Raw genomic sequence first — 57,671 nt, 5'->3', positions numbered from 1 at the left:
TAGTTCCAAAATTCTATGAGTACTCTGTTCGACTCGCAGGGGGTATTTTATCCCCCAGTCTGACCGATGGATCGTTTTGTCAAAGGCGGCGACGTGAAAGTAATCTTCAACATCGACGGTCATCGCACATGTTGCTTTTGAGGTGTCGTAGAATCGTCCATCAGACATAGAATTAACGACCTTTTCCAAAGAGAATAATTTCTGATGTTTTTAACAAAATGAGTAAGTCCAACGTAAAGTTACGATTTCGAATGTAGTAAAGGTCGAATTTGAGCTTCTCTAATGCATCTTTTTCACTACTACCATAAGGATATTTGAGCTGCGCCCATCCGGTTAATCCAGGTTTAACATTGTGTCTTTGGTTATAGTAGGGGATGGAGCTACTGAACCCTTCCGTAAATTGGGGTCTTTCTGGTCGGGGGCCAACAAAGTACATATCACCATTGATGACATTGTAAAGTTGAGGCAATTCGTCGATGCGGTATTTGCGAATAAACTTGCCAACTTTCGTCGTCCTAGGGTCGTCTTTTTGCGCCCATTGAATGCCATTCTTTTCGGCGTCGGTTCGCATGCTGGTAAATTTGTAGATAAAAAATCGCTTACCGTTTAAGCCAACGCGCTCTTGAGAGTACAAAACAGGAAAGTGTCTACCGCCTTCCATCTTCATTGCAAAGACGGTAATAAGCATGACTGGTAAGGTAATCAACGCAATAGAAAGCGCAACAAAGCTATTAAAAAGCCAATAGGCATTAGTACGCCATTGATTTTTCGAGCGATGGTTTTGAAATAGGAACCAAGAAGGTGTCAAATAGTTTACCGCCACCTGCCCAGTCTCTCTTTCAACAAATTCAATGATGTCAGTAATTTGAACGCCAACTTGTTTGAGTTGAAGCAGCGCTTCGATGGGCAGATTGTCTCGGCGCTCGTCGATTGCAATAACCAATTCATTGATGTTTTGCTTTAGGACATAGGTTTCGAGAGGTTCAGAGACAGTTAGTACTTGCTCGGCTCTAATTTGATTTTCAGCATCACCTTCTACTGAAACGAAACCAACAAATTCAAGACCAATACGATCCGATTTTCTTCGCATGCACTGCTCAATGATGCTCGCTCTCTTTCCAGAACCAAGAACAAGAACGCGTCGCTTAGACAACTGGTTTAACCCAAGCTTAATGATCATGAAACGGCAATTACAAAGAGTCAAAAAAGTGATGAAAAACAATAACTCATTGAACGAGTGAGGGAAAAATGTCTTTGTGAACATTTGGCTGAGAATGTTGGTCAATATATACCCTAGGATGATGGCGACGAAAATACGTAAAACGATACCATTAAAGCGCTCTCTCAATTTCTCATTGTATAGGCCTACACCAAGCAGTATTAAATGCAGAGGGATGGAAAATACAAAAAATTGCAGATAAATCTCGATATCTGAGTAACTTAAATAAAAATCACTGACAAATAACTTCGCACAGAATAACGTAAGTATAAAACTGGCGAAAATCATAATAAAATCAGTAACTATCATCACGGTATTATTCGTGTTCAATCCATGAAACTTTGCACTAGACATATCAAATCCCTGACATAATTTAGAGCGTACTTAAAATCAATGTTAGTGTATTACGTGCATTATCAAAAACGATATTTTAAAACGTAGACGCGTTTTTCAAGTAAATCCAACTTGAAAACAAACTTCACGACCATTCTCATATTAGCGACATAGTGCTAAAAAATAATCCCGATATTTCTGAAACATGACTAAATGTTCGTCCTAATGTAATTGAGTCAATACCTTGAATCTTATCATCCACTTTAATCTTTTAAGTCATTGTTTTATGGTTAATTACCCATCATACACTTAGTGGTAATCCTCCGATGATTTACTGTTGTTAGAGTGTAAAGTAGCACTTTTGTCTTAGTTACCAACAACATCCACTATCCAAAATAGAAATATCAAATCCATTACGGTTTATGCAGTTTTGTTTCTCAACTTTCCTTAGTAGAAGATAGCATTAATATAACTTTCAGTAAGTTACTAATAATTTTATCTAGAGAAAACTTGTTATTTATTGGCAGCATTGAAGAAAATAGAACAATTTCCTATGAACGCACTATATTTAAATCATGAACTATGCACATTATAAAATCTTGTTCTATATTAGATCCTTACATAGCTAAGAATCTAATTTGATTTTTAGTAAGGAGATACAATTTACTAGCGATACTAGGCATTTTGCATGATTAACATCACAGTGATAGTGGTAAGAACATGCACTATGTGAGAAAAGGAATTCTAAGGACGCATGTATGAATGGAAGACAAACTGTAATTAATCACTTTCAGCAAGTATTTGTATTGATTTGTATTTCACTACTTTTCGGGTGCTCAGCGAATAATCTGCCAACACTGCCTACCGCAACGGTACATCCCTCTTTGACCCAAGATATTAGCAATTATCGCTATTTAATCGGTCCTGGTGATTCACTAGATATATACGTATGGGGTAACCCTGAGGCATCAGGAGTTTATACGGTTAGACCAGATGGCATGATTTCTACCGCACTTGTCGATGACGTTGTCGCTGCGGGGAAAACACCTACATTTTTAGCCCGAGAGCTTGAAAGCCAACTCTCGGTCTACGTTCGAGATCCAATCGTTTCGATTTCAGTTCAGAATTTTGTCGGGCCGTTCAGCGAACAAGTCCGTGTAATGGGCGAAGCGGTCCAACCTCAGGCGATCAGTTATAAAGAAAACATGACTTTGTTTGATGTGATGATTCAAGTTGGAGGGCTTACCGATTTCGCTGATGGGAACAACGCAAGACTCATTCGCGTTGTTAATAGGGAGCAAAAAGAGTTTGGTTTGAAGATGGATGACCTAATGAGAGATGGCGATATTCAAGCGAACGTCGATATCTTGCCTGGTGACATCATTATTATTCCGGAAGCGTGGTTCTAGACAAGGAAGAAGTCAGCATGCAAGACCAAATGAAAGTTATCGTCAATTACCTGCAAGGAATATGGTTAAAACGACGTTATATCATCCTTTTTGCGTGGATTATTTGTCCCATAGGATGGTTAGCCGTGACCATGATGCCCAATCAGTACACTTCACAAGCCAAAGTTTACGCAGATACTCAATCTATTTTGCGACCTTTACTGCGCGGCCTCGCTATCCAGACGGACCCATCGCAAAAACTTAACTTGATGGCAAAAACACTGCTCAATAGCCGAAATCTCGAGATCATCGGCAAAGAAGTCGATGCAAATGTTAAAGCCAATACTCCCGAGGAATATGACAAAATATTGGATGAACTTAAATCTGGCATCAAAATTCAGTCAACGGGTAGAAATAACCTCTACACGATCAGTTACACTGGAGAAAATCCTGTCTATGCCAAGAGAGTCGTTCAGGCCGCGTTAAATGTCTTTATCGAGAGTACGCTAGGCGATAAGCGCTTAGACGCTGAACAAGCGAATGATGTGATCAATGAGCAAATCGATTACTACGAGAGACGTTTGATCGACGCAGAAAAAGAACTGGCGGAATTTAAGCGGGAATACATCGGCTTTATGCCCGGTAGTGACAGAAGCTATTACTCGAACTTAGAAAACGAAAAGCTATCGCTAGAAGATGCTGAACTGGCACTTAAAGAGGCGAGATCAAGAGTGGAAGAAGTTAGAGTACAACTGGATAGAGAAAAAGCAAACTCAAGACGTCAGGTGCGAAATGTTCAGACGGAGTATGACGAGCGAGTGGAAGCGGTTGAAATTCGCCTTGATGATTTACTTTTTCGATACACAGAGAAACATCCGGATGTGGTTGAAACAAAAAGACAACTCAACGAGTTAAAACAGCTTAGAGCCCGCTCATTAAGGCGTCTATCAGTCGATGATAGTTTGATTAACAATGTTGTTTACCAAGATCTCCAAATTACGTTTAACCAACTGAACAACGAGATCGCATCTCTTGAAGTTCGTGTCGAAAAACATCAACAGAAAATTTCAGACATTAAAAGTAAGCTAGATCTTGTGCCTGATGTAGAGGCCATGCTGACATCATTGACAAGGAACTACGATATTACGAAAGGAAAGTATGAAGATCTCCTTTCACGTGGCGAAAGCGCTTCAATTTCACACAGCGTAGGTTCAGCTTCAGAAGACATTAAGTTTAAGATCATAGAGCCGCCATCTATTCCTACCTCACCGTCTGGTCCAAACCGATTAGTACTTTTAATCATGGTACTCATCGCTGGTATTGGTTCAGGTTTAGGGGTGTCATTTTTAACAAGTCAAATCAGCCCAGTCGTGTCATCCACTCACCAATTGTATCGATTAACAGGCGTGCCAGTATTCGGAGTTGTATCGGCAACGGAAACATCCGGTTTGCTCGGTCAACAAAGACGAAGACTGTTTTTGTTCATTCTAATGTCTATGCTGTTACTCGCCGGGTTGGCATTTTCAATAACGGTAAATCTCGTGCCATCGGTATACGAGACCCTACAACAGGACTACATTCGTTTATTAAATAATTACTCATAATGGAATAAGGGTAAATATGCAAAATTCAAAATCAGACGAGGGCTCATCGTTGGCATTCGAAGAGTTTCCTGAGCATGTTGAGACAAGCCAATCAAAAACGAAAGAGGCGATTTTGATTGATGAAGAGTATTTGCAAAGCCAAGGAATGGTTTGCGTGCGGAATAATGGTCGAAAGTATCGTGTTAATGATGAGTTCCGTGCGATAAAACACAAGTTAGTAAATAACGCCTTTGGAACTGGAGCGGTTAGTCATAAAAATGGCAATCTCATCATGGTATCAAGTGCTACAGCAAATGAGGGTAAAACATTTTGCTCTGTAAACTTGGCACTCATGCTTTCTCTAGAAAAAAATAAATCCGTGTTACTCGTTGATGCAGACGTGTTGAACCCAAGTGTGAATAAAACACTCAAGGTGGATAATCGACCTGGATTAATTGATTACCTCACAGGCGATGTATCTAATGTTGAGAGCATCATATATAACACATCCATCCCAAACCTGCGGCTAATGCCATCTGGCGAGTCTCACCATTTAAGCTATGAATTGCTTGCTAGTGACAAAATGTTGGACTTCGCACAAGAGTTGGCGAATAGGTATAGCGACCGTATTGTTTTATTTGATTGCCCGCCGCTACTTGGCGTGATTGAAACCATTTCATTGTCCAAACTGGTTGGCCAAGTTGTCGTCGTAGTTGAACACAATAAGACAAAAATGTCCTCGATAAAAGAAGCAGTATCGCAACTAGATAGCCGATTGGCTATTGGATTTGTTGTTAACAAGTCCGTTGATACTAAGTTGAGTCAATACGGTTATGGGTATGGCTATGGCTAAAACGTCAAACAGTAACTCTGCGTGTCTTTTTTTGCTTATATCAGGTTTGGCAGTAAGTGGGGCAACAGCTTCAGAAGTTGATTTAACGGCGACAGCCTCAAGTGATTTAACTTACTCAGACAACATTGATTTAACCTCTCAAGGTGAGCGTAGCGGTGTCGTTTCTATATGGTCATTAGGCGCTGCCGCCGTTGTTAATGGTAACGATGGCGATTTATCTTTTAACTATGACGCTTATCAAACACTCCATTCTGTAGATTCGAGTCGTAATGAGTTGTTCAACGAACTTGCGTTGTTTGCAAATAAAGCCTTGTATAGAGACAATATTAATTTCAGTGCCGATGCTTCAATTACTAATATTGCTCAATCGATAGAAGATAACGCGAACGCAGACATTATCTCAGGTGATACGATAGAAACCCGAACGCTGAATGCTCAGTTGTCATACCAAAGCAATCCGAGGGGGTGGATAGACTTTTATGCCTCTGTCGATGGTGGTGTAACCTCGAATGAAGATGCCATCGGAGACAATAACCGATTCGGAACGGATATCACCTTGCAAAATGGAACAAAGGCGAAAAATTGGTTTTGGCTAACTGATTACTCATATAACCGGAGTGTGGCAAGGGACAGCGATGAGCAAAATTACGATTACACAATAGAGCAAGAAGTTGGGTTACAACCCATGAAGCGTGTGAGTCCTTTGATTCGAGTTTATTATGAGGGCTACACGGATGATGGCGGAAGCACCGTAGAGTCAGGAAGTTGGGGGCCTGCAATGAGGTACTACTGGCATAAACGATCGTACTTTGAGGTTGGCTACGATTTTTCGTTCCATGACCGAGATTTTTGGCGTGGTTCGTTTGTGTTCAACCCAAATTCTCGAACACTAGTTGAATTTGACTACACGCGCAGATTTTTTGGTGATGCTTACGATTTTTCGTTGAGCCATCAAAGCAAAAGAATGACGAATTCCATTACTTATACAGAAGAAGTCAGAAACTTTGAACGACGTTTTTTAGTTGATGGTCAGGATATTGCGGAATATGAACTGGTAAAAGAGTTAAGCATTAACTCCATATTGTCGTTAAGACGGACGTCTTTCTCGTTCGAAGTTAGAGCCATGGATAGGCACTCTTTGTCTGAAGTGAGTGAAATTGGTGACAGTAAATTGTACGGTGCTGCGCTTACCGCAACGCATCGCTTATCAAAAAACACATCATTATCTGGTAGCTTCAACTATGATAAAAATATTTTCGAATCAGCGAATGAACGTGATCGTAATGACTATTATCGCTTATACGATATTTCGCTAACCAACCAGTTTTCTCAAAGCTTATCTTGGGACTTATCGTTTAATCATGCTAATAGCTCCCAATACAAAGAAAACCGAGCCAGCTTCGTGTTAGACATGGTCTACTAAACATGAGAGCTATGCAGTTGCAGAGACAAAAACTGATTCATGAAATGGAAAGCTTGTGCACAATGACAAAAATTCGTTAAAAAGGGCGGTTGTATTTCTCTTAACCCTGTTCAGTTTTTCTGTATTGGTGATTATCGTATTGTTTTTCTTAATAGTATCTGACCACGCTCAAGTTGACGATTCTTACGCAACGCCAGAGGATGTGAAAGTTGCCGTGAGTTCATATGGAGGTGTGAGCTCGGAATTATTTTCAGAAAATACCCAATTTAATGTCCATTTGACAGAAAGTGAGTTACGTTCCATTTTCAAAACGGCCTCAAAAGCGGCACCTTGGCTCAATGCAGATTTTAGTATGGCTCAAGGTGGGATGTTGGTAAAAGGGACTTTGGACTTAAGTCATTTTCTTAGATCGAGGTATATCAATATCTCATGTTTACTTATCCCTGACCGACATAATTCTATCGATAGTTGCCATATCGGCAATCTATATGTGCCAGGCAATTTTGCAAAATGGTTCGCCAATAATGTAATAAAGGTGTTTTTCGACGCTTCAATCAGTGACGTATTTTTGCAAAGTTTAAATAATCTTACTATTGAATCTGGAGTCGTATCAACGCAAGCCACTAAAGATGGACATTTTAAACAACACAGTAAAGACGGTCTCAAGGCTATTGTTTCAACGGTCAAGTCTTTCAAGAACAATACCAGTTACCAACTAGACTACGTTATCGTCAGTACCTACATTGACTACATTCTCGATGATGTCGATGTAAAAAAACACGTTAATATCTCACTGTCGAGCATCTTCAATGCTGCATTTCGGTTAGCGAAAAAGAGAAGTTCGCAGAGTGACCCAATAAAAGAAAATGAATACGCCATTTGGTCTGCGGCTATAGCGTTTGCCAATGTTCGCTTTGCTGAACTTGTAAAAATCGACCCTGAATATTTAAAGTCGCAAATGAAGCGAGCATCATCAATAAATGTCGTTCTTGGTGATAGAAGGGATTTGGCCTTGCATTTTTTGTACTCCGCGATTTTAGAGCGTGTGGGCAACGAGACTTTTTCTAACAACATAGGCGAAATAAAAGAACTCTTCGATGCAAATCATGGCGGTTCAGGCTTCGATACATCCGACTTGGCTGCTGACATATCAGGGGCGAGGTTTTCCTATTTTGTATTAAGTAACCAAAGTAATGCGATACGATCACAGGACGTTCTGACACAGCAAGAAACCGAAGATAACTTTTTCCCATTTATCTATTCAAGCTATCAGGCAATTGATTTAAAAAGCATTGAGAACAGCGCGAATTTAACGAACGATGGCCCTCACATGAAAGTGGTTAATGATATAAAAAACACTGTTTTCAATTTGCCTCTCTATCGATAACCATTGCAGATTTCAAAGTTAAACAGGCCGGAATCTGTGTCTTTACTTGAAGTTATGTTGGTATACAGAACGCCGCTTTCTGTATCGCCGACTTTTTTTTCTGATTTTTAAGCAATCAATAAGAAGCCAAATACACACGGTTGTAACTGTAATAAATTTGAACCAAGTAAAGTAGATAGAATCAAAAAAAACGCGCCATTCGATATAGTGATCGTTGTGTGGTTTTGAGGGTATATTCGTTTTGGTTCCAGTGTAATAGATAGGCTTGTCATAGATAAAATTGTCTACTTGTACTTTCCAGTTGATTAGTGCGTCCGGCAGTATTTCGTAGTTCGTAACGAGATCTTGAGCTACTTCGACCCAGGGGTGATTATCAAAGAACTCATTTTCGGCATCTAGCGTGTCGCGACTCGCAACATCTTGAACAAAATACGATTCCAAATTATCAGAACCGGAAAAAGCTGTAACTTGTGACGCTCTAGCGCTGCTTAAATGGGTAGAGTCTTTTAGCAAAGTGTAGGAATCAGGCTCAGTGAATATTAGATCGAGTTTATGATTAGGCGAGGGATATTCTAAAAAAATTGGCGTTGCGTATGACGCAGAATGTACGCCAACAAGAAAACAAAATAGGACTAGAACTGGCCATGGTTTGCGCACTGAGTTTCCTTTGATCACATGTATCTAGCTATAGGAAGCAATTTCCAAGCCATTATTTTCGATGTAAAAAAAGGGTTAAACTACAGTAATATATATTCAATGATTTTTTGATTAGGTCTTTTTATACAACAAGTATGCGAAGTATGTAAAAATTCCTGACAGTGATTTTATCGAGAATTGACGTTTCCATAGTTTGTTTTTTCGTTCGTAGGTAGAACCTCCTGACGATAAACACTGTAACCCGCATTTTGAAACACAAGATTATCATGGTCTATTTCATCATCGCTTATTATTAGGATATTCATGATATCTGGTTCTTCACAGCGCTTAGTGTTACCAGACGAAATAACCCATTGAGCAGAATCTGTATAGTTAGGGTGAGGGGAGAGCTTTAACGCCGCGCTTACAAATGCGGGGGAACGTTGGGCAATGCTCACCCATCGGTCAGAAAGAGGCGGTTGAACGTCAATAGGATTACCCCAAATAGGGGTATTAAGGTAACGTTGCAATGACCAAAAAGTATGCAGCGTATTTTTCGATATTATACAGATTTTCACTCCATCACTTTCATTCTGAATCACGTCAACTAACTCTTTAAACGAAGAGCGTTTCTCCACAAAGCTTGTGTTGGACAAAGAGATGCCAATTAAGATGCATGGAATCAATAATTTTGCGAGCCTAGGGATTTTTAGACGATTGATCGATATCGCCAATGCAATACCAATCATAGGCAATGCAAAGATAAAGTTTCTCGGAAGCCAAAGAGGTTTAAGTGTGTACGATATAACCGAATAAAAAATGATGGGCAAAACGATATAGCAAACAACAATGGGGCGAACCACTTTTGTAATAAAAATAAGTAAGAACAAAAGTATCGCCAATATCAAAAAGCGTTGGTCGCCAAGAAAAAACAAACGAATAAATACGTTTATAATATTTGAAATAGATGGCTCTACTGCATGCCCGACCGATTTAAGCATGGAATTCAATATGGCGGGCAGTGACAGCAGTGCGAGTATGGCATGAAGAATCACCCAGATTTTGACTCTACTTTGATCTTTAAGTAAGAAGTGGAAACCATAACAAAAGTGGAAAAAAACGAACAGAATACCAATGGCATGAGAGTAGGACAAAATAAACCCGAGTATGAAAACGGACAGCAAGTACTTCTGTTCAGCGGTTTCTCTGTACTTCTCTATAGAGTAGAAAATGCATATCGATAGCACTGATATAAATGAATACATTCGAATTCTGGTGCTGAACTCGAACAAAAGGGGGGAGAAAAAAATAATCGCCGTGACAAGTAGCGCGGCCAGCAAGTTTTCCCTACGCCAAACATAGTTAAAACCTATTACTGTCACTAATGCATGAAGAAACGACGAGCTCATGCGAAGCCATAGGTCTGATTTCCCGGCAATCGCCCAAGTGTCTAGAAATGAATAGTAGAGTGGGGGGTGAAGATCCCACCTAAGAGTAAAAATAACCACTTCTATAGGGTTTCCAAGAATGGCGGTGGCTCCCCATATATCGTCTCCCGTTATGGGCCTACCTACAAATGTAACAAGGTAAAAAGTCGATAACAGAAACAGGACAATAAACAGGATTAACGAAGTGGAAGCTCTAGTCATTGCTGTTCATTCTATTTAGAAATTAAGAAAACGCCGATAAGTATCAGCAGCGTGCCAGTTGCCTTGTGTATGGTAAGCGGCTCGTTTAAAAACCAATAAGCGAATAGCATGGTTCCGATAAATCCAAGCCCAACGAACGGGTAGGCTTTACTCACATCTACTTTAGCTAATACACCCAACCAAATTGCTGCGCTCGATACATACGAAAAAAGTCCACTGAGCACAAAGATATTAGTCAGTATGGAAGTGACACCACTTACAATCCCGGAGCTGAACGATGCTTGAACTGCAGGGTTAGACATGCCGTGTTTCAATAATATTTGAGCGAGTACAGAGAAAGACACACTAACTAAAATAAGTCCTATTGATACGATATTCATGATATTTGTGCCATTATCGCTACAAGTCCACAGAAGCTAATTGTAATCAAGCTCCCTCGGTCTCTTAATGAAAAGATAATAGGATCATGGTGCATTTCTCCTCTATGGGTCTTAATCCACATTCGCATTAACCAATAACATAGTGCTGGCACGATCAACCAAAGAATGTCGGGCTGTTGGTATTGATTGGTTAGCACGTTATTGTTGATGTAAAAGCAGAACATCAAAACAGATAGCAAAGCGGACGATGCACCGAAGCTGTTCAATACTGCGTAATCCTCAACGGTATAATCTCGTCCTTTGGCTCTTGTTTTACCGTCAGTCTCCATCGTTTGGATTTCAGAGCAACGTTTAACTAATGCCAAACTCAAGAAAATAAAAATCGAAAAAGCAAGCAACCAGAATGAGGCGACAACACCGATAGCCGCAGCTCCAGCGAGAATTCGAATCGTGTAGAGGAGTGCCAAAGTAACCACATCCATAGCCACATACTGCTTAACTTTGAATGAGTACAAAACCGTCAATAGTAAATAAGACAAGAGTACTAAAGTGAAATTTGCTCCAATAAACAAAGAGATGCCCAAGGCAATAGACAGCAATATAAAGCCCATCACTACCCCATCTTTAATGGTGATGCTGCCTGCGGCTAAAGGCCGATATTTTTTCTTACTGTGTGCTCTATCAGATTCAATGTCGAGCAAGTCATTAAGTATATATGTCGCTGATGCTAAAAAACTGAACGCAATAAAAGCACACAACGCACAAATGACGGTGGTGACGTTCCAAAGCCCTCCAGATACGATGAGCGGAACGAATACGAGTAAGTTTTTTAACCATTGATGAGCCCGTATCTGTTTTAACCAAATTCTCCAATTTGGCTTCTCTGTATCAAACACTTTATCAATATTAAAGTTCTGTGCTTTCTTCATTGCTTGATAGGTCGGATTAACTAAAACACTTTGCTCTGCATGAGAGAAGATCTCGAAGTCAATAGAGTCGTTGCCAGCATAAATGAATTTTTTACTAATTCGTTCGATCTTCTCTAACTTTGCTCTACCTTTGAGATTGGTATTTTCATTACTGTATATACAATCATCAAATATGGCGTGTTGATTAACGACGGCTTTCGCATACTTTTCGTTCGATGCGGTCGCCAAATATATTTTTCGGCCACGCTTTTTTTCATCGGCCATGTATGACGCTAATTGCTGGTTTAATGGCAAACGGCTCATATCTAAATCGGCTCTCAATGACAGTTGGTACTTTAGATGAGATTTGCCTTTTAATAGCCAAGGAATACAGTAAAAGATGATCAGGGGGTTTTGTTTTAATGCGGCAAAAAAACTTTCGAATAATAGGTCGGTTTTAGTATATGTACCATCCAAATCCACAAACATTGGATAGTATTCGTTGTTTTCCATAACGTACCTTTTTATGTGTTCATTCTATTTGTGGTCACTAATTTTATTACGTCCATGTGATCAAATTCTTTTAATCCAAAGTTATCTCAAACTCTGAATCGTGTGTTGAATGGCTTGGGTATAGAGGTCGTTGGAAAAACGCGTCGGGCCAATAAAATGAATCAGTGATACTTTCCCTAAATAGCCGTTCAAACCCGGTTTCTTAGTTTCGTAACTTGGAAAGCCATGATTATGGTATTTTGGCCACTTTAGTATCTGGCTGTGTTCACATAGAGACTGCATTACATTACTAGAGAATTGCTCAGTTCCCCATTCTGACCAAGTCGCTTTCCCTAATTGTTTCTCCATAATTTCGGAAACTTCGGGCAGCAAAGTCTGTAAATGCGATCCTTTAGGAAATCCGGTAAATGCCGCACAGCCACGCAGATAATGCGTAATATTAAGAACTTTAAGTGCAGAGAGATTACTTTCTGCCTTTGCTTGTACATGGCTGTTTTTCCAGCTTTCTGCCAACTTTGACATATAGTCAATAGGGACAGGATCAGGAAACATCGGCCCTCCAATAGTAAAACCGCGGTTGTTATCCACTTGTTGACGAATTTCAGGCACCGCACCAATGGTGACAGTGTCACTATCTAACTGTATTACATAGTAGTCTTCTGTTCGCTTAAGTAAATAACAGAGTCTTTCCCAGCACCCCCCTTTTGGGCAACTGAGTCTGTCGATATCTTCGATATTGACAATGATGACATTTTTTATGTGAGACGTAAGTAAGCTAAGGTCACTATCAGTTAAGCTTCCATCATTAATCAGTTCGATTTTGCAGTCCCCGAATTTCTGTATGAAAGACTTAATTGCGACTAGTGACATTTTTACCGCAGCATGATGTACCTGAGAAACCAACAGAACATCGGAGTGATCCACGCTACTTATAGGAGGCGTATCAATGACATTAGCTAACGCTTTATTAAACTTAATAAGGTTACGTTTTTTTACTAAGCGGCTAAGAAATTCTTTCACGGTGCTTTCCATGCTAAGTTAGTATATTCAAAGTCTTCTTGAGCTTTTTGATAATCCTCAGGCACTCCTATATCGATAAAGTAGCCATCAGATATCGATGGTTGAACATCGTGGTTACGAATAAATGACTCTAAAAAATCGTTTTCAAAAGAAAAGGTGTCCGATTTGGGAAAGGCCTTATAAAGGCTCGGGTGAAATAGATAAATACCGGCGTTAATCAACCCTTTATAACCACTTTTTTTCTCTTCAAATTCAGTTATGTTGTGATGCTCTACTTTTACTCGCCCATAGCGGCTTGTATCATCCATGTCTTTTAATGCCATAACAAAGTCTGCGTGCTTTTCCTTGCATTTTGAAACCATATCTGACAAGGAATATTCAACGAAAGTGTCGCCATTAATAATCAGAATCAATTGTTCAGGACAAGGAAGAATCTGCTCTATCGCTTTTTTTACGGCTCCCCCAGTCCCTAAAGGGTTAGACTCAATTGAATAGCTAATGGCTAAATTTCGGTACTTTGAGCCAAAGTGGTCAATGATTACTTCCTTTTTGTAAGACACAGCTAAAACAACCTGTACCACCCCTGAACAATCAGGTAGTCCAAGATATATTCTAAAAAAGGTCTGTTTGCGACAGGCACCATAGGCTTGGGTAAAGAGCGACTTACGGACCTTAAGCGAGTACCTAAGCCGCCACATAAGACGATGGCTGTTATACTATTTGTACTGCTCACCAAACATTCCCTCTTCTACATAAGCACAAATAATATGACCTATAAGTATATGACTTTCCTGAATTCTTGGCGTATGAGAAGATGGAACGCTTATACAAATGTCACAGGCTTCTTGTATCTTACCTCCGACTCCAGCAAGCCCTATCGTCGTTAACCCAAACTCCTTTGCTGTTTTAAACGCAGATAGAATGTTTGGTGAATTACCCGATGTACTAATTCCAACAAACACATCCCCAGGTTGGCCATTCGCTTCAACTTGTCGAGAGAAGAGTCTTTCAAAACCATAGTCATTTCCAATGGCGGTTAAAATTGATGTATCTGTAGTGAGAGCCATTGCGGGTAACCCGGGACGGTCAAATTCAAAACGACTTACAAATTCTGCTGCTATATGTTGCGCATCTGCTGCACTGCCACCATTACCAGCAATAATTATTTTGTGGCCATGTCTATACGCATCCAATGTAGTTTTCGCTGCATTAGCAATACTTTCATTAACCCCAGGAGAAGACAACAGAGCTTGTTTTGTCTCAATAGACGCAGATATATGCTGTTGTATAAACGTTATACTGTCCATGATTGTGTCCCCTGTTGAGTAAACCGGAATGGTTGTATATGTCCATCGAGATCTTTGAGTGCTTTTTCAACATCCAATCGTCTAATCGGGTCAACGAATAACATCATAAAACCGCCGCCGCCGGCTCCAGAAATTTTTATCGACTTCGCACCAGCACTTAACACTCGGTCTTCTATTAGCTCGATCTCCCGAGTAGATATCGCATTTGAGGTAGATTTCTTTGCATTCCAAGCGTCTCTTAACAGGTCAGCCATCCCATCAATATTTGACTTTAAGAGGCACTCTTTCATGGAATAAGCGAGATTTTTGACTTCATGCATGGCTTCTAAAGGCTTCTTATCCTCCGAAGTCGTTGTTTTTACCTGATCATCAATAATTTGTGCGGATGAACGTGATACTCCGGTAAAAAACAGAATAATTTGACTCTCAAGTTCATTCAAAATGCTTTGTCGGATGCGTAATGGATTAACAATAACGCGTTCATTTTCATAAAACTCCATGAAGTTAAAGCCACCAAATGTCGTTGCGTATTGATCCTGCTTACCACCAGACAAGCAACAATCTTTTCGCTCAATTTCATAAGCTAACTTAGCAACGTCATACTCTCCAAGCGGCAAATTTAGCAACTGCTGATAAGCACTGAGGATAGTGACTACCATGGTAGAAGAAGACCCTAAACCACTTCCTGGAGGCGCATCAGAATGTGTATAGACTTTTACTGGGAGAGGTTCGTTGTGATTAAAGTCACGCACAATGCGGTTATAGATCGCTTTATGTAGCTGCAATTCACCGGTTAGAGGGAGTTCTGTCTGTAACGGACAATGGAAAGTCTGTTCAATATCTTGAGCTTCAAACGTGATGCCATCTTCGGGCTTTAGCAGTTCAATTGTACAGTTAGCGTACATGTCAATTGTCGCGTTTAACACGCAACCACCATAAGTATCGCAATATGGGGAGATATCCGTACCGCCTCCCGCAATCCCTAACCTTAGAGGCGAACGAGCTCTTACAAACATATCCAAAATCCTTTTTAGCGTCTTGTGTCCTAAAACCCAAAAAATCATCTTGTTCAGTCCCGAACAAGTAGCGTCAACTTTTTGGTCTTTATTTCCTACCTATAAGTTAAAGACCATAACTATTAATTTTGCAAATTTTTGAGTCTGCTCCTAGAGTTAGCATAAGCAATGGATTGTTTTTGATTACAGCAAACATTTATGAATAAGAACGATAAAATACACGTATGCCACTTGGTTTATAGCTTTGATATCGGCGGTTTAGAGCGGGTTATCGCAAACTGTATAACCACCTTGGACAAAGACCATTACCATCATAGTATTATTGCACTGACAGAAATCGGAAGTTTCATATCTGAGATTGATGTTGATATCGACAGCTATTCTCTAAATAAAATAAGTGGCCATGATTTTAAGTCACATTTAAAGCTGTATGACTTACTGAAAAAAATCAAACCCGATGTACTACACAGCTATAATCTATCGACCATTGAATATCATTGGCTAGCACCGTTAGTTGGCGTAAAACTAAGGGTTCATGCAGAGCACGGAAGAGATTCTTACGACATTAATGGCAGTGTTACAAAGTACAAAATACTACGTCGAGTGATGAGTCCCTTTATCAACCGATTTATCGCTGTGTCTGAAGATTTAAGTGACTGGTTAAAGTATGAAGTGCATATCTACAATAAAAAAGTTGTTCTGATTAATAACGGCATCGATACTGAATACTATCGACCAAACCCGAGTGACTTGCCTTTGAAACACTCGTTTGCAGAAAAGTTTGTGTTTGGGCATGTATCGCGACTACATCCAATCAAGAACCAAGCTTTTATTATCGATAGCTTTATAGAGGCATGTAGACAATCTCCCCATTTTGATCAAAATTGTATCTTAGTCATTGTTGGTGATGGCCCAGATAAAGAAAAACTCGAGCAGCGAGTCGCCGGTTGTCCTGAGATAGCCGACAAGATCATATTTACCGGTGCGAAAACAAATGTGCGTGATTATTATGACGCGTTCGATGTTTTTGTAATGGCTTCCCTAGCAGAAGGGATTCCGATGACACTCCTCGAATCAATGTCTATGTCTGTACCTCATTTAGTGACCGCCGTAGGAGGCATTAAAGAGGTCACTGTTTCACAGGTTACTGGCGTAAGTATTCCAAACGACGAGTTGGATACGTACTCTTCAAAGATGGTGGAACTATTTGAAAACAAGCAAGATTTAGAATCATTTTCAGACAATTCACGAAAACGTATCGTCAAATACTACAGCCAAGACGCGATGGTTGAATCTTATCACCAGCTTTATCAAACAGCGATAAATTAAATGGAAAGCTTTTTATATGCAGGATGCTTAGCAATGTTAATTTTTATTTGCATTCGAGCAACAAAAATAGAAAATGAGGATGATGAATGAGAGATATCGTATTTATCATTTTCTTTGTCATTATATTATTTATCTCATTTAGAAAGCCATTTATTGCTGTGTCTATTTGGTTGTGGTCCGGTCTTTTTGTTCCTGTTTACTGGTTATACGGTTTTGCAGAAGCGATTAGATATAATGTTGTTTTTGCCGCTAGCGCGATGATTGCATACGCTTTTTTCAAAAATAAGCCTCCCTTAAAATTGGATGCACTTTTCTACCTCGTCTTATTGTTTTTTATACACACGACTATCACCACAAATAATACGTTAATTTTCCCTGCTGTTTCATGGATTATATGGGAGAATTTTTTCAAGGTAATTTTGCTCTTTTTGTTCATTTACCTAATCGTCAGAAAACAAAATCACTTTTCACTGATGATATGGTCCATTGGTTTATCCATTGGCTTTTTTGGTTTAGTGGAAGGACTTAAATTCATTAAGTCGGGTGGCTTTCATCAAATTCACGGGCCAAGTGGTCATATTTTAGCCGACAATAACCATATGGCATTAGCATTACTAATGACCATACCTTTACTGATATTCCTTATCTCAATTACTCCCGAAAAATGGTTAAAAATTGGATTAATTGGATTGGTTTTCGTTTGTGTTTTGGCTGTGTTAGGAACAAAATCTCGTGGTGGATTTATCGGATTAGTACTCGTCGGAGGGTACTTTTGGCTGAAAACAAACCGCAAACTACTTGCGACTATCGGCTTCCTTATCGTTCTTTTTGTGGCGTCGGACCTTCTTCCTGACAAATGGTTTTCACGTATGGAAACGATTAAAACGGCTGAAAGTGATGGTTCATTTTCAAATCGACTCGTTTCTTGGAAGATACATACCTTAATGGCACTTGAACGACCAATCTTAGGTGGTGGGTTTAGAGCTCCCCAATACGGACACATTTGGCGAAGTTTGTCGTATGATTTTGATAAATTGAGCTTTATTCCAAGTTCACAACCCAGTGATAAAGGCTGGGCTGCACATAGCATATACTTTCAAGTTCTTGGCGACCATGGCTTTGTTGGTCTATCTCTATATCTATCCATCATTGTTTTAGCATTTTTAAAACTCTCATCAATAGAAAAGTACTTCAAAAACGAGTGGCAATCGAAATTAGCAAGGATGATAAAAGTATCATTGATGGCCTACTGCGTTTCCGGCGCTGCTGTATCCATGGCATATTTTGAATTGTTCTATGTTCTTATCGCTATGATAGGTTGTTTATCAGCTCTTAAAACTGCGTCGGAATCTCAGACAAAAACAGAACGCACAAAACCGGACGAAGCCATGTGGTCAAAGTGAATCACATCTTAAAGCGAGTATTTAAGCGATGACGTGCATCTTTTAGACGATCCAGATGACGATGATCGTATTGTTGCGTGGTGGTGATACTTGCATGCCCCAACGCATCTTTCAGCGTACCAAGGTCTTCCCCACAATCAAGCATACCCGAAGCAAATGTGCGTCTGAGATCGTGAGGGGCAAAAGTGTCTTGAACCAGCGCTAACTCTCTTCGACGCTGCAAAATATAGTAAATAGCTTGATCAGTAAGGCGATTATCTGTCACATCGCTGTGTCTTCGAATACGAGTAAACAGCGGGCCGGGATAGTCACCTCTCACATTGTCAATCCAAGCAACTAATCGATTCCAGCTTTGTTCCGGTAAATACACTTGACGTTGCTTATTCCCTTTACCATGCACGACTAAAGACATATCTCGAAAGATTAAATTCGCCAAATCAAGAGCAACAACTTCACTTCGCCGTAATCCAGCTCCGAGCATCAACGCAATAATGGCAGAATCTCGAAGAGCAGTCACATCCCTTTCTGAGTCTAAATGTTTAAAAAGAAACTGAATTTCATAATCCTCTAAAGAACGTCCTTTGGGGATCCTATGCCCTTTAACGGATCTAACCATCTTTATAAGTGCCAACGTATCAGAGGAAATTTGCTTTAGAGCAAAAGCTTCATTGGCGACGCCTTTTAACGCAGCGAGATATAAATTGATCGTTCTTGGCGCGCGACCAAGTTCAGACAATTTATCAATAATGAATCTAAGGTGCACATTACTTAGCTCATGCCAAGACCACATTTCGAGATCGGTGCCCCCAAAATATTTAACTGATGAATTCAAGCATGATGCGACCGTACGGCGGCTTTTACGACTAGGCAAGCTTTGTAAGTAGGATATTGCTGGATTTTGAGAGCGAGAGTTCTGTGACAGTGACACCTGACTACGTTGTTTGTAATCATCAAGCTCAGAAAACCGTGTATCTGAATCGTTTATCACTCGCACATCATTAGCCATACTCGCCCCTAAATCACAGAAATCAACGTTAACCTTTTTTGATCTTAGGTCAGATATTACCAAAAACTCAACTCGACGTAAGCTACTTTTGAAAATATACATTTACATAAGTAGAGAGCAATTTGAGAAAAGTAGGGCGCTTAAGTGCAAGACCTAGAACAAGAACAAGAACAAGAACAAGACAATAGAATCATATAAATCACGAACGAACACATGTGACATTGTCACACAATGGTAAGCACCAAATAATCTTGAACATCACCACTCTCATTCAAATAGTTTGAACACTCTGAATCGCCGAAAGGATGGCAAGGATGTTGTGGCATGCTAGGCTAAAGACAAACAAAATCAGAAGAAAGAATCTTCTGTTCAATTCTAAATTTTTTATCCCATAGCTAAGCATAATGCAAGTGGCTAATATCGTGTGGCCGGTATAGAGAAACAAACTACCACGATCTTGATACTCCAAGTGGAAAATCATTGTTATCAATACCCAAGAAAATGCAACAAAAAACATTTTTTGACCATTTATACATGCACGGACCGACAAAATGAATAATAAGGCAATATTAATATAAGCCAATACACTAAATTCATTCCCTCTAAAATCCGACATAAATTTATTTGATTCTATTTCAATAACACTATGAATTGGAGCAACAAAACTATGAACAATAAATGTCATGGAAATAGAAAGTAAATTTTCTTTTTCTCCGGGTCTGACGACCGCCCACAACGTACGCTTTATAACGCCAATTGGATCTGAAATAATCGACAATATACTTTGATAATAACAGATGATAAAAAGCATCAGAAAAATCATCAAGAATCGCGTTGAACCGACCAACAAATAGTGACAAATTTCCGAGCGTGAACATGTTCCTCTTTTGTAAATAATGGTACAAAACTCTAGCAATAACACCAACAACAGCAAGTAGGTAGTTGTACCAATTGCCATCGAATATACCAATATTTTAAGCCATGACACCGCTAACTTCCCATCATTTACATTATTGATATATAAGTAAAAACAACAAGAAATCCAAAATCCCGCCAAGACGTAGGAATCGAGTACGATACCATTAACAAGAAATGTCGTGCTACAGGCAAACAATAGCGTCATCAATATCGACTTTGACGTACTATTAAGGATATTCAAGAAAATGAAGTAAGAAATCGTCAATGTGCCTAAATGAAACATCAACGACAATAAAATAACACTTAATTCCGGACTTAAACCAAATAACTGAAAGAACTCGCTCGGAATTCGATATAGATAAAGGAAAGGGTGCTTAATTAACAGTGGGACATATTCTTGAGGGGATTTAATAGTCCATTCTTGTGGTGGATACGCAACACTCTCAAAAAACCATGCCTGATCAAAATCAAATGCCACATTAATGTTTTGATAGAATCCAGATTGCAGTAAGTTCCAATTAATAATAAAAAACACTAACCCTGAGAATGGTAATATCAAGAAGAAAAGTATCGCATTCTTTCTGGCTTTTTCAGAAATATTAACTGATAACGTTATTCCATTCACATCATGCACCTGACTAATCCATAAATATAATTAATGACAAATACACTACATACTTTTCAAAGCATATTTATCAAGAAGGTGATAGAGTGTAGGACGTGTTATGCCTAAATACTTCGCCGTATTGGACACATTCCCATCACAGTATGCCAGAGCTTTAGAGACCGCTTCTTTTTCAGCTTTTTCTCGGGTTACTTTCAGACTAAAGTCCAACTCGTCATGAGTATCATCTAAGCCCAAATCCATGACAGATATAAGCTTTGTATCGCTCATTACAGCAGCCGATCGAATTTTATTTTGTAACTCCCGAATATTGCCTGGCCAACTATGAGCCATCAAAGCCGCCATTGCTTCGTCGCTAAATCCTGTGAATTTTTTTGATAACATATCTGCACATTGATTTAACAGCATTCGACTTAAGATAAGTACATCTTCATTTCGTTCACGCAGAGGTGGAATATCGATGACAATTTCACTAATACGATAAAACAGGTCTTCTCGGAACGTTTTTTCAAGGACCATTTCTCTCAAGTTCTGGTTGGTTGCGCAGACGATCTTTATATCAACAGGAATTTGCGTTCTTCCTCCAACACGCTCGACCACTTTATCTTGTAGAAAGCGAAGTATCTTAGCCTGTAGAGGATAAGGCATATCACCGATTTCATCGAGAAATAATGTTCCTCCATTGGCGCACTCAATTTTTCCTGGTGTCGTTTTCTGTGCGCCGGTAAATGCCCCTTTTTCATAACCAAAAAGTTCACTCTCTAGCAAGTTTTCGGGTATAGAAGCACAGTTAATCGCCACAAATGGTTTGGTATTTCTACGACTTTTCTGATGGATTTCACGTGCGATCAAATCTTTTCCGGTACCGCTCTCACCGAGCAACAAGGTCGTTAGTTCTGTTGGCGCAACTTTATCGATCATCGATTTCACTCTCATGATCTTAGGGCTCGTCCCTATTATTGGAGTATCTTCACATTCTAGAGCTTCGCGCTTGGCATTTTCTGTTTCTATCGAAGATACGAAAAACGCTCGGTTAATAATGACCGTCAGTTCTTCGTCATTGATGGGTTTTTGGTAGAAGTCATGCGCCCCTAGTTTAATTGCTTCAAGCGCATTCAGATTATCTTCGTTTCCCGTAATCACAATCACTTTACAGCTTGGATCTAACGAAAGAATTTCCTGTAAAGTTGCTAATCCCTCACTGGCATTTTCTGCGTCAGGTGGCAAACCTAGATCCAACGTTACAACTTTGGGTGTAAAACGCCTCAACGAAGAAATTGCCGATGACTTATCGCCAGCAAATACCACGTCGTAATCGTCTAGTGTCCACTTTAGTTGTTTTTGAATTCCGATGTCATCTTCTACGACGAGTAATTTCTCCATTACACCTTCCTCTGGCATACCTTTATTGCGACCATCCATGAATCTAAATCTTTGAAACCCAACGATTCCAAACTGGAATTCTGTTGGCTACAGTGGTTCCCTTAACTCGCTATGATTTCCATGATTATAGTAGACCTTTATTGTTCGGTAGGGATATATACCTCAAATCTTGAACCAACGCCCTCAGACGAAGTGACTTCGATATAACCATTGAGTTGCTCAATGAATTTTTTCGCGTCGTAAGCACCAATGCCCATACCGGCGTTCCCTTTCGTCGTATCAAACGGCTTAAAGAGTCGATTTGAAATGAACGATTCCGACATCCCGATGCCATCATCTTCAATACGGACAACAAAGAAACCTTCCTTATCGACTCTTGAAACCGTCACGCTGCCATTTGCTTCTGTCGCATCTTGTGAGTTTTGAATTAAGTGCAAAAACACATTCTTAATTCGCTCTTTATCAACTTCGAGGAAGACTTCATCATCCATCTTTATGTTGCAAGTTGGAGGAGGGGAGTTATGCATACGATCGTGACAAGCCTCAACAATGACCTCGGTTAAATTTGTTTTTTCTAAACCATGTTCTTGAAGACTGCGTTTTCTAAGATGCGATAGCACCTTGTTGAGTCGAGCAGAGGCTGATTCGATGGTCACAAAAGCATCGTCTATAAACTCAGGATTGTTCCTGTGCTTTTTAGCATTCTTCGAGAGCAACTCTAGCTGCGCGAGTACATTTTTCAAGTCATGCACTAAGAATGTCGACATTTGATTGAAAGCACTGAACTGCTGACTCTCTGCCAATTGAGTACTAGTGATATGAAGATTAATGAACACAGAGAGCTGTTTTCCTATAACTCTCATCAGATCTCTATCTTCAAAATCTAACTTATTTGTACTATTAATTTTTGACAGCATGAAAACAAAGTTGAAGTTTCCAGCCTCAGCCATTGGAACAATATACTTAATCTTGTTTTCACCTTTAATCTCCTCGGCATCAAAATCAAATGGCAATGTCTTTGACTCGCTCTTCAAATCATCGAGGTCAATAATCCACTGCTGCTCCATTGCTTTTTTTGAAAGGTTCCCCAGCCTTTCGTGATAGTCATGTTCTGCGATATTAATCTTTGCGCGCTCAATTAGGCGATTGTTTTTCAACTCAAACAATATGCCTTTTTCGCAACTAAATGGCTTCATCATAGAAACGAGCGCAACATGATAAGCAGATTGATCTTGATGCTCTAATGTGGCGGAAAAATTCATCCACTCATCCCGATAATCATACTTATTCTCATAAAAGTGCTTTACTAGAAAAACTCTAAGTTGACTTCTTAAAGACTCAGACAAAAATAAACTAACGAGAACAGTACAACTGAGAGCCAAAAACACGTACTGAGCGACATTACTCCAACTGTATCCCAAATACTTGATTAGATAACCAGTAAAAGCCATTGCTAACAAGTAACCACCAGACACGACCAATAGCGTACTGTGAAATAGTATATCTCTCGAGATGTAGATCCTTATCGACCATTGTTTTATGCGCCTTACGGTAAGTAGAATCAATGGTACAGAGAGCAATGACACCCATCCACGACCGTATAAAAAATTTTCATTAACTCTTTGAATAAGCAGAGCATCAGAAAAAAAAGCGAGGTCGTAAGTGTATATTAAGCCTAATCCCAGACATAAAGGCTTCACTTTCCAGCGGTGGATTTTTTCAGTCCTTCGATATAGCTGTTCAACCAAACAAAGAATCAAAATGGCTTGGCCAAGGTGCAAGGTTAGAAGAATTTCGTGATTCTTAGTAATAGAGCCAAATACTGTTTCAATCGTCAGACATAACAACAATAAAGCAGAAACTAACAATCGATTCTTGCTGCCCACAATAGCGCGGATTAATGGCTCATCATTGCCCAAAATATTAATCAGAATGGCCATCCAAAACGCATTTTTAAGTGTTTCTATACCAAAAACGTGAAGACTAAAGACCTCGTAATAACTTTGCAGCGCAAAACTGGAAGACCATAAAGCACCAAGCGCAAATGTTATGGCAAGTAAAATACGCGTCTTAGAGTTTGTTTGCGTAAAAACTAAAAGAATAAATGCGAAAAGGTATGCAGCGGCGGATAATACGTAGCCAACTGTCCCTAGCCAATTTTCCAAAACGAAAAGTCCTTATTCATTGAGCTTTGTACTAAGTGACTTTCGAACGACCCTCGCAACGAATCCACTTAGTCATACAATCCATTGTAAAACTTAATATTTCTTCTTTTTATCTTAGACTAGATCGTACTTTTTGCCCGAATTATAAAATTTAAAAGTGATTTCTAGACGTTGCTTGTAAATTGAGCATTCGAAAACTATAAACTAATAGGTAGTTAAACTTTAAATATCACACGGGTGGACATGAAAATAAGACTCGCAGCCATTGCAAAAGATGAGGGGGCCTATCTGCCGGAGTGGATCTATTGGCATCTCCTCAAAGGCTTCGATGATATCTATATCTGCATAAATAACAGTAGCGATAATTCAATAAACATTACTCAATCAATTGCACGACAACATCCAGTTACTATCAAATCGATAGATAGCCATACGCCATATGGTTTTAACGATGATCTCATCGAGGAACAATTTCTAAAGAAGAACCCCCTTCAATCCAAACTCTATGCCGACATATACGCTCAATCTTATGCAGAAGGGTTTACTCACGTCATGTTCCTCGATATCGATGAGTTCTTGTTCTCACCAAAAGCAAGTATTCATCAGTTAATGCAAGACGAACTGGATCACGATGTTATCTTGTTTAACTGGTTTAACATCAGTGGTGAAAATGAAGCTTTTTCATGCCTAACGTCCGAGATGAAAGGTGAGCGAAGTCCTTTTACCAAATACATAATGAAGACCGGATTACCCGATATCCAATTCATTTCGACACACAACATTCGAACAACTCAATCGACCAAATGCCTATTTGGGAGAGGGAAAACTTCTGAAAATAGCAACTATTTGACCAATCTAGATTGGTGTGAGGACGCTTTTATTCTTCACAGGCACTTGCGCTCACAAGCAGAATATTTGTCTCTACTAAGCCGTGGAGATACATGGGACAACTCGCTCATCGGCTTAAAAAACAATCGACACGGTTGGTCAAACATTGGGACACACACCGTCTCGACAAACCAAAACAGCCAACCGGAAAACTATACAGATGGTTTCAAACAATTTTTAAGCAATTGCGAAATTGAAAATCAAGTCATGGTGGCTCAGCAATATATACTGAACAGAGCAAATAAAACGAAAGAGATGATAAACAAGGTGCAAACTCTCAATCGTGACTTGGATAGGGTGCTTGCTGGTACGGATTTAAGGCACGTCGACCGCGGTCTAAAATATACGCTGAAGCGTTGGTACTATCAGCTTATGGTTAGGAAAAACATAAACAACTATTATTAATCGCTATCAGCATCAGCGGAACTTTGATGCACCAACAGTGGACTTGATATGGAAATCACAATAGAGGAATACCTTGCACCTTTTCATAGTAGCGAGATTTCGTATGTTCCAAACCCCGGCAATGCGGGTGATAGCATCATCGCACTTGGTACCATCCAAAAATTGACACAATTAGGAATCCGATACAAGCTGGTCGATCGACATAGATTATCACTTGATGATCACATTGTATTTTATGGCGGCGGTGGCAACATTGCTTATGCCAACTTTTCAGTCAACTTCATACGTCGAGTGCATAGCAACGTAAAAAAGCTGGTTATCTTGCCTCATACCATACACAGTATTGATAGCCTATTGAAAGACTTTGGCGATAATGTGGATATCATTTGTCGTGAAAAGGTTTCCTATGAATATGTCCAACAAAGTAAGACTAAAGCCCATGTATATCTCGCTAAAGATATGGCTTTTCATCTAAACGTAAATCAAGCATTAAGTTATAAAGCCAGCTTGGTCGACAAAATATCTCAATCTATTCGTTATATTTTTTGCAAACTACACTTGTCGACCCTACAAGCACCAACCAAAACAGGTCTAAGAGGTTTGATCAACCAACCTTCAAATAAAAAAAATAATCCGCCTACCCTAAATGCATTTCGCACTGATGGAGAAAAAACGGATTTCCCCTTACCTAAAGATAACATCGATATTTCTGAAGTCTTTGCTTTGGGAACAGAGACAGAAGTGATGATTAAAGAAAGCAGTTCTAGGTTCTTACGATATATCAATCAATTTGAGATCATAAACACAAATCGCCTTCATGTTGCCATTTCCGCAACCCTATTGGGAAAAAAAGTCAACTTTTACCCAAATAATTATTTTAAATGTCAGGCCGTCTATGATTACTCCTTACGTGGTTACTCTAATCTAACCTGGCATGATAAGAGCGAAAACACTCTACGTAATGTCAGTTAACCAGAGCTAACTTGTCATAAGCGAAATACAACGCTATACCATTGATATAAATATTGCGAATAGGTGATTATGAAAAAGGAATTTTCAAGCATCGCTAACAGTCAATCACCCCGTTTCTCCATCGTCATTTCAACGTGTAATCGACCGGAGTTGCTTTACCGTTGCCTAAAGAAAATTACCATGCAATCTTATGATAACTATGAAGTTATCATTATTAATAACGGTTCAACTTCATCCAACAACGAAAAATATCAACTTTTTGAATGTGAGTTTGATGAGCGATTTACGTTCTACGATCTCAACAACAAAATGTCCGCTGGCTTTGGACCTGCATACGCAAGAAACTTAGGTATTGATGTAGCAGATGGTGATTATATTGCTTTCTGTGATGATGATGATGAGTGGATAGACCAAGATTACTTAAGTGATTGCGAATCCTATTTAGCATCTACACCAACACAGCTAGTCATTTCAAACCAGTATGGTATTCATGATGAAACAACCAAAGGTCGAGAGAAGAAAATTTGGTTTACTGGTGTGGACAACTACTTAGAGAAATCCACTCAAGGTATCAAAAGATTGAAACATTTTTCTTATTTCTCTGAGATTGGCGCATTCCCACACTTAAATACATCCATTTATGATGCATCATTTCTTAAAGAGCTAGGTGGGTTTGATAAAAACTTATGGTACGAAGAGGACTTAGATTTATTTTTAAGAGCTTTACAAAAAAAACCCTCTATTGCCTTTAACTCTCACTTCGTTGCGAATCATTATATTCCAAACAAGCAAAAAATGATGAACGTGACCAGCGATGTTGACTCAATAAAAAAACACAGGTTAAGAGGTATCTACTTACAAAAACTGATCAACGAATATGGCGTGAAGCAATCTAATGATTTCATTAAGTCATTAGCAAGTAACACTTTTAAGCATTTAACAATGAACAACCTGTCTGAAAAGGATTATCGGACAGCAAAGATGTATGCATTTAGTGCTCACTGTATAAAGCCTACGTTTAAATGGTTCGCATTTTTCATATACATCTCTTTTTTGGGTTTAATAAGGGAAAAACGATGACAACATTAAAGACTTCATTAGAGGTGGTGCTAAAAAATCCGAATATACTATTACCTCAAAAGCATCTCCTGCTACTCAGTCATATGAGAGCTAACACTAGTTTAATAGGCCATTTGTTAGGCAACCATGATGACATTAACGGTTACTATGAAATGCACATTGGTTACTACAGCTGGAAAAGTTTGATTCGGCAAAAAATAGAGTTCTTTGATGCCCACCCCAAACATGTTCCAAGCCTATATTTGTTTGATAAGATTTTACATAGTGAACACTATGTTGCTCCTGAGGTGCTATACCGAGACAACGTTATTCCTCTATTTTCCTTACGCAACCCTGTTGATACCATTCCCAGCATTGTTAAACTTTATAGTAAAGTAAATCAAAAACATGAGTTTTTCACTGTAGCAGGTGCCATTGATTATTATGAACAACGCTTAGATGTCCTATTAAACCTCGCAAGAAAGCTGGCGCAAGATTTTTACTATATTGATGCAGAAGCAATCAAAACCAAAACCGATGAAACTCTGACCTATTTGAGTCAGGTTTTAACACTCTCACACCCATTGAAGCCAACATATAGATCCAATGTCAAAACGGGACAAGGTGATTCTGGTGACCATTCAGAAAACTTGAAAAAAGGATTCATCAGCACAACACCCTCGAACTACCAAGATTTCAATTGGGCACATGGTGAACGAGACAGGTTGTTACAAAAATACCAGGACGTAAGAAACGAAATGATAAAATTGTCTCTATCATCGTGTTTAAAATAGGCAATGGAATGAAGGCTACCTTACCTAATTTAACCTTAAGCATTGTGGTTCCAATCTATAATGTCGAAGCGTACCTTGCTCAATGCTTACATACTCTTGTCGAGATTTCAGCTATAGGACGCTATGAAGTCATACTGGTTGACGATTGTGGTCAAGACTCAAGTATGGTGATAGCCGAAAATTATCTTCACTCATACCCTAATATTTTTAAACTGGTTAAACACGATAAAAACCAAGGCATTGCAGCATCGAGAAACTCTGGATTAGCTGAAGTCGTTAGCCCCTATATCATGTTTATTGACTCAGATGACTGGTTGTCTAAACATGCAATTACCGAATTGCTCGACGTATTAATTCGACAGAGCCCTGATTTTTTATTTTTCGATTTTACCCGCGAGTGGGAAAACCATCATGAAGATATGCCATTTGCACCTTCAGTAAACAAAGTCTGCTCGATAACCGAAGAGCTTTATTTTTCTTTCCTACAAAAAATACCTGTGACGTCCTGGGGAAAAGTATTTCGAACTGAAATAGCGAAAAGCCTGCCGTTTACTAAAGGGATTATCTTCGAAGATGTTGCGATCATCCCATCAATGATACTTAGAAGTGACAACAAACTCTATTTACCCGGAATTCGCTATCACTATAGACAACGAGATGGGTCAATCATGGCAGAAAGACGGGGCGAAGCAGAAAGTTTGTTTAATGCCTATCGGATTTTGTCAGCCAACCAAGATGATGCACGTTATCAAAAAGACATTCAGTTTGTCCTTATTAAAGATTGGCTGATCAACATTCGAGTGGCTTATCATGAAAATAAACATCAAAAAGCAATAGACTTGTTGGATAAAGGCATCAAATTTTTAAACCAACACCATACTGGTTGGCACCGGAATGAACATTTGATCAAACACTTATCATCAGGTAAACCTCTATCAAAGGTAAAGGTCAAAATCTTACTTTCTTCGCTTGGCACAAGAGCATTTAATATTTTGTTTTTACTTCATATTAATTATCAACCCTTTACATGGAGCAACGCACGACCGCTAGTTCATGCAACGTAATTGTGCTGTTGTAGTCAGCCACTAAAATCGAACGTTTCAGGCCTATTTATCCGGGTAGCATCATTTAAAACCTGAACCGTTGGCTAGTAAAAGGACGATTCAGACTCACCAGATTTCAGCGTAATTTTCGGAGATGTAGATGAATTCTATCAATGATGATTGGCGCTAATTTGCTTTTTGCTTCACTTATTTTACTCATCCAGTAACCCCAGATAAGTGATTTTTTCCCCACAAGATAGATAATCGTTGTAACACTAACTCCGTAATATAGACTGCCTAGCAAAACGTTAATAAGCAGACCCAATAAGGTATTGCTATAGCTCATATAGCCGAATTCTAAACTAGCGTACATGATCAAAGCCGCGACAGATGGGACCAAAATTACGATACTCAAAGCGCGTAATGAAAAACCTAATGTGATTTTTATGAACATTGCAGTCACAAAAAACATAAAAAATGCGACCGCTACTCTTAAGTACACAAATTGAGTCAAATCACCTAAATATGCCAATGAGTAAGCCGCGTAAAATACACCCGCTAATAACAACAACGCGATAACATCAAGTAAAATGCTAACCTTCGTTTTTCCTAAATAATCATAGATATTATGGGACAATGACTGCAATGGATACCCCAACATCATTATGGACAACGGTCCAAGTATTGGAATGACAGCAGTCCATTGCTGACCAAGCACAACATAAATGAATTGCTCAGAGACAATAAACATCCCAACAATTGAAGGGATAATCAGCAAATAGGTCAACGCTAAAAACTTATAAGTATTTAAATAGAGCTGTTTTTTATCATTTTTCAGATGAGACAACGCTGGGAAAAGTCCCCATGTTGCAGGCCCTATTAACTCAGTAAAAGGTAATATCGAAAAGTCCTGAGCAATTTTATATTGACCAACTTGTTGTGAACTAAACGTACTACTCACCAAAAACAGATCAAACCTGTTCTTTGAGTAACCTAACACCCCCCTCAGTAACAACCACGTCGAGTTCGCAATCATCGCCATTTTAAAACGCCAATCAAATCTTGGCGTGTACTTATAGACAATATATGAGCCGAACATATTGAGCAATGCACCAACGGAAGAGCCAATCACTAACGCCCAATAAGTTGGATGAATGTAGGCAATGCCAAGCGTGGTGACTGCAGTTATGATCTTTACTACAATGCCAAGTTGCACCATCGGTTTAAAGTTGACGTCTTTTTCTAATTTAACCAACCCTATATTGCCAAATGCTCCTAAAAAACCAGATATAGAAATCACAATAATAATGAGCTCGAGATCTGGCTCACCAACAAATGATGCAATTAGACTTGAAGATGCTATCAGCACAACCGTTAGTACCAATTTGATGAGTATCCTCAACGTCCAAGCCGTGTTTAGATCGCGATTGGACAAATCCGTATGTGCTATTAGGTAACGTTTTACGCCAATTGCAGATAACGTTTCAAAAAAGCCAATATAAATTGTCGCAGTTGCAACAATTCCGAATGCCTCAGGTGGCAATAGCCGGACTAGCACTAACGTACTGCCAATACCAATAAACCGCAGTCCCCAACGACCTACTAAGTTCCATAGGTATGCATGGGTGAGCTTTTGCTGAATACTCAACTTAACGCCTTAGCGGTTTTATCACAGCAGGAAGCGTTTGAAGCAATTTTCTCTTCAGCCATTTTTGCGGGCAAAAAGGTCGAACTGCTTTCGATGGAATTAAACCAATCAATATACTGATATAACGCCTCTTTAAACTCGGCCAAAACTTTTTCTGATCGTACGTAAGGCGTACCTCCAACAGATACGCTTGGAGAATGGAATGACAATACAAACTCTTCTTGGCCTATTGCGATTTGCCTCTCTGTCATCGTTCGCATTTGCAAATAAGAAAACCCCTCCGGAGACAATCGAAGTTTGGATATCCTTAACAAGCGGTAAAGTAACGAAGACATTTTACTTTGCTGAATTCGCTCTATTGTGGAAGGATTGAGATTTAGGTGATTACCGAATGCTTGAGTTATCGCCCCCATAGAACATGTGTGTGGGATATAAATCAGCCCATCTTTCGTATGCATTTTGTTGGTGTATCTAACAAAATTAGGTCCCTCAACATGCGAAAAATTCGAATAAGCGGAGATGCTTAAGTCGATTTTATAACCTAACTCTTTGAGTATTCCGACAGTGTTTATACCGATACCATACCTACCAGCGAGATAGGTGACAGGCCGCGTTCCGGTCTCCTCTTGAACTCGCTCCGTCAGCATTTTGAGCTTGTCGAACTCCAATTCTCTTGGCAGATTCCCGGGAAATGATAAGCGATTTTTTTCCCTGTCAATATCATGCATGAAAGGAGGATTAACCCAAGGGTGTAAATGTGTTGCAAACTCAATCGCTTCATTTTCGAAAGGAAGAAAATGCTCAATCACTTTTCTCCCATCAGTACTCGACACAAATGGATAGTCCATCGCTAGGGTAACCTTTCCTCCCCGACGAATGATTTCTTCAACCACGGCGATCAGTTCATCACCGTGGTTAACACTAGTATTTGAACGATAAAAGCCTTTATCCCAATCAAACTCTTCTTCTGCATGTATCACGATGGCCAGTTTTGGTTTGTTCATTCTACCGCCTCTTGATAAATCGTCAGAAAATTATCTAATGCGTTTTTGATTTTGTCGTAGCAACTACGGATAGTCTTAACATCACTTTCATACGGATCAGCAATTTCGTGTAAACGAGAGTAGCGAGCATCCAGTAAATCTGCCGCACAAAATGCATGATTCGTTCTGTAGCCAGATGCTAATGCGTGTCTGTTCTTGTCATCAAAATAGATAATGATATCCGTCTCTCCGATATCTAATTGAGTCAGGCATTTTGATGAGTGGATGCTTAAATCACATCGAAGCTGGGATGCTGCCTCAACGGCAATATCAGGACTACTTCGCAACTCTTTATGATGAAAACCAAACGAGTCGATACCCAAAGAGATAGCATTTTGGGAGAGGAGAGAGCGAAAATACTGTTCAGCAAATGGACTACGGATGATGTTGCCGTAACAGATAAAAATGACATTTCTGTACGGGTTAGTAGCAAACAGTTGTCGTATTTCTTTTTGTTTCACTTTCCGCCGATACTGCACAATAAAACGACGTTGATTTAATGCAGGACGTAATACACTGTCTACTACGTCTTTTACTTCAGAGAAAAATGGCTTGGGGTCATCAAGACGAAAACTATCGATACTTTCACGACTCGCAACACATTTTAGGATACCGAACAAACGCTGTGTCATATGAGCTCTTGCTTTAGTTCGCCCCATAACATTCGCGATTTTTTCACTTTCTCGCTTAATTTCGTATAAATCTGCAGTTAATGATCTCGCGGTAACATTAGGTATCGGTTTGTGTTGCCACTCATCCACTTTACCACTACACAAATAATCTGCATAAAGTTTGGGGAAATCGAAACCTGCGTAGTCGGCAAGCGGTAACCCCCCCCAGACTCGCGCGTTGATTTCGACCAAAATCCATTCGCTCGTCTCTTCATTTCTTCGAAACTCAAACATTGCCAGTCCAGATAATCGCGTTTCTTGGCAAATACGCTGAGTCGCTTGCAATTGTGATGAATCGATCTCAGTAGAGCCTCGATATGAACTCCCGCCACCAGTATCGGGCTCAGCCAACCTTTTATAGGAAAATGCGGTTACCACTTTTCCATCGACAGCAAATACTGATAGCCCCTCCCCTTTACCACTGAAATACTCTTCAATTAAGCAATGATCGCTAGCAGGGTTAGCATTGGTAAACTCTTCATAGTCATTCCTTGAACGAACGATAACGACTTTGTTTCTTTTATCCAAACATGACATTTCAAATGATTGAAGTGGTTTTAAAACAAACTTATTCCCGTAAATATTGGTCAACGCTTCATAACTATGCTGGCTAGGTGAGATTAAGTCCCCTTGAGCTACCGGAATACGACATTTCGTTGCAACTTGCTTTGTTTTCCATTTGTCGAACAAGACATCTAAAGACTCAGGGTTTGCGACAGCAAGCTTGGTTTTCTTAGGTAGCAACCCCCTTGCCTGCCACAACGGATAAATGGCGCGCTCATCACAGGGGAAAACCACACTGTACTGATAACGTTCAATCAAGCATAAAACATTCTCAATCCATCCCTGATTGTCATATGCCTGATAATTGTAGAAAAACGCAGAAGCAATGTATTTGCTGCTTAAAGAATGACTCGCACGATCATAACAAACAACATGAACGGTATAACCAGCGCGACCCAGTGAACGAATCACTGACAGAAAACTTCTGGTGTCTTCCCCCAATATGAGCGCCGAACGTGGCGTCTCTGTTTCTGTTTCTGCTTCTTCTTTGAGTCTCAAATTAAACATCCTTGTCTATCCTTATCGGCATTGCTGGCACTTTGTTCTACCCTGGCCACCACTACTTACTCGAGTCTCATTCCATATAAGCTCAATGCTCGTTAGCCTTTTTGAGTCGATGCTTTTAACTTTTTTAATACATCAAATATCAGCGCATACTCTACAAACCAATTTTTGGTAACACCGATAAGCACTACCATCACAGGGACAAAACTGATCCCGCCAGCAATGACCAAAATAATAAGATTAATCGCTTCCGAATGGTGCAATTGGGGCTTCAACGACGCGATTACATTCACCATAACGATTGACGGGATCGTCGGCAAAAGGATAACCGCCATAATCCGAATAGGGGACAAATTAATAAGAAGCTTATACGCCACGCAAAGCATCAACATAAACAGCACAACCAACGCTACTCGATACTGTGTGTACGATAAAAGATCAAAGTTATTGCTTTTCGATAGTCCGATAATCAGCCCAACAATTGCCGAAATCATCACCACATCAAGCAGCACCAAATATTTAATTTTCGACAAGTTCGTCAGTACCGACTGCAGTGAAATATTCAAAGGCATTGATAGCATGAGTAAAGACAAAAGCCCGATAATAGGCGCGGCTTCTAGCCATTTTTCACCGAGCACGACCTCCGTAAATAAGTCACTTAGAGCAAAAATACCAAACGCAGAGGGAACAACAAGTAGGTATGCAAAAGCAAGATAGTTGAGAATGCTACACTTCAGTTCCTCATGATGCTCGCGTACTTGTGTTATACCTGCATACATTGAACTCGTAGCCGGAGAAATGACTTCGGTAAAGGGTAGCCATGCAAACTCTTGACTCACGCGATAAACACCAACATCGGTGCTCGTTAAGTAACGACCTAGTAATAGCGCATCAATCCGTGATCGTATGTATCCGGAAGACGTCGAGAGTAAATGCCATTTAGAAAATGACCACTGATCTTTCCATAATGTCATCGACCACTTAGGGCGATATGGATGAATTCGGTACGATCCTAACACCGTCAAAATTTCGCTCGCTAACAAACCGATGATTAAGGCCCAATAGCTTTGAATTAATATCGCGCCAATCAAAGTAATGGGGACAACTGCAACTTTGACACCAACGGACAGACGTGTAATCGGCTTGTAATCCAATTCTCTTTCAAAAAGTACTATGCCGACGTTTTTAAATGCGCTAATAACGGGTATCAAACAACAAACCAAAAGTACATTCTCTAACACCGGTTCATTCATATAGATAGAAAGCTTCTTAGCCATGAGCGCGAGCACTAGGCTACAAACGAACTTTAATGTGATATTTAATGACCACGCACTATCAAGCATCTCATTAGTACACTCTTTTACCCTAATAAGATATTTGTCGGTTCCTGCGTTCGAAAGCATCACAAAAAATGCCATGACAATACTTGCCAAAGCGACGATACCGAAATCCTCAGGATCTAAGATCCTGACCAGGCATAACGTGGATATCAAACCTATACTGCGATTGAGCCACTTGGCGAGCAAATTCCATAGGTATCCTATGGCAATCTTTTTTCTTATCGCACCAAACATGATAGGTAGACCTTAACGCATTTTACCACTAAGCATTGCCTCAAACCTCACCCCTATTAACACCGTAAAAACCACTTCTTCTCTTGTTTTTTAACCACAGCTTTGTATTGCGGAAAACATGCTCGAGCATGAGTAATGAACTAGGGTGTTCATATTGATTGACCGATAGTTCACCTTTGATATTAGAAAAAGTCTCTTTGTAACGCGCTTTGCCACCCATAAAGTCGTAAGACGCTACACCCTCTTCGAGCGCTTTATTGATCAAAAGATAATGGGAAACTAACCCCGGTTTGTATTGCGTACTTCCATGCACGTAATTAATCGCACACAAGTAAAAATAAACGTGATTATCGTGTTTGAAGTTGTAGACAACCGATATTGTTTCCGCCCCAGTTTTAATGTGATATAGCTCCACAACGCCCGCTTCAATGCCCCTTTCAATGAGAAGCTCATGAAATGCGACAAAACTGCGATTCGAAAAGCCGCTTGGTGCATGCTCGTCAGTCCAACGAGCAAGGTGCAATGGCTTCGCGATGTGTAACATTTGTTTGGCTTGCTCTGTAGACGTTGCTTTTTCTAAGGTGATCTGGCCAATCTCACTGTATTTTCGAATACTTCGCGTGATTTGATAGCGAGAGTTGCGAGATAAAAACTGGGGTATTGATATGTTGTCTTCTCTCAAGGCATTGAGATCAAGTGCATAATTATTGGTTTCCCAAACTGTCCGCTTTACAAGCCCTAATTGTTTGAACCCATCAAACTTATTATTCTCACTAGCTCCAATGACAATCGCATCTCTCTTTTTTACCCGATAGATTAAACACTCCGTCATTGCTTGGCGGATATCACTTTCATCACCTGCATCAAGCAGAAAGTCGTTATACTCTATCCATATCTGGTCGTGCTCTGGAATACCTGTGCGATGAAGATGAAATTTGCTTTTTAACGGAATGAACAAAAAAGAATTAGATTGCTTGACCAAAATACCCAAGCCGATCGTTTTTTTGCCTCTTCTCGCCTCTATCACCGAGTAATGACCAACAAAACAGTCTAACCAAGTACCAATCCATAGCCATGTGAGAAAAAAACCAGGTCGAGCTCGTTGCTCCAAATCAATCCACGCATTTTGGAGCCAAGATTTACATGGATTTTCGTAAATCTCGCATTGAATATCGTTACGTTTCCGACTTTCCAAAATTTATCCTTAAATACCAGCACTACTAACATCTACTGCTTGACCTTCCTGGTCATTTTCATTGTCTAAACATAAAACTAGAGCAACTTGCTCAATGCATATCTTCCAATTATGGTCGGTGAATGGCCGTTTTGCTCAAATTTAATTTAAATTTATACATTTACGTAATCGTGACTATCATAAATATGTTTACAAGGAATTTTTACGTAGGGAAACACTATGTCTTACGGGAAAGAAGTCGGTACAAACCGTACAGCCCTTATTGGGTTAGCGCTAGCTGCACTGCTGTATTCACAAGGAAGCATCGCTAATAATAAATACATCGATAGCGCGCAGGAATACCTCAATAAAAATGAGACCAATGCGGCGATGATCGAGCTGAAAAATGCCATCCAACAGTCACCAGAAGATGGACTCGCCCGATTTATGTTAGGCAAAATTTACCTCCAACAGGGCAATTTTTCGAACGCTGAAAAAGAGCTATCGAGGGCGATAAAATATGGTTATAGCCCCGATGATAGCGTACCACTTCTTGCTCGCTCATTACTGAGCCAAAATAAACTGGAAGAGACTGTTTTACTTTTAGAAGAGTTTGATTTAAGTGATTCTTTGGCATCATCCGAACTATTTGCTATCGCTGCTATGGCAGAAATTAGGCTCAATAATGTCGAGAAAACAAAGGCATTGTTAGAGCAAGCAGGTACAGAGACACATTACGCAAAGCTTGCCCATGCCACCTACCTTTCTGCTACAAATGAAAGAGATGAAGCTCAAAAATCAATAGATGCACTTTTAAAGCTAGACAATTCTAACAGCGACACTTGGATATTAAACGGTCATTTGGCAATGACACGAAATGATTTTGACATCGCCTACGAAAGCTACAAAAAAGCCTCCGAACTTTCGCCAATGGCTATCCAGTATCAGTTTTTTATGGCAAACGCTTTAGTGCACGACAAAAGGTTAGCGGAAGCCTCACCAATTGTTGACGAATTGCTCAAAATAAACAGTCAAGGTTCATACATTAATGAACTTAGGGCAATCATTTTATTTGCCGATAAAAACTATGCTGATGCAAAAATCCACGCAGACAGGGCATTGAATAATGGTTCAAAAAGCCTCAGGGCAGCGACCATTTCAGGCGTTTCTGCGTTCCAACTGGGACAATTTGAACAAGCACACCGTATTTTAAAGAAAGTCTCACCCCGGTTACCAAATAATCACATAGTGAATCGCCTATACCATGTTACTCAACTCAAGTTAGGCTACCTCGATGAAGCCATTGAGTCTTTAAACAGTTATGACATACAAACTAAAGAAGACAGCGCTTTTATCTCAAGAGCTAGCATGGAACTTGCCAAAATTGGGCGAAACGACATGGCGTTAGAGTTAGCACAAAAAGCGTCGGAGAACGATAGCAGCCAAGCAGAAGCGACTCTCGGTTTAATAAAGCTGGCAAACAATGACCTCACTGGTATTGACGATTTACAGTCTGCATTAGAGGATAATATTGCGCTTCCCGGCGCTAAACGCGCATTGGTCAATTACTACTTACTGCGCAAAGAGCTTGATGAAGCTGATGCTGTTGCCAACAAATGGCTAAAAGAGAACCCTAGCGATATTGATGGACTTATTGTGAAAGGCATTGTCAGTAAAGAGAAAGGGCAATTAGAACAAGCAAAATCATACTACAACCAAGTTCAAGAGCTTGCTCCCCACAATACACAAGCTTTGGTAGAACTCGCAGGCATAGAATCTTTAATGAATCGTCCTGACGCAGCACTATCATTGCTGTTATCAGCTAAAGAACAATCCCCTAACGACCATAATGTCAGCAAAAAGCTGATTGAATACAGTCAAGAATTGAATCGTCTACCCGAAGCGATAGCACTCATTGATAAACAGTTAAAATCCGATCCATTTAACCGTCACCTAAAAATTCAAAAAGCACACGCTTTAGAGTTAAGTGGTGGCAAAGAGGCCGCAATTGACATACTGGAGTCACTGCCCAACTCAGACAAAGATGCTGCTGTTTGGAAACTACTTGGAAACCTCTATTATTCTGAAGGTGATCTTTCGCAAGCCAAACGTAATTACGAGCAGTGGCTTGATCTCGCGAAGTACAACCCCGCCGCCTATATAGGCAACATACAACTCGCTAAACATAGTGGGGATTTCAATGAGGGTTTGAAGCTCGTCAATCGCGCGATAGAAATATTTCCTAATGATTTTCGATTCCAATACTTAAAAGCCGAGCTGCTCTATAGAAAAGGGGAACTTAATGCGGCTCAACGTGAGTTAGCTAAGTTGCCACAAGGTATTCAAGAAACCGCTAATTTTTTGAGACTTCAGGGAATTATCTATATCGCAAAAGAAGATTATCCAGCAGCTGTTAACGTGCACAAAGCGCGCTATGATCTCAAACCGACAATTATTACCGCTCGAGAATTAGCACATGCCTATGCCTTAAATGGCCAAGAAAACGAAGCCATAAACTTTCTTATTCAATTGATGAACGAGTACGGTGAATCCGTCTGGCCACTTAAGTTAAAACTGGCTGAGTTATACATTGACTCACAACCAGACAAAGCAATCGAGGAATACAAAACGATCCTTGAAAAGCAACCAAGTAACCCACTTGCTCTGAATAACTTAGCTTGGCTATATCTTGATAAAGAGCAGCCAAGTAAAGCCTGTGAGTTTGCAAAAAAAGCCTACGAGATCGCTAATCAAAGTGTTGAAATAGCAGACACCTACGGATACTGCCTATTTAAATCCGGAGATACCCAGAAAGCACTGGAACTTCTCGAATTGGCTTATACGAGTAAACAATACAGTCCCGAAATTGCGTTACATTTCGCAGAAGTATTAATTTCAGACAAACAAGTGAAACAAGCTACTGATGTACTGTCTAATATCGTCACGAAAGACCCGAGTTTGGTAGCTACAAAAAATGAACTTGAAGAACAAGCGAAGCGAATAGCGCAATAAGTAGATAGTAAAGGCCAAGCATGAATAAAATCGGAATTTATTGTTACTCTTGGCTTTGGATGTTAACAATCGCGCTTCCCGTAAGCGCCGCAAGCTTGCCAGACACGATAGCAAAGATTAAACCCTCTATCGTTGCTATTGGCACTTATAATCGCCTGGCTAAACCGACATCACAAATTCTTGGAACTGGTTTTATCATTGGTAATGGTAATCGCGTTGCAACTAATGCGCACGTTATTCCTGCAAACATAAGTAAGCAGAATAAGGTCAGATTAGTTGTATTCGTTGGTCAAGGTAGCAATATAGAAATGCGTAATGCGACGATAGCTGCAGTCGACAAAACCCACGATCTTGCCATACTAAGTCTTTCAGGTTCACCTTTACCACCTTTGAACATATCCTCAAAACGTGTAAGAGAGGGGGAGCTATATGCCTTCACTGGTTTTCCTATTGGTGCTGTACTTGGACTACATCCTGTAACACATCGCGGTATCATTTCAAGTATTACTCCCGTCGCCACGCCAGCCCAAAGCACCAAAACTCTATCTATTAAACAGTTGAAAGCGTTAAAAAACCCATACCGTGTTTATCAGCTTGATGCTACAGCTTACCCTGGTAACAGTGGTAGCCCTGTCTATGATCCCAATACGGGACAAGTCATTGCGGTCATAAACAAAGTTCTTGTCAAAAAGACCAAAGAATCTTTGTTGTCCAACCCGAGTGCCATTACCTACGCCATCCCTGCCAAATACTTAAAAGCGCTCAATTCTAGTATTAAATGACTTTAATAATCCTTCTTATAAACTAGAGCGAACGCAAACTTTCGACTATGGCTAAAAGTCCTTTCGGCTTTCTAATAACGAATTATTGAATAGTTCGCACTGCCCACAAAAAACCACAAGCTCAACTTGTGGTTTTTTCAAAGAACAAATGCTCACTATCAAGAATCAGAGCGCTTTACTCCAATTGAACATCAGCTACTTCTGTTTGCGACGACGCTGCATAACACCAAATCCTGCAAGCGCTAACCCTATGAGACCAAGAGAGCCAGGCTCAGGAACAGACGTATAAAGGACGTTACCATCACCAGAAGCTTCTACAGGCAACGACCAGTCATAAAGTGTTTGATTTTGGAAAGTGAAACTAAAGGTAATATCAGAGTTCGGATCTACCGTGTCAAAAGGTAAGTTATTAGCTTCGGGATCATCAAACAATTCACCCGCTAACCCTGCAAAAACGATGGTAAGCTCAAAACCCATACCATCACTAAATTCATTCACCACTAGTGTACTCGCACTTTGTGATGATGCATCTAATGCTAGCCCCCAGTCTTTGACACCGTCCTGCGTCAAAATATCAAAAAAGCTGTATTTTTCTTCGATTTGATAGACACCAGCACCAGTAACCTCTTCACCTTGCTCTAAGACAATTCGGAAATCTAATGCGATAGGATCAGTAGTATAAGTTAATATTTGTTTATCAAAGACACCTGGACTACCAATCGGATCCGATTCTTCTAAAACAGTAATACTCTCTAGTGGGTCGGCGTACGTTAAGTCACCGAAAGTCGCATCACCTTTACCATCGCTATCGCCATCGTTAAGTCCAGATGTCCCACCTGTAGGCCCATTATCTCTAAACGTAGCGAAAGTCATCGATTTACCGGTAACATCATCAAACCCATTATCATCGCCATCAATCAAAATTTTACCGTCATTTTCCGGGTCAAGAGGGTCTAATTCGGTGCCAAGTTCGTTATAGGTTGCCGCAGGATCATAATAGAAGTCCGCCCCTACCAAACTCAATTTTCTATCTACGCCAGCCGCCGCTGCTCCAAACGCGCTGGAGAGTAACGCAACAGCAATGCTAGCAGAAACTAATTTCTTCATGTTGTTGTCCTCAAGTTAAAACTTACGTCCCTACATATTAAAAACAACTGAATATGTTCCCTACCAACAAAGCAATATGCATACCAGACGAAAAACAATTTTTATAAGCTTTAAAATCAATTACATATAATATTTCGAGAAATAGCGACTCAGCTAGGTGTAAAATATATCGACACTTAAACCGATGTTATTATGGCAAAGGGAAATAATTAGAATAATAGAGACCAAATATCAGTTTGAAGAATGAAAAGACTATTACTATGATTAGATGTGCATAAAAATACATCTATCAACAAGGATAGTTTGACGATGTCACCGTTCGACAAACACAAACCAACAGATAACGACATGTTCAAAGTAATTTTTGATCATAGTCCTTCAGCTCTGATTGTTACCGACCATAATTTCCTTATCGTCCGAGCGAACTCAAAAGCAATAAATATACTCGGCCGCTGTATTAATCCGAGTGACTACTTCCTCTCATTGTTTAACCAGTCGTCTAAAGAAAAAATTGAGCACCTCTTTAACGCCACTAATAAAAGTGAACTTCGATCAATCGACGTCAAACTATCAAATTACGACATTGATAAATGGCTTGAACTTGTTGCTAGCAATCACCACCATAAAACTAATCTGATCATTTGGAGCCTAAACGATATAACAGAGAGAAGGGCACGAGAAAAAGAGTTAGAACAATTAGCGTATTTCGATAGTTTAACGGGTATCTACAGTAGGCAATATTTCTTGCAGCTTGCTGAAATACAATTAAAACAGCATCAAAGAGAAGACAAAACTCTGTGTATCCTGATGTTAGATATTGATGACTTCAAACTGGTTAACGACTCCCATGGACACAGTACCGGAGATCTCGTTCTTCAAGCTTTCAGCACCCTTATTTCCCAAACGCTACGCAAAAGCGATCTATTTGGTCGTATTGGAGGAGAGGAATTCGCGGTACTGTTACCATATACACAGCAACAAGATGCCGTCCTGACCGCAACAAGAATTTGTCATAAGGTTGAAGAATGTTTCATGAGACACAATGTCACCGTCAGCATAGGATTGGTAGCAATAGAAAACACAAACATGAGCGTTAAAGATGCTTTAGCCTGTGCGGACCATGCGCTATATCAAGTGAAACAAACAGGAAAAAATAGTGTTCAGGTTGCCGAACTCAATGCGTATGAATGTAAGAGTGATAAGACATTGAAATAGAACGACGTTAAACCCCAAGCAACTCCGTGAAAGTTTTACACGAACGTTACTTGGGTATGTCGATACTTACATATTTTGATAGCTTGGTCCGCCGCCACCCTCTGGCGAAACCCAAGTAATGTTCTGTGATGGGTCTTTGATATCACACGTCTTACAATGCAAGCAGTTTTGCGCGTTTATCTGCAGTCGCTTACCCTGTTCATCATCAACCACTTCATACACGCCTGCGGGGCAATAACGTTGTGCGGGTTCAGCAAAGATAGAAAAGTTAGTTTTGATAGCGATATCGGAATCCGTTAACTTCAAATGACAAGGCTGATCTTCTTCATGATTAGTATTGGACATAAATACCGAAGAGTTTTTGTCAAAGCTCAGTACACCATCAGGCTTAGAGTATTCGATTGGTTCATACTTATCGGCAGGCTGCAACTTGGCGTGGTCATACTCACGATCTCGCAACGTTATCGGCGCTTTACCACCGAATACATTCTGATCTAAATAATTAAAGCTTCCCCCGCCCCATAAACCAAATTTATGCAGTGCTGGGCCAAAGTTACGGCTACAGTACAATTCATCGTAGAGCCAAGATGCTTTAAAACGGTCATTGAAGTCTGTCTCCGTCATTGCCTGCCCGCTCAAACACGCGTCAAATACCGCTTCTGCTGCTAACATACCTGACTTCATTGCGGTATGTGTGCCTTTAATTTTTGCTACATTCAGCGTACCAGCATTACAACCAATCAGCATCCCGCCAGGGAAGACCATCGAAGGTAATGAGTTAAGGCCACCTTTGGAGATCGCGCGAGCACCGTATGCCAATCGCTTGCCGCCTTCGAGATGAGCGGCAATGTCTGGGTGATGCTTTAAGCGCTGGAATTCTTCATAAGGGTTCAGGTACGGGTTGCGGTAATTGAGATCAACAATAAGACCAACAGAAACTTGGTTATTGTCACCGTGATATAGGAAAAAACCACCCGAAGCTTCACTGCCTAGTGGCCAACCCGAGCCATGCACGACTAAACCCGGTGTATGTTTTTCAGCAGGGATCTCCCACTGCTCTTTGATCCCCAAACCATAATGTTGCGGGTCACAGGCTTTATTTAGCTCAAAGTGTTCAATAATTTGTTTACCTAAATGACCGCGCACACCCTCACTAAATAGGGTGTATTTAGCATGGAGCTCCATGCCCATCATAAATCCAGCTTTGGGCTGACCTGATTTATCTACACCCATGTCGCCAGTCGCAATCCCTTTAACCGTTCCATCTTCATGATACAAAACTTCACTTGCAGAAAAACCAGGGAAAATTTCTACTCCCATCGCCTCCGCCTTGCGCGCCAACCAACGGCACACATTACCCAAACTGGCAATATAGTTTCCGTCGTTATGCATTGGTTTCGGAATGGCAAAATGAGGTAAAGAAATACTCTTCTCCTCGTCTCTTAAAATCATGACCTGGTCTTGCGTCACACCACAAGTAAGGGGTGCATTGTCTTCTTTCCAATTTGGGAAGAGCTCATCCAAAGCGCGAGGCTCAACAATCGCACCCGATAGTATATGCGCGCCGACTTCAGCCCCTTTTTCTACCACACAGACTGACAGTTCTTTTTCTGCTTCTTGTGCCAGTTGCATAAGTCGACAAGCAGACGCTAAACCGGATGGGCCCGCTCCAACGATCACAACATCGAATTCCATTGATTCACGCATTACTCTCTCCTTTTGCCTACTTCCTTGAAAATATTGGCTGACGTTTTTCGAAAAAGGCGAGCAAGCCTTCCTCAAAATCTTGACTGGTAAAACACTGCTGCTGTAGCTCCGCTTCCATTGAAAATGCTTGTTCGAATGTCAGTTTATCAACCTGTTGTAGTAACGGCTTAACATGGCGTTGAGCGATTGAAGGTCCCTTAGAAAGCTTTTCCGCCCAACTTACAGCACATGGCTTTAATTCGCTCTGCGCTACAACTTTATTGGTTAAGCCCAAACTAAGGCACATCTCAGCATCAATGCTTTTTGCTTCAAGGCACAACTCTAGTGATTTTCGATAGCCTAGCTGCTTAATAAAGTGCCAACTGGTGCCGCCATCCGGAACCAAACCTAGCTGCATAAAGGCCGGGTATAACTGGGCATTATCTGCCATCACCAATAAGTCGCAACTCATCGCTAATGCCGCACCAATGCCAGCAGCGACACCATGCACACCCGCTATAAATATTTTGTCGGACTGGCGAATCATATTGAAGATTGGCGCATACTCTTCTAACAATTGAACCTGAACGTCATCACATTCGTTGGACAGTTCTGACACATCGGCTCCGGCAGAAAAACAGTGGCCTTCAGCCAGCAATACCACGGTTCTAATTTTTGCGTCATCATTAATAAGCGTCAAAGCGTCGGCTAATTCGGTACGCATTTGGTGATTAAATGCATTTAGACTGGCAGAACGGGTGAGCGTAATTTGACAGATTTGTTCGGTCACCGAGAGATTCAATAACGAGAAGTTTCGGTCTGACCATGTAGGCTCATGAATAGACAACGTAGACTCTCCTAATCGTTCACTTCAAACAATGCTGCGGCACCCATTCCGCCGCCAATACACATGGCAACAACAAGGTAACGAACACCTCGGCGTTTCGCTTCACGGAGGCCATGACCAACCATTCGTGCGCCAGACATACCAAACGGGTGACCAATAGAAATGGCGCCGCCATTGACATTCAAGCGATCATTTGGAATCTCAAGCTTGTCACGACAGTAAATCACTTGGCTGGCGAACGCTTCGTTGATTTCCCACAAGCCGATATCATCCACTTTTAAATCAAATCGGTTAAGCAGCTTTGGAATTGCATATATAGGACCAATACCCATCTCTTCTGGTTTACAGCCAGCAACCGCCATTCCTTTAAACTCACCCATGATATTGAGACCATGCTGCTTGGCTTTCTCTTCGCTCATCAGCAGTGTGGCTGCCGCACCATCAGCAAACTGAGAGGCATTTCCCGCGGTAACATGCTGGCCCTCTTTTACATAATCACCGTCACGCCAAACAGGGTTTAGCTTCGCTAAGCTTTCGTAGTTAGTTGACGGACGATTACACTCATCTTTCTCAGCGCACACTTCCACGTGACCCGCAGGCTTGCGATTTTCATCAAATGTAAGTTTATTAACCGTAAGCGGGACAATTTCATCATCAAACAAGCCGGCTTCTTGTGCGGCAGCCGTGCGTTGTTGACTTTGCAGAGCATACTCATCTTGCTGCTGGCGAGAGATGTCATAGCGTTCGGCAACAATTTCTGCGGTTTCTATCATCGGAACGTAAGCTGATGGCGCTTGCTCAATAACAGCTTCTGAGCGTGCTCGGTAGCTGTTTTTGTGCTTGTTTTGCGTGAGTGACAATGACTCGACACCACCGGCTACGACCACTTCCATGTCACCCGTCATAATATTGTTCGCAGCTACGCTGATGGTCATCAGGCCAGACGCGCACATCCTGTCGATCGCCATGCCTGGTACCGATTGAGGCAGACCTGCGGTGTACGCACAAAGACGGCCAATGTTGTAGCCCTGCGTTCCTTGTTGAACCGCAGCGCCCATGATGACGTCCTCAACGAGGCTTGGTTCGATCTGAGCTCGCTCAACCACTTCCCTCACCACAGCACCACCAAGAACGGGGGCTTCCGTGTCATTAAAGCTGCCTCGGAATGATTTCGCCAATGCGGTGCGAGCCGCCGACACAATAACCGCTTTTTTCATTGTCTACTCCTTGACCTTATTTGAATGAATAACGACTGATGGTATCCACTACACAACCCGGACGCTCTGAACCTTCAATTTCGATCGTGATTCGAATGATGGCTTGATATGCTTCACCGATCTGCTCTACGCTGATCACATCACCGCGTCCACGAATTTCACTGCCTACTGGAACTGGCGCAGGGAAGCGGATCTTGTTACAACCATAATTAACGCCCATCGCTAAATTTTGAATATCGATGAGTTGAAACAGAAAATCGCTCGCCAGCGACAGCGTCAGGTAACCATGTGCAATGCAGGCACCAAAAGGCCCTTGGGCTGCTTTTTCTTCATCAACATGAATCCACTGATGGTCATTTGTTGCCTCAGCGAACAAATTAATGCGCTGTTGAGAGACGGTTAGCCAAGCCGTCGTGCCCAACGTTTTTCCCTCTAGGTCCAGTAATTGCTCTGGGTTAGTGATAATTACATTAGCCATTGTGATTCTCCATTAAGCGCGTTGTGAACTGACAGGCACCACTTCACCTGTCATGTATGAGGCATAGTCGCTCGCTAAAAACATCATGACATTAGCCACTTCCCAAACCTCCGCTGCACGTCCAAAAGCTTCACGACTTGCAAGTTGATCAAGAAGTTCTTTAGAGGAAGCTTTTTTAAGAAATTCATGTAAAGCAATCGAAGGGGATACGGCATTAATGCGAATGCCATGTTCAGCAGCTTCTAACGCACTACAGCGAGTCAAAGCCATCACGCCTGCTTTTGCTGCCGCATAATGCGCCTGCTCTTTTTGCGCTCGCCAACCAAGAACCGACGCATTATTAACAATCACGCCTTTCTTACGTTGTTGCATGTAAGGCAATACCGCTCTTGTCATACGGAAAGTACCAGTAAGGGTGACATCAAGTACGAGAGACCATTCTTCGTCACTCATTTCCACCACGGACTTTTGACCACCTAGCCCAGCGTTATTAATGAGGACATCAATACCACTTAGTTTGCTGCCTGCTTGTTCGATTAGAACATCCACTTCTTCCTGGTTTGTAACGTTGCAAAGCTGGCCATAAACAGGTGTATTAGGATGTTGGTCTTGCAGTGTTGTAATAGCTTGATCGAGTCGACCTGGATGGATGTCTGAAATCATCAGCGCACGACATCCCTCTTCTAATGCACGCTGCGCAGCAGAAAATCCGATCCCTGCGCCTGCTGCCGCGGTGATCAACACGGATTTATTTTTCAATAACCCGTGACCTTTGACGTATTCTGGGATCTGACTCATCACCCAATCTCCTATATTCATAAAGCAATCCATTCCTATTGGATTCATTCGAACACAGGTTTAAAGGCCGTCCATCGTCAAACCGGACTAAGTCACAAAATACAAGGCTTTTTTATAGTGTTAGAAACACTGTGGTTCATCGGCGTAAGTAAGAGGGAAAATGGTTGTTGGCGCAATCCTGATAAGCCTAAACAACTACAAAAGATAGGGGAGATGAAGAATTGCTTTTGAGCAAAAAGCGGCTTTAGCAAGAAAGCCGCTATTAATTCATAATCAGTTAATTATAGGCACGTCGCTGGAGTGCTGTTATCACGCGTCCAAACTGTGTCAGCTTCACCAAGTGGCAACCAAGTCATACCTGCTGACATATTCACAGGCGGTAAATCTTGTTCGTGAACATACATGCCTACCGGAACCACGCCTTTTACACCATGAGCGCGCGCTTGTGCTTTGGCGGTATCAGAGTTGCGTAGCCCATACATTTCAAAGTAGGAATTCCAGTCCATGCCCGTCAAATACGACAGCGACACCAACATAAAATCATTACCTTGAATACCATTCATGGTTCCGTGTGAATTGCTCCAATCAAACATAGCAAAGCCTAAACGTTCGCGGTTTGCGTTCCACGTTGCTTCATCTTTTGCATATTTGCCGTAAATACGCTCGTGTAAGTAAAGCATTGGGTAAATACCCCATCCGCTTTCTAACACTGAATCGTCAGCAAGTGATTTCCCGTGCATTTGCAGTGCCATCTGAGTATAGAAAGACATGCGAATGCCATTGATGGCCGCATACCCACCATTAGACCAAATTGCTTCATGGCGTGATGTTTTCCCCGCATCTAAAATGCCGCAAGCAGGGGTATAAACCACACGGTTGCCATCAGCGTCCGTCACGTTTGAATAATCAGATTGAAGGGCAAAGAACGTTTCTTTTCCGTTCATGTGGCCATCATTTAATGGCGTTGTTTCGCCATCAACAACCGCGTGGCCATTCCACATCACATAATAAGGGAAAATATTGTTTGAGTTCTCACCCGCACGATCACTGTATTGGTTCCATAGGTTTCGATTTTCTTCTGTCACATAGCCCACACGCAGTCGACCAGTTTGCAGGTTATGACCAAGTTCGTGCCCATCTAACCAACCTCTAGGGCTAATATTGTAGCTCGAATCCCATGGGTTTCCTGAGCAACCTACACCACATTGCGCGTGGCGGTCATAGTTTGCATGTTGGATAATCTTACGAACATGCAGCGTTTCGTCGGTACAATCCTCTACGCCTATTTTCGTTTTACAAATGGCCATCGCATCTTTGTCGGTGGACTGCTCTAAACTTTGGCCTTGTACTTTAAAACCTGCCAATGAATAGATTCCATTAATATGCTCATCACGAAGCATCGTTAGTAACTGGCGCACATCGCCTTCACCTAACTTGTCTTTTCGTGCATGCTGCTCATACGATGGAGATTTCAAATCGACATGAGGAAGATCGGTCGTGTTGACTAACTGTTCGAATTGAGCAATCTGCTCTTCGCTTGTGAAGTCATCAATAAATGGATGCTCAGTGATCCCACTTGCCGTGATGTTGGTTGTGAGTTCACTTTCACCATCACCATTAATGTGCAAGTAAATAGGCGCACCATAAGGCGTCGAGAATGTCACAGAACCTTGTGGTGGAATCGTTAAACGCTGAGTGGTTAATTCCAATGGTCGGTTATATGAATTCGTTTCAAATGCTCGGTTGGTATTAGGACGAGCGTAGTACAACTTAACAAAGACATCATGAGTATCCGCTCCCGTGCGCGTTAACGTTACAGGTTGAGATGGTAATGCATACCAACCTGTTCCAGTCCATTGGTTTGCATAAGGCACACTGATGTTTTTGGTTTTCGTGGTGGTTTCTGGGTATGCGTAATGCGCAAGATCGCCTTTCACAGGATCGCCCTTGTGAATGTATTCACCTAGATCTGATTGTGCGAGGTTTTTCGGTCGTGAGTAAGATACCATCCAATCTGCGAACATCGCGTGGTACCACTCTTCCGGCTCACTAAATGAAATTGGATAATCGATCTCGGAACGATATTTATCAGCAAGCAGCAATATTGTTTTCGCGAGTTCTGAGCCGTCAACACTGAATGGATCAATGTTGAACTTATCGAAAAATAAAATATCGTTACGTAGCGCATCAGCGCTGGTTCTAAATGCTGACCAGAACGGTGCAGTGTCACAAACAATATAGTTAGAGCCACAAGCATCAACTGCGCTCATGTCATACTCATCGTTAATAAAGTCTTGAACAACATCAAGGCGCTGATCAGTGAGTGCGGAGATATTATCTTTATTTGCTCCAGCCAAGGTGACTTTAGACCAATAGTTAGTATCTGTTGTGACACCAGATTCAATCAGAATAGGGTTAATTAAAGCGGACGCATGGCGCAAGTGGGACACCAAAATAAATGGAATTTTTTGCTGTTCTAGGTACTCCATTGACGCTTTGATGCTTTCGTATCCACGGCCAGCACTATCCTCAGAGCCAAGGATCACGAAATCAGGACGACTTTCCATCGCGCACGCTTTGATATTTTCATACTCACAAGCACGGTAATCGTTGAGTGTGTGACTTTCAGGGTAATTATTTTCTAGCCACGTTTTCGTATTGTTATGGTGATAGAAATAACCGCTGTTTGGTTGGTTTACCGCCATGACATTCAGAGTGCTTTTGCTTTCACCTATTAGCCAATTAATCACATTCTTAAGGTAAATATCAATATCGCCAGAACCATGAACGCCGAACGGATTGCCGCCGAAAATCACATAGTTTTGACCATTTGGCTTGGAACCTGCCACAGCAAGTGTCGCATTCGACTCTCCACCACTTTGGTTTGAGTTCGATTGCAAGATTACCGTTGAGTCATTAATCGATGAAAAACCTGTGATAATTTGTGAATCGTGTGATGGGATCCAATCGATACTATCAACACCTGTGAACAGTCGAGTTAATAAAGCTTCTTTCTCCACCGCTTTTTCAAGAATAATCTCTTTTGCACGCTCAAGCAGTTGCGCTTCTGTTGCTAGAGTATGATCCTCAGAAACAACCGCTTGATCGACATGATTGGCAGAATCGAAAACACGTACTGCAATTTCACGGTCTACGTTATAAATACCATCAGAAACGGTCACGTTAAATGAGTGCTTACCCTGATCGCTTGTGGTCGGTTTTACAGAGATGACACCTGAGTTATTGATCGTCACCCAATCCGGATTCTCGGTTAAAGAAAATGTTAGACTATCCCCGTCTGGATCAGCCGCATTCACGCGTATGATCGTCTCTTTATTTGGTTTGGCGTGAACATCATCAAAGTAAGAGACACTTGGCGGTGTATTTGTTACTGGCGGTATCGAACTTGTAACCGACACAGAAACTGAGCGATTCACATCAACAAATCCATCACTAATGATCGCGTTAAAACTGTAGTTTCCCACATGTTCATCACTCGGTTTAGCAATGATGACACCATCTTGGTCCACTGAAACCCATCCCGGTGCGTCCGACGCTAAAACGTAAGATAAGAAATGACCATCTGCGTCATTGGCATAAATTTGAGAAGATGCGGTTTTACCCGTTTTCACAATAATAGGATCAATGGCTTTCACTGAAGGTACGGTATTTTGGAAGTCAGGGCTTTCTGGGTCCGCGTAAAATGTAACCACTAAAGTCACTGGTTTTTCTATGGCTCGATTACCATCAGACACTTTAGCCATAAACTCATAAGTGTCTTGCGAACCACTGTGCGCATCAACCGTGATTAAACCCGTTTTATGATCAATAGAAACAAACTCAGGTAGCGGATTTGATTCCGTGCCATGAAGAGAGAATGACATTGGTTCTGTATCAATCGCTTCAATTGAGAATGTAGATATGACATTCGTGCGAGCATTGATGGTGGGGATATCAGCAACAACAGGGGCAGGATTATTTGGGTCAACCTCGAACGTTGCAATTTCTAACGTCACACTCTGCTTTTGTGTACCGTTGCTATCACTGGCAGTTACAACAAACGTATAGCTACCCGCAACCGCGTGATTGAGGTCCACAGAGATCACACCCGTTCTTGGGTTTATGCTGATCCATGAGTGTTCGATTTCTTCCAAACCAAACACCAAATCTTCACCATTTGCAGAAAACGCATCAATGGAATACGTAAATACATCACTATCTGGGTTTTGAACTTGAGCTTCCAGCTTCGGAATGTCATTAATCACTGGTTTATCAGCGGAAGCAGACTGACCATCAGAACCACCGCCACAACCCGTTAGAGCTGTTGCGATCATAGATGCAAGTATGAGTTTTTTCATTTTTGATTACTGAGAATTGGGGGATTAAGAGGCTATCCAAACAGAATATTCATTAAACTATGATTTAGAATTCAATAATTTAAAAATCTTCATTACTAAAAACGGACTAAGAAAGGAAAGACAACGATTATTTCTAGACGTATTAATCTGAAGCCTTTACGAACACTCTGCTTTAGATAGGGCTTACTCAAACGGGAGCTCAGCGATAATATAACCACGCTTACAACATGCAATACCTAATAACTTAACGTTGAGATATTGATTCAAGAAATAATAAGGAAGCAATCATGACATCAGAAACTGAATCTTGTAGGGTAATCATGCTCGCCCCGTGATTTCCTTTGACATCATTAATATATGAGAAAAAGGCCTAGTGCTTGCTAGACCTTTAAATTGAGTACCATAATAACCCCAATGTATAAGGCTATTCTTAATGATTATGCTTTGTACTCTGCCTACGACGAAGCACACCCGCACCAAGAAGTCCTAAGCCAAAGACAGCTAATGATGATGGCTCAGGCACGACACTAGTGGGAGTAACACCGAATGGTGCATTCTCTTCTCCAACCGTCATTGATAATACAAAGTCATCGAAGTCTGCGTCAGCGTTGCCCCCACCATCATTGTAAAATAGATAGGCGGTCGAAAAATCTAAGCTGTTTTCATCCATACCTGAAAAACCAAAGAAGAAGTTTGGTTCACCATCATCGTTTAAACCATTTAAAGCTATGTTTGAGCAAATTGGTCCTGTACATCGAGCAAACCCAAACGGGACCACCGAATTATCTTGATGGACGTAATCAAACCCAACCTTAGTTCCTACTGCATCTTTCTCACTAAGCAATGTTCCCCCAAGCAGCGGATTTTGCAATTCGAAAAATTTATTGGTTTGCCAGTTAGACTCTGATCCCAAATAGGTAAATGAAAAATTGTACGGCCCTTCATTGTTGTTATCAAAGAACAGATTGGCTCCTGTCCAACCAAATATCTTATCTGAGTCAACACTGGCATTATCAAACGTCGTATCGACAACACTACTCAGCGAAGATAGTGAATCACCATTTTGAATTTTATCAAGGATAAAACCGGCATAAACGTTTGAGGAAATTAACGTACACACCCCAACAATAGTCGATATCAAATAGTTCATTCTCAGCATATAAAATCCTTTTAAATTACTAAACTTAGTTGACGAAAACTCCGTATTTACTCTACTAAAAGCAAAACTCAGGCCACTATTTTTATTTAATAAATACATTAACTTATAGTGATAATTATGTTTCACTGTAAAATAAACTGACAGTAACAAGAACGGTGGGTTCGTCCATCCATTACCATTTGCTTACCTGTTTACATTGTTAAAAACCTGAGGGGATTTACTTCGACATGCTAAGTTTTACTCAATATCACAAACGTCTTGTCGCAAAAATCTGTTTGTTTTCAGCTGCGGTCTGTCTTCAATTTAGCTCATTCTTTACCACCGAAAGAATCATTGGTTACCCGTTTAATTTCCTCTCTTACAGTGGTAAAGCTGAAACGTACTTTTTCTCCCTTTCTAGACTCTTTTACTCGTCTGTTTTTTGGGCTTTTACGACTTTGATCTTTCTAATCTTTATTAAACAATGTTTTCCAGACAGATCGAGAACAAATAGGTCAAATAAAAGTTAGACTAACGCACGCGAATCTTTGGCGCAGGTGTATCGCGACGCATCGTTAAAAGAAACTGATCCACTGGCGCCGGAGTTGCAACCTGAGGCAATTCGCCATCTTGAGGTCTAGTACGCCAAAATAACTCCCAGGTGGGAAACAGGTCATGAAACGTACCATTGTAAGGTTCGCGGCCAGGCCAACGCATTTTCATATTTCCAATTGGTGGCCGATTGAGATCGCTTGCGTACCAATAACAAGGCAAACGACGACGGAAAAACCACTCTCCATTGACACGCTCATAGTCATCCCAATAGAGCATTTGCATTGTGACCCATTCAGGACCGGTCTCGTGTTCATTTTTAGAGTAGACCACACCAATGGCGTGGTCTTCATCGATAAACTCAATAATGTGTTGACCAATATGATGCGAAGTGCCAGTAAACTGGTCGCGTAACGTTTGATCAACCCAAGCTTTTAAATGTGCTCTTCCGACCTTATTTCTGCCAACTCGAATATCTTCAGCAAACAACCCAACATGGGCATCGAGATCGCGCATATCTAGTGAGAGCGCGTATTTCCCTGCTAACTGACGAATGGCTTCAGTGGACTCGAGTCGGTCCAGTCGTTGCTCGAGCGTGATGTTTAATTGCGTCATGACCTACCCTCTATATAAACGCCATTCCACCATTCACAGCGATGTTCTGTCCGGTAACAAATGCAGCATCATCACTGGCCAAGAAGCTGGCAACTTTTGCAATGTCTTCACTCTCACCCATTCGACCGAGAGGGATCGCATCAACCATTGCCTGAGTCCATTCATCAGGAATATCAGCCATCATTGGTGTATTCGTCGGCCCGGGTACGATGGTATTGACTCGAATACCGTTTGGAGCAAGCTCTCGTGCGATACTGCGAGTTAGCCCCATCACGCCAGCTTTAGATGCACAATAATGGCTTGGTCCCTCGCCAGTCATTGCCGCCGTACTAGCCACGTTGATGATGCTACCTTTTCCTTGCTCAAGCATCACTTTGGCACCCTCACGACAGCAAACAAACGTCCCCGTTAAGTTCACACCAATCACTTTTTGCCAATTCTCATCGGGAGTATCTATAAAGGCATCAACAGAGCCTACGCCTGCGCAGTTGACCATAATATCAACCTTTCCGAATGTTCGAGCAACGGTTGCCATTGCATCTCGAACAGAACTGCTATCGGAAACGTCACAACCAATACCAATCACGTTACCACCCCAAACCTCAGCAGTAGCACACGCTGCAGACTCGTTAATATCAATCGCGGCCACTTTTGCCCCTTGCTGTGCAAACTGCTTTACTACTGCTTGTCCAATCCCTTGACCAGCCCCAGTGACCCATACCACTTTTCCTTGATGTTTCATATTGATACTCCCTTACTATTTGATAACTGATGATTTGCGATGGTCTGCCCGCGGATAGTCGATATAGCCTTTTTCACCCGCGGTATATAAAGTTCCACGATCAAACTTCGCCAACTCATGATTATTCTGGGTGCGCGTAACAAAATCTGGATTGGCAATAAAGTGGCGTGCAAACGAGACAGCGTCTCCCACACGGTTTTGAATAGCGCTCTTTGCTGATGCAGCATCAAAGCCATCATTAAGGATAATCGCGCCAGAAAAATGCTCTTTTACTAACGCAAATGCATCAATTTCTTCCGTTGGTGCCCGCATAACGTGAACATATGCTAACGCCAAATGACGACTTGCTTGCAATAACTTGATATGACTTTCTACTGGGTTGCTATCCTGCGTATCGTTATATTGGTTGCCCGGATTGATCCTCAAACCCACTCGATTGGGAAACACCTCCGTCATGGCCTGCATGCACTCAACAGCAAAACGAATCCGGTTGTCAGTCGTCCCCCCATATTCATCAGTGCGCGTGTTGGTACTACTGCACAAAAATTGCATTGGAAGATAACCACTGGTGCAATGCAGCTCAACACCGTCAAATCCAGCTAATTTGGCATTTTTCGCCGCTTGACGGTGTTCTTCAATGACCACTTTGACCTCTTGTGTCGACAGTGCTCTAGGTACATCAAAGGCCTGCATACCAGCAGAGTCAGTATAGACAGAGCCATCTGCTTGAATCGCAGATGGGGCTACCGTTTCCGTCCCTTTTGGTTTGATGTAACGGCTTCCAATCCGGCCAGAGTGCATGATTTGCAGAACGATCTTTCCACCTTGTTGATGTACCGCATCGGTCACCTTTTGCCAAGCTTCAATATGCTCTGACGTTTCAATACCCGGTTGGCGACAATAGGCTTGCCCTGTTACGGTGGGCCATGTCCCTTCTGCCACGATCAAACCTGCACTTGCACGTTCAGCATAATACTTAACCATCATCGCAGTTGGCGTGCCATTTGAGCTCGCTCTATTGCGTGTCATTGGTGCCATGACTATTCGGTTTTTGATTGGAATATCACCAAGTGATATCGGATTGAATAAACTTACCGTGTGATCAGATGGAGCATTCATCAACGTATCTTCACTAAATTGCGTTGTCATTGAGCACCTCCTAATCGAGTGCTGTAATCAACGCAGCCGCTCGGCCACCATCGACGGGTAAGTTAACCCCTGTAATATAGCTTGAGTCGTCACTGGCCAAAAAGCCGATCGCAGCCGCCAGTTCATGAGGTTGTCCAACTCGGCCCATTGGGATGAGTCGCTCCGTTTTACGTTTCGCCTCATCATCAGACAGCATTCCTTGTGTAGCAGGAGTTTCAACCACTGACGGCATCACACAATTCACACGAATACCAAAAGGCGCGCCCTCTACAGCAGCGGCTCGGGAGAAATTAATCACCGCGGCTTTGGATGCGCTATAACCCGACATATAGGCAGTCCCTAGCTCGCCGCAAATAGAGGATAGGTTTATGATCGAACCTCCGCGCTCTTTCATGAGTTTCATCGCGCTGCGGGTCGCCCAAAATGTACCATCAACCGATGTGGTGAAGTTCGCATGCCAGTCTTCAGTGGTCATCTCCTCAATCGCTCCCCAAGTGAAAGCCATGGCATTGTTTACCAAGATATCAAGCTGACCATGCTCGCTGACCACTCCCTCTAGTGTTTCCACGATGGCTTGCTCAGAACTGACATCACAGACTTTTGCTTGTGCCTGCCCCCCAATTTTCTGAATACGAGTAACCACTTGATTCAATGATTCTTCTGAACGACCACAAATAATGACTTTTGCACCTTGTATTGCTAGGTATTCAGCGGTGGCAGCACCAATACCACTACCTCCACCGGTAACAAACGCCACTTTATTACCAAGTCGTAGATTGCCTTTCGGTTGAGTATCGCCTTGCGCTGGCTGATGTGAATACGTCATAAGTCCTCCTCACCAGTTCGGTGATCAGTTAGATAATTAAAAGAGGAGAAACCCAGATATCGCGTTAAATTATGCAGGGCCTATCCTGTAGGAAAGCACCAAATGCGTTACAGTCTGCATGGTATGATTTTTTTTAATGCCTAGCTAAGCATTAAGATTAAACTGTTGAACCAACTCGTTCTTGAGTACTTTGTTCGATGCATTGACAGGCAAGCTGTCAACAAATCGGACGTAACGAGGAACTTTATAATTTGACATCCTCTCTCGAGACCAACGGATCACTTCCGCCTCATCTAACGTACAACCATTTTTCACCACGATATAAGCACAACCAACCTCACCCATTCGCTCATCCGGAACGCCTAT

The 57,671-nt window shown here is 41.2% G+C and carries 46 protein-coding genes and 1 pseudogene (2 of these 47 cut by a window edge); 15 read left to right on the top strand and 32 right to left on the bottom strand.

The window, feature by feature from the left end:
* Together VA249_RS23535 and VA249_RS23530 are read right to left on the bottom strand one after the other, a co-directional pair.
* On the bottom strand, window positions 1-168 hold the 5' end (the start) of the coding sequence (locus VA249_RS23535) for an XrtA system polysaccharide deacetylase (RefSeq protein WP_221072368.1). Its footprint begins 771 nt before the window's first position; 168 of the gene's 939 nt are visible here — the first part of the coding sequence; it begins with the start codon at window positions 166-168; the stop codon falls past the left edge of the window.
* 4 nt (window positions 169-172) lie between these two features.
* Window positions 173-1,573 (bottom strand): TIGR03013 family XrtA/PEP-CTERM system glycosyltransferase, encoded by a 1,401-nt coding sequence (locus tag VA249_RS23530; protein ID WP_221072366.1) that lies wholly within the window; start codon window positions 1,571-1,573, stop codon window positions 173-175.
* Window positions 1,574-2,310: 737 nt separating this feature from the next.
* Between VA249_RS23530 and VA249_RS23525 the strand changes: the two genes are divergently transcribed.
* From VA249_RS23525 to VA249_RS23505, 5 genes are read left to right on the top strand one after another with little or no spacing between them, the layout of a single operon-like run.
* A complete protein-coding gene (locus VA249_RS23525; RefSeq protein ID WP_221072364.1) occupies window positions 2,311-2,961 on the top strand; it encodes an XrtA/PEP-CTERM system exopolysaccharide export protein in 651 nt (216 codons plus the stop codon).
* A 17-nt stretch (window positions 2,962-2,978) separates the two neighbouring features.
* The gene (locus VA249_RS23520) at window positions 2,979-4,544 is read left to right on the top strand and encodes an XrtA system polysaccharide chain length determinant (protein WP_221072362.1); all 1,566 of its coding nucleotides are present in this window, start codon (window positions 2,979-2,981) and stop codon (window positions 4,542-4,544) included.
* Between the two features lie 16 nt (window positions 4,545-4,560).
* On the top strand, window positions 4,561-5,376 hold the full coding sequence (locus VA249_RS23515; protein WP_221072664.1) for an XrtA-associated tyrosine autokinase: 816 nt from the start codon (window positions 4,561-4,563) through the stop codon (window positions 5,374-5,376).
* Window positions 5,369-6,799: a porin family protein gene (locus VA249_RS23510; RefSeq protein WP_221072662.1), complete on the top strand. Its 1,431-nt coding sequence runs from the start codon at window positions 5,369-5,371 to the stop codon at window positions 6,797-6,799. Before VA249_RS23515 ends, VA249_RS23510 begins: the two co-directional genes overlap by 8 nt.
* Before the next feature lie 55 nt (window positions 6,800-6,854).
* Window positions 6,855-8,186 carry a hypothetical protein gene (locus tag VA249_RS23505; protein ID WP_221072660.1) on the top strand — a complete coding sequence of 444 codons (1,332 nt, stop codon included), beginning with the start codon at window positions 6,855-6,857 and terminating at the stop codon, window positions 8,184-8,186.
* 42 nt (window positions 8,187-8,228) lie between these two features.
* On the opposite strand, the gene VA249_RS23500 is transcribed toward VA249_RS23505, so the two are convergent.
* The 8 genes and pseudogenes from VA249_RS23500 to VA249_RS23460 form a co-directional block, all read right to left on the bottom strand.
* Window positions 8,229-8,843 carry a hypothetical protein gene (locus VA249_RS23500; RefSeq protein WP_221072658.1) on the bottom strand — a complete coding sequence of 205 codons (615 nt, stop codon included), beginning with the start codon at window positions 8,841-8,843 and terminating at the stop codon, window positions 8,229-8,231.
* A 167-nt stretch (window positions 8,844-9,010) separates the two neighbouring features.
* On the bottom strand, window positions 9,011-10,471 hold the full coding sequence (locus VA249_RS23495) for a hypothetical protein (RefSeq protein WP_221072655.1): 1,461 nt from the start codon (window positions 10,469-10,471) through the stop codon (window positions 9,011-9,013).
* Window positions 10,472-10,482: 11 nt separating this feature from the next.
* The gene (locus VA249_RS23490; RefSeq protein ID WP_128813625.1) at window positions 10,483-10,851 is read right to left on the bottom strand and encodes an EamA family transporter; all 369 of its coding nucleotides are present in this window, start codon (window positions 10,849-10,851) and stop codon (window positions 10,483-10,485) included.
* Window positions 10,848-12,272 carry a UbiA family prenyltransferase gene (locus VA249_RS23485; protein ID WP_221072653.1) on the bottom strand — a complete coding sequence of 475 codons (1,425 nt, stop codon included), beginning with the start codon at window positions 12,270-12,272 and terminating at the stop codon, window positions 10,848-10,850. The genes VA249_RS23490 and VA249_RS23485 overlap by 4 nt, the downstream gene beginning before the upstream one ends.
* Before the next feature lie 81 nt (window positions 12,273-12,353).
* Window positions 12,354-13,292, bottom strand: coding sequence for a hypothetical protein (locus VA249_RS23480; protein ID WP_221072651.1), 939 nt, complete (start codon window positions 13,290-13,292; stop codon window positions 12,354-12,356).
* A pseudogene (locus tag VA249_RS23475) lies at window positions 13,289-14,025 on the bottom strand (nucleotidyltransferase family protein). Before VA249_RS23475 ends, VA249_RS23480 begins: the two are co-directional and overlap by 4 nt.
* The gene (locus VA249_RS23465; RefSeq protein WP_128813629.1) at window positions 14,009-14,599 is read right to left on the bottom strand and encodes a D-sedoheptulose-7-phosphate isomerase; all 591 of its coding nucleotides are present in this window, start codon (window positions 14,597-14,599) and stop codon (window positions 14,009-14,011) included. The pseudogene VA249_RS23475 and the gene VA249_RS23465 overlap by 17 nt, the downstream one beginning before the upstream one ends.
* Window positions 14,587-15,615, bottom strand: a complete 1,029-nt coding sequence (locus VA249_RS23460; protein ID WP_221072636.1) for a GHMP family kinase ATP-binding protein — start codon at window positions 15,613-15,615, stop codon at window positions 14,587-14,589. Before VA249_RS23460 ends, VA249_RS23465 begins: the two co-directional genes overlap by 13 nt.
* A 198-nt stretch (window positions 15,616-15,813) precedes the next feature.
* On the opposite strand from VA249_RS23460, the gene VA249_RS23455 reads away from it, so the two are divergent.
* Entirely contained in the window at window positions 15,814-16,944 is a 1,131-nt protein-coding gene (locus VA249_RS23455) for a glycosyltransferase (RefSeq protein WP_221072635.1), read from the top strand.
* An 86-nt stretch (window positions 16,945-17,030) separates the two neighbouring features.
* Complete coding sequence (locus tag VA249_RS23450; protein WP_221072633.1) at window positions 17,031-18,347, top strand: putative O-glycosylation ligase, exosortase A system-associated; 1,317 nt, start codon at window positions 17,031-17,033, stop codon at window positions 18,345-18,347.
* A gap of 1 nt (window position 18,348) precedes the next feature.
* Here VA249_RS23450 and VA249_RS23445 read toward each other — a convergent pair whose 3' ends face one another.
* From VA249_RS23445 to prsK, 4 genes are all read right to left on the bottom strand, one after another.
* On the bottom strand, window positions 18,349-19,353 hold the full coding sequence (locus VA249_RS23445) for a tyrosine-type recombinase/integrase (RefSeq protein WP_221072631.1): 1,005 nt from the start codon (window positions 19,351-19,353) through the stop codon (window positions 18,349-18,351).
* Window positions 19,354-19,624: 271 nt separating this feature from the next.
* Window positions 19,625-20,896: a hypothetical protein gene (locus tag VA249_RS23440; protein WP_221072629.1), complete on the bottom strand. Its 1,272-nt coding sequence runs from the start codon at window positions 20,894-20,896 to the stop codon at window positions 19,625-19,627.
* Window positions 20,897-20,941: 45 nt separating this feature from the next.
* Complete coding sequence (prsR, locus tag VA249_RS23435; protein ID WP_221072678.1) at window positions 20,942-22,279, bottom strand: PEP-CTERM-box response regulator transcription factor; 1,338 nt, start codon at window positions 22,277-22,279, stop codon at window positions 20,942-20,944.
* A 137-nt stretch (window positions 22,280-22,416) separates the two neighbouring features.
* Window positions 22,417-24,444 (bottom strand): XrtA/PEP-CTERM system histidine kinase PrsK, encoded by a 2,028-nt coding sequence (prsK, locus tag VA249_RS23430; RefSeq protein ID WP_221072627.1) that lies wholly within the window; start codon window positions 24,442-24,444, stop codon window positions 22,417-22,419.
* Between the two features lie 243 nt (window positions 24,445-24,687).
* Between prsK and VA249_RS23425 the strand changes: the two genes are divergently transcribed.
* From VA249_RS23425 to VA249_RS23405, 5 genes are all read left to right on the top strand, one after another.
* A complete protein-coding gene (locus tag VA249_RS23425) occupies window positions 24,688-25,737 on the top strand; it encodes a glycosyltransferase family 2 protein (protein ID WP_221072624.1) in 1,050 nt (349 codons plus the stop codon).
* A gap of 48 nt (window positions 25,738-25,785) precedes the next feature.
* Window positions 25,786-26,709 (top strand): polysaccharide pyruvyl transferase family protein, encoded by a 924-nt coding sequence (locus VA249_RS23420; RefSeq protein ID WP_221072621.1) that lies wholly within the window; start codon window positions 25,786-25,788, stop codon window positions 26,707-26,709.
* A 69-nt stretch (window positions 26,710-26,778) separates the two neighbouring features.
* Entirely contained in the window at window positions 26,779-27,789 is a 1,011-nt protein-coding gene (locus VA249_RS23415) for a glycosyltransferase family 2 protein (protein ID WP_221072619.1), read from the top strand.
* Complete coding sequence (locus VA249_RS23410; RefSeq protein ID WP_221072618.1) at window positions 27,786-28,562, top strand: hypothetical protein; 777 nt, start codon at window positions 27,786-27,788, stop codon at window positions 28,560-28,562. Before VA249_RS23415 ends, VA249_RS23410 begins: the two co-directional genes overlap by 4 nt.
* A gap of 8 nt (window positions 28,563-28,570) precedes the next feature.
* On the top strand, window positions 28,571-29,626 hold the full coding sequence (locus VA249_RS23405) for a glycosyltransferase family 2 protein (RefSeq protein WP_221072616.1): 1,056 nt from the start codon (window positions 28,571-28,573) through the stop codon (window positions 29,624-29,626).
* A 115-nt stretch (window positions 29,627-29,741) separates the two neighbouring features.
* On the opposite strand, the gene VA249_RS23400 is transcribed toward VA249_RS23405, so the two are convergent.
* The 5 genes from VA249_RS23400 to VA249_RS23380 all read right to left on the bottom strand — a co-directional run bounded on the left by VA249_RS23400 (window position 29,742) and on the right by VA249_RS23380 (window position 36,804).
* Window positions 29,742-31,253, bottom strand: a complete 1,512-nt coding sequence (locus VA249_RS23400) for an oligosaccharide flippase family protein (RefSeq protein WP_221072614.1) — start codon at window positions 31,251-31,253, stop codon at window positions 29,742-29,744.
* Complete coding sequence (locus VA249_RS23395; RefSeq protein WP_221072611.1) at window positions 31,250-32,257, bottom strand: polysaccharide deacetylase family protein; 1,008 nt, start codon at window positions 32,255-32,257, stop codon at window positions 31,250-31,252. The genes VA249_RS23400 and VA249_RS23395 overlap by 4 nt, the downstream gene beginning before the upstream one ends.
* Window positions 32,254-34,038, bottom strand: coding sequence for an arsenate reductase/protein-tyrosine-phosphatase family protein (locus VA249_RS23390; RefSeq protein WP_221072609.1), 1,785 nt, complete (start codon window positions 34,036-34,038; stop codon window positions 32,254-32,256). Before VA249_RS23390 ends, VA249_RS23395 begins: the two co-directional genes overlap by 4 nt.
* Before the next feature lie 92 nt (window positions 34,039-34,130).
* Window positions 34,131-35,609 (bottom strand): oligosaccharide flippase family protein, encoded by a 1,479-nt coding sequence (locus VA249_RS23385; RefSeq protein ID WP_221072607.1) that lies wholly within the window; start codon window positions 35,607-35,609, stop codon window positions 34,131-34,133.
* 40 nt (window positions 35,610-35,649) lie between these two features.
* Window positions 35,650-36,804 carry a GNAT family N-acetyltransferase gene (locus VA249_RS23380; protein WP_221072605.1) on the bottom strand — a complete coding sequence of 385 codons (1,155 nt, stop codon included), beginning with the start codon at window positions 36,802-36,804 and terminating at the stop codon, window positions 35,650-35,652.
* 219 nt (window positions 36,805-37,023) lie between these two features.
* On the opposite strand from VA249_RS23380, the gene prsT reads away from it, so the two are divergent.
* Both prsT and VA249_RS23370 read left to right on the top strand, forming a co-directional pair.
* Entirely contained in the window at window positions 37,024-39,795 is a 2,772-nt protein-coding gene (gene prsT / locus VA249_RS23375; protein WP_221072594.1) for an XrtA/PEP-CTERM system TPR-repeat protein PrsT, read from the top strand.
* 20 nt (window positions 39,796-39,815) lie between these two features.
* Window positions 39,816-40,577, top strand: coding sequence for a S1 family peptidase (locus VA249_RS23370; protein WP_225927172.1), 762 nt, complete (start codon window positions 39,816-39,818; stop codon window positions 40,575-40,577).
* 195 nt (window positions 40,578-40,772) lie between these two features.
* On the opposite strand, the gene VA249_RS23365 is transcribed toward VA249_RS23370, so the two are convergent.
* Window positions 40,773-41,684, bottom strand: coding sequence for a PEP-CTERM sorting domain-containing protein (locus VA249_RS23365; protein WP_225927171.1), 912 nt, complete (start codon window positions 41,682-41,684; stop codon window positions 40,773-40,775).
* Between the two features lie 309 nt (window positions 41,685-41,993).
* Between VA249_RS23365 and VA249_RS23360 the strand changes: the two genes are divergently transcribed.
* Entirely contained in the window at window positions 41,994-42,899 is a 906-nt protein-coding gene (locus VA249_RS23360; RefSeq protein WP_221072591.1) for a sensor domain-containing diguanylate cyclase, read from the top strand.
* A gap of 66 nt (window positions 42,900-42,965) precedes the next feature.
* Here the strand turns inward: VA249_RS23360 and VA249_RS23355 are convergent, their stop codons facing one another.
* The 12 genes from VA249_RS23355 to VA249_RS23300 form a co-directional block, all read right to left on the bottom strand.
* Window positions 42,966-44,606: an electron transfer flavoprotein-ubiquinone oxidoreductase gene (locus VA249_RS23355; RefSeq protein WP_221072590.1), complete on the bottom strand. Its 1,641-nt coding sequence runs from the start codon at window positions 44,604-44,606 to the stop codon at window positions 42,966-42,968.
* 16 nt (window positions 44,607-44,622) lie between these two features.
* Entirely contained in the window at window positions 44,623-45,432 is an 810-nt protein-coding gene (locus tag VA249_RS23350) for an enoyl-CoA hydratase/isomerase family protein (RefSeq protein WP_221072588.1), read from the bottom strand.
* An 11-nt stretch (window positions 45,433-45,443) separates the two neighbouring features.
* The gene (locus tag VA249_RS23345; protein ID WP_221072586.1) at window positions 45,444-46,649 is read right to left on the bottom strand and encodes a thiolase family protein; all 1,206 of its coding nucleotides are present in this window, start codon (window positions 46,647-46,649) and stop codon (window positions 45,444-45,446) included.
* A gap of 16 nt (window positions 46,650-46,665) precedes the next feature.
* A complete protein-coding gene (locus tag VA249_RS23340) occupies window positions 46,666-47,127 on the bottom strand; it encodes a MaoC family dehydratase (RefSeq protein ID WP_221072583.1) in 462 nt (153 codons plus the stop codon).
* Window positions 47,128-47,139: 12 nt separating this feature from the next.
* On the bottom strand, window positions 47,140-47,925 hold the full coding sequence (locus VA249_RS23335) for an SDR family oxidoreductase (RefSeq protein WP_221072673.1): 786 nt from the start codon (window positions 47,923-47,925) through the stop codon (window positions 47,140-47,142).
* Between the two features lie 281 nt (window positions 47,926-48,206).
* Window positions 48,207-52,283, bottom strand: a complete 4,077-nt coding sequence (locus tag VA249_RS23330; RefSeq protein ID WP_221072581.1) for an ImpA family metalloprotease — start codon at window positions 52,281-52,283, stop codon at window positions 48,207-48,209.
* 430 nt (window positions 52,284-52,713) lie between these two features.
* Window positions 52,714-53,442, bottom strand: coding sequence for a PEP-CTERM sorting domain-containing protein (locus tag VA249_RS23325; RefSeq protein WP_221072579.1), 729 nt, complete (start codon window positions 53,440-53,442; stop codon window positions 52,714-52,716).
* 510 nt (window positions 53,443-53,952) lie between these two features.
* Window positions 53,953-54,588 carry a nuclear transport factor 2 family protein gene (locus tag VA249_RS23320; RefSeq protein ID WP_221072578.1) on the bottom strand — a complete coding sequence of 212 codons (636 nt, stop codon included), beginning with the start codon at window positions 54,586-54,588 and terminating at the stop codon, window positions 53,953-53,955.
* Between the two features lie 10 nt (window positions 54,589-54,598).
* Window positions 54,599-55,330 (bottom strand): SDR family NAD(P)-dependent oxidoreductase, encoded by a 732-nt coding sequence (locus tag VA249_RS23315; RefSeq protein ID WP_221072577.1) that lies wholly within the window; start codon window positions 55,328-55,330, stop codon window positions 54,599-54,601.
* A 15-nt stretch (window positions 55,331-55,345) separates the two neighbouring features.
* The gene (locus VA249_RS23310; protein WP_225927170.1) at window positions 55,346-56,479 is read right to left on the bottom strand and encodes an alkene reductase; all 1,134 of its coding nucleotides are present in this window, start codon (window positions 56,477-56,479) and stop codon (window positions 55,346-55,348) included.
* 10 nt (window positions 56,480-56,489) lie between these two features.
* The gene (locus VA249_RS23305; RefSeq protein WP_221072576.1) at window positions 56,490-57,305 is read right to left on the bottom strand and encodes an SDR family NAD(P)-dependent oxidoreductase; all 816 of its coding nucleotides are present in this window, start codon (window positions 57,303-57,305) and stop codon (window positions 56,490-56,492) included.
* A gap of 144 nt (window positions 57,306-57,449) precedes the next feature.
* Window positions 57,450-57,671: the end of a FadD3 family acyl-CoA ligase gene (locus VA249_RS23300; RefSeq protein ID WP_221072574.1), read on the bottom strand. The gene runs 1,377 nt beyond the window's last position; only the last 222 of its 1,599 coding nucleotides appear in the window; the start codon falls outside the window, past its right edge; the stop codon is at window positions 57,450-57,452.

This window comes from Vibrio alfacsensis, assembly GCF_019670485.1.
Taxonomy (GTDB): Bacteria; Pseudomonadota; Gammaproteobacteria; order Enterobacterales; family Vibrionaceae; genus Vibrio; species Vibrio alfacsensis.
This window is presented reverse-complemented; position numbering and strand designations above follow the sequence as displayed.

What these genes read in the sequence shown, in the direction of transcription:
- VA249_RS23330 (WP_221072581.1), bottom strand. Translation starts at nt 52,283, where the DNA reads ATGAAAAAACTCATACTTGCATCTATGATCGCAACAGCTCTAACGGGT.
- VA249_RS23365 (WP_225927171.1), bottom strand. Translation starts at nt 41,684, where the DNA reads ATGAAGAAATTAGTTTCTGCTAGCATTGCTGTTGCGTTACTCTCCAGC.
- VA249_RS23455 (WP_221072635.1), top strand. Translation starts at nt 15,814, where the DNA reads ATGAATAAGAACGATAAAATACACGTATGCCACTTGGTTTATAGCTTT.
- VA249_RS23450 (WP_221072633.1), top strand. Translation starts at nt 17,031, where the DNA reads ATGAGAGATATCGTATTTATCATTTTCTTTGTCATTATATTATTTATC.
- VA249_RS23395 (WP_221072611.1), bottom strand. Translation starts at nt 32,257, where the DNA reads ATGAACAAACCAAAACTGGCCATCGTGATACATGCAGAAGAAGAGTTT.
- VA249_RS23305 (WP_221072576.1), bottom strand. Translation starts at nt 57,305, where the DNA reads ATGACGTATTCACATCAGCCAGCGCAAGGCGATACTCAACCGAAAGGC.
- VA249_RS23320 (WP_221072578.1), bottom strand. Translation starts at nt 54,588, where the DNA reads ATGACGCAATTAAACATCACGCTCGAGCAACGACTGGACCGACTCGAG.
- VA249_RS23370 (WP_225927172.1), top strand. Translation starts at nt 39,816, where the DNA reads ATGAATAAAATCGGAATTTATTGTTACTCTTGGCTTTGGATGTTAACA.
- VA249_RS23385 (WP_221072607.1), bottom strand. Translation starts at nt 35,609, where the DNA reads ATGTTTGGTGCGATAAGAAAAAAGATTGCCATAGGATACCTATGGAAT.
- VA249_RS23425 (WP_221072624.1), top strand. Translation starts at nt 24,688, where the DNA reads ATGAAAATAAGACTCGCAGCCATTGCAAAAGATGAGGGGGCCTATCTG.
- VA249_RS23485 (WP_221072653.1), bottom strand. Translation starts at nt 12,272, where the DNA reads ATGGAAAACAACGAATACTATCCAATGTTTGTGGATTTGGATGGTACA.
- VA249_RS23520 (WP_221072362.1), top strand. Translation starts at nt 2,979, where the DNA reads ATGCAAGACCAAATGAAAGTTATCGTCAATTACCTGCAAGGAATATGG.
- VA249_RS23410 (WP_221072618.1), top strand. Translation starts at nt 27,786, where the DNA reads ATGACAACATTAAAGACTTCATTAGAGGTGGTGCTAAAAAATCCGAAT.
- prsT (WP_221072594.1), top strand. Translation starts at nt 37,024, where the DNA reads ATGTCTTACGGGAAAGAAGTCGGTACAAACCGTACAGCCCTTATTGGG.
- VA249_RS23460 (WP_221072636.1), bottom strand. Translation starts at nt 15,615, where the DNA reads ATGTTTGTAAGAGCTCGTTCGCCTCTAAGGTTAGGGATTGCGGGAGGC.
- VA249_RS23390 (WP_221072609.1), bottom strand. Translation starts at nt 34,038, where the DNA reads ATGTTTAATTTGAGACTCAAAGAAGAAGCAGAAACAGAAACAGAGACG.
- VA249_RS23335 (WP_221072673.1), bottom strand. Translation starts at nt 47,925, where the DNA reads ATGAGTCAGATCCCAGAATACGTCAAAGGTCACGGGTTATTGAAAAAT.
- VA249_RS23355 (WP_221072590.1), bottom strand. Translation starts at nt 44,606, where the DNA reads ATGCGTGAATCAATGGAATTCGATGTTGTGATCGTTGGAGCGGGCCCA.
- VA249_RS23510 (WP_221072662.1), top strand. Translation starts at nt 5,369, where the DNA reads ATGGCTAAAACGTCAAACAGTAACTCTGCGTGTCTTTTTTTGCTTATA.
- VA249_RS23345 (WP_221072586.1), bottom strand. Translation starts at nt 46,649, where the DNA reads ATGAAAAAAGCGGTTATTGTGTCGGCGGCTCGCACCGCATTGGCGAAA.
- VA249_RS23495 (WP_221072655.1), bottom strand. Translation starts at nt 10,471, where the DNA reads ATGACTAGAGCTTCCACTTCGTTAATCCTGTTTATTGTCCTGTTTCTG.
- VA249_RS23340 (WP_221072583.1), bottom strand. Translation starts at nt 47,127, where the DNA reads ATGGCTAATGTAATTATCACTAACCCAGAGCAATTACTGGACCTAGAG.
- VA249_RS23325 (WP_221072579.1), bottom strand. Translation starts at nt 53,442, where the DNA reads ATGCTGAGAATGAACTATTTGATATCGACTATTGTTGGGGTGTGTACG.
- VA249_RS23315 (WP_221072577.1), bottom strand. Translation starts at nt 55,330, where the DNA reads ATGAAACATCAAGGAAAAGTGGTATGGGTCACTGGGGCTGGTCAAGGG.
- VA249_RS23420 (WP_221072621.1), top strand. Translation starts at nt 25,786, where the DNA reads ATGGAAATCACAATAGAGGAATACCTTGCACCTTTTCATAGTAGCGAG.
- VA249_RS23415 (WP_221072619.1), top strand. Translation starts at nt 26,779, where the DNA reads ATGAAAAAGGAATTTTCAAGCATCGCTAACAGTCAATCACCCCGTTTC.
- VA249_RS23445 (WP_221072631.1), bottom strand. Translation starts at nt 19,353, where the DNA reads ATGGCTAATGATGTGCGAGTGATAAACGATTCAGATACACGGTTTTCT.
- VA249_RS23360 (WP_221072591.1), top strand. Translation starts at nt 41,994, where the DNA reads ATGTCACCGTTCGACAAACACAAACCAACAGATAACGACATGTTCAAA.
- VA249_RS23310 (WP_225927170.1), bottom strand. Translation starts at nt 56,479, where the DNA reads ATGACAACGCAATTTAGTGAAGATACGTTGATGAATGCTCCATCTGAT.
- VA249_RS23405 (WP_221072616.1), top strand. Translation starts at nt 28,571, where the DNA reads ATGAAGGCTACCTTACCTAATTTAACCTTAAGCATTGTGGTTCCAATC.
- VA249_RS23525 (WP_221072364.1), top strand. Translation starts at nt 2,311, where the DNA reads ATGAATGGAAGACAAACTGTAATTAATCACTTTCAGCAAGTATTTGTA.
- VA249_RS23465 (WP_128813629.1), bottom strand. Translation starts at nt 14,599, where the DNA reads ATGGACAGTATAACGTTTATACAACAGCATATATCTGCGTCTATTGAG.
- VA249_RS23515 (WP_221072664.1), top strand. Translation starts at nt 4,561, where the DNA reads ATGCAAAATTCAAAATCAGACGAGGGCTCATCGTTGGCATTCGAAGAG.
- VA249_RS23490 (WP_128813625.1), bottom strand. Translation starts at nt 10,851, where the DNA reads ATGAATATCGTATCAATAGGACTTATTTTAGTTAGTGTGTCTTTCTCT.
- prsR (WP_221072678.1), bottom strand. Translation starts at nt 22,279, where the DNA reads ATGGAGAAATTACTCGTCGTAGAAGATGACATCGGAATTCAAAAACAA.
- VA249_RS23530 (WP_221072366.1), bottom strand. Translation starts at nt 1,573, where the DNA reads ATGTCTAGTGCAAAGTTTCATGGATTGAACACGAATAATACCGTGATG.